This window comes from Pseudomonas sp. V88_4, assembly GCF_029967985.1.
Taxonomy (GTDB): domain Bacteria; phylum Pseudomonadota; class Gammaproteobacteria; order Pseudomonadales; family Pseudomonadaceae; genus Aquipseudomonas; species Aquipseudomonas glycinae.
In genome coordinates this window covers 1-57,276 of the sequence record NZ_JASCAF010000036.1, presented here as the reverse complement: position 1 = coordinate 57,276, position 57,276 = coordinate 1, and the positions used below count along the sequence as shown (strand labels likewise).

The 57,276-nt window shown below is 59.3% G+C and carries 51 protein-coding genes (1 of these 51 only partly in view); 29 read left to right on the top strand and 22 right to left on the bottom strand.

Annotated elements, in window-relative coordinates:
• A protein-coding gene (gene sulA, locus QLG12_RS14030; RefSeq protein ID WP_197869946.1) for an SOS-induced cell division inhibitor SulA crosses the window boundary here: on the bottom strand, positions 1-349 show its 5' portion. 125 nt of this gene lie to the left of the window's left edge; the window shows 349 of its 474 coding nt (coding positions 1-349); the start codon lies at positions 347-349; its stop codon lies beyond the left edge, outside the window.
• 10 nt (positions 350-359) lie between these two features.
• Complete coding sequence (gene lexA, locus QLG12_RS14025; protein WP_007953044.1) at positions 360-968, bottom strand: transcriptional repressor LexA; 609 nt, start codon at positions 966-968, stop codon at positions 360-362.
• Between the two features lie 230 nt (positions 969-1,198).
• Between lexA and QLG12_RS14020 the strand changes: the two genes are divergently transcribed.
• The 3 genes from QLG12_RS14020 (at position 1,199) to QLG12_RS14010 (ending at position 3,826) form a co-directional block, all read left to right on the top strand.
• Positions 1,199-1,906, top strand: coding sequence for a TetR/AcrR family transcriptional regulator (locus QLG12_RS14020; RefSeq protein WP_064381100.1), 708 nt, complete (start codon positions 1,199-1,201; stop codon positions 1,904-1,906).
• A 158-nt stretch (positions 1,907-2,064) separates the two neighbouring features.
• Positions 2,065-3,075: a beta-N-acetylhexosaminidase gene (gene nagZ / locus QLG12_RS14015; protein WP_282474727.1), complete on the top strand. Its 1,011-nt coding sequence runs from the start codon at positions 2,065-2,067 to the stop codon at positions 3,073-3,075.
• Positions 3,076-3,088: 13 nt separating this feature from the next.
• Complete coding sequence (locus QLG12_RS14010) at positions 3,089-3,826, top strand: S-methyl-5'-thioinosine phosphorylase (protein WP_007953033.1); 738 nt, start codon at positions 3,089-3,091, stop codon at positions 3,824-3,826.
• Positions 3,827-3,940: 114 nt separating this feature from the next.
• On the opposite strand, the gene QLG12_RS14005 is transcribed toward QLG12_RS14010, so the two are convergent.
• From QLG12_RS14005 to mfd, 3 genes are read right to left on the bottom strand one after another with little or no spacing between them, the layout of a single operon-like run.
• Complete coding sequence (locus QLG12_RS14005) at positions 3,941-6,631, bottom strand: DEAD/DEAH box helicase (protein WP_282474726.1); 2,691 nt, start codon at positions 6,629-6,631, stop codon at positions 3,941-3,943.
• Between the two features lie 11 nt (positions 6,632-6,642).
• Complete coding sequence (locus QLG12_RS14000) at positions 6,643-7,209, bottom strand: CsiV family protein (protein WP_007953029.1); 567 nt, start codon at positions 7,207-7,209, stop codon at positions 6,643-6,645.
• Positions 7,210-7,219: 10 nt separating this feature from the next.
• Complete coding sequence (gene mfd, locus QLG12_RS13995; protein ID WP_197869948.1) at positions 7,220-10,669, bottom strand: transcription-repair coupling factor; 3,450 nt, start codon at positions 10,667-10,669, stop codon at positions 7,220-7,222.
• Between the two features lie 354 nt (positions 10,670-11,023).
• Between mfd and QLG12_RS13990 the strand changes: the two genes are divergently transcribed.
• Entirely contained in the window at positions 11,024-12,487 is a 1,464-nt protein-coding gene (locus tag QLG12_RS13990) for a glyceraldehyde-3-phosphate dehydrogenase (RefSeq protein WP_011335187.1), read from the top strand.
• A gap of 65 nt (positions 12,488-12,552) precedes the next feature.
• Here the strand turns inward: QLG12_RS13990 and QLG12_RS13985 are convergent, their stop codons facing one another.
• On the bottom strand, positions 12,553-13,845 hold the full coding sequence (locus QLG12_RS13985) for an MFS transporter (protein ID WP_197869949.1): 1,293 nt from the start codon (positions 13,843-13,845) through the stop codon (positions 12,553-12,555).
• A gap of 53 nt (positions 13,846-13,898) precedes the next feature.
• Here QLG12_RS13985 and QLG12_RS13980 point away from each other — a divergent pair, with 53 nt between their 5' ends.
• A complete protein-coding gene (locus tag QLG12_RS13980; protein WP_197869950.1) occupies positions 13,899-14,948 on the top strand; it encodes an FAD:protein FMN transferase in 1,050 nt (349 codons plus the stop codon).
• Positions 14,949-15,145: 197 nt separating this feature from the next.
• A complete protein-coding gene (gene sthA, locus QLG12_RS13975) occupies positions 15,146-16,540 on the top strand; it encodes a Si-specific NAD(P)(+) transhydrogenase (protein WP_102688107.1) in 1,395 nt (464 codons plus the stop codon).
• A gap of 42 nt (positions 16,541-16,582) precedes the next feature.
• Here sthA and QLG12_RS13970 read toward each other — a convergent pair whose 3' ends face one another.
• Both QLG12_RS13970 and QLG12_RS13965 read right to left on the bottom strand, forming a co-directional pair.
• On the bottom strand, positions 16,583-17,305 hold the full coding sequence (locus tag QLG12_RS13970; RefSeq protein WP_282474725.1) for a glycerophosphodiester phosphodiesterase family protein: 723 nt from the start codon (positions 17,303-17,305) through the stop codon (positions 16,583-16,585).
• 14 nt (positions 17,306-17,319) lie between these two features.
• A complete protein-coding gene (locus tag QLG12_RS13965; RefSeq protein WP_007968195.1) occupies positions 17,320-17,901 on the bottom strand; it encodes a PilZ domain-containing protein in 582 nt (193 codons plus the stop codon).
• Positions 17,902-17,995: 94 nt separating this feature from the next.
• On the opposite strand from QLG12_RS13965, the gene QLG12_RS13960 reads away from it, so the two are divergent.
• The 3 genes from QLG12_RS13960 (at position 17,996) to QLG12_RS13950 (ending at position 21,245) form a co-directional block, all read left to right on the top strand.
• Positions 17,996-19,246, top strand: coding sequence for a lipoprotein-releasing ABC transporter permease subunit (locus tag QLG12_RS13960; RefSeq protein WP_039772786.1), 1,251 nt, complete (start codon positions 17,996-17,998; stop codon positions 19,244-19,246).
• A gap of 7 nt (positions 19,247-19,253) precedes the next feature.
• Entirely contained in the window at positions 19,254-19,937 is a 684-nt protein-coding gene (lolD, locus tag QLG12_RS13955) for a lipoprotein-releasing ABC transporter ATP-binding protein LolD (protein ID WP_162831788.1), read from the top strand.
• A 63-nt stretch (positions 19,938-20,000) separates the two neighbouring features.
• Positions 20,001-21,245, top strand: coding sequence for a lipoprotein-releasing ABC transporter permease subunit (locus QLG12_RS13950; protein ID WP_011335181.1), 1,245 nt, complete (start codon positions 20,001-20,003; stop codon positions 21,243-21,245).
• Positions 21,246-21,275: 30 nt separating this feature from the next.
• On the opposite strand, the gene QLG12_RS13945 is transcribed toward QLG12_RS13950, so the two are convergent.
• Positions 21,276-22,616 (bottom strand): heavy metal sensor histidine kinase, encoded by a 1,341-nt coding sequence (locus QLG12_RS13945; protein ID WP_197869952.1) that lies wholly within the window; start codon positions 22,614-22,616, stop codon positions 21,276-21,278.
• On the bottom strand, positions 22,616-23,296 hold the full coding sequence (locus QLG12_RS13940; protein ID WP_064381080.1) for a heavy metal response regulator transcription factor: 681 nt from the start codon (positions 23,294-23,296) through the stop codon (positions 22,616-22,618). Before QLG12_RS13940 ends, QLG12_RS13945 begins: the two co-directional genes overlap by 1 nt.
• A 154-nt stretch (positions 23,297-23,450) precedes the next feature.
• On the opposite strand from QLG12_RS13940, the gene QLG12_RS13935 reads away from it, so the two are divergent.
• Together QLG12_RS13935 and queF are read left to right on the top strand one after the other, a co-directional pair.
• The gene (locus QLG12_RS13935; protein WP_103386743.1) at positions 23,451-23,984 is read left to right on the top strand and encodes a cupredoxin family protein; all 534 of its coding nucleotides are present in this window, start codon (positions 23,451-23,453) and stop codon (positions 23,982-23,984) included.
• A 61-nt stretch (positions 23,985-24,045) separates the two neighbouring features.
• Positions 24,046-24,876, top strand: coding sequence for an NADPH-dependent 7-cyano-7-deazaguanine reductase QueF (queF, locus tag QLG12_RS13930; protein ID WP_197869953.1), 831 nt, complete (start codon positions 24,046-24,048; stop codon positions 24,874-24,876).
• Between the two features lie 63 nt (positions 24,877-24,939).
• Here the strand turns inward: queF and QLG12_RS13925 are convergent, their stop codons facing one another.
• Positions 24,940-25,203 (bottom strand): DUF4404 family protein, encoded by a 264-nt coding sequence (locus tag QLG12_RS13925; RefSeq protein WP_179694268.1) that lies wholly within the window; start codon positions 25,201-25,203, stop codon positions 24,940-24,942.
• A gap of 108 nt (positions 25,204-25,311) precedes the next feature.
• Complete coding sequence (locus QLG12_RS13920; RefSeq protein ID WP_197869954.1) at positions 25,312-25,932, bottom strand: HAD family phosphatase; 621 nt, start codon at positions 25,930-25,932, stop codon at positions 25,312-25,314.
• Between the two features lie 186 nt (positions 25,933-26,118).
• Here QLG12_RS13920 and QLG12_RS13915 point away from each other — a divergent pair, with 186 nt between their 5' ends.
• The 3 genes from QLG12_RS13915 (at position 26,119) to rssC (ending at position 28,794) form a co-directional block, all read left to right on the top strand.
• The gene (locus QLG12_RS13915) at positions 26,119-26,808 is read left to right on the top strand and encodes a VacJ family lipoprotein (protein ID WP_282474724.1); all 690 of its coding nucleotides are present in this window, start codon (positions 26,119-26,121) and stop codon (positions 26,806-26,808) included.
• Positions 26,809-27,130: 322 nt separating this feature from the next.
• The gene (gene rssB / locus QLG12_RS13910; protein ID WP_041475374.1) at positions 27,131-28,312 is read left to right on the top strand and encodes a two-component system response regulator RssB; all 1,182 of its coding nucleotides are present in this window, start codon (positions 27,131-27,133) and stop codon (positions 28,310-28,312) included.
• Complete coding sequence (gene rssC, locus QLG12_RS13905; protein WP_024013621.1) at positions 28,312-28,794, top strand: anti-sigma factor antagonist RssC; 483 nt, start codon at positions 28,312-28,314, stop codon at positions 28,792-28,794. The genes rssB and rssC overlap by 1 nt, the downstream gene beginning before the upstream one ends.
• Before the next feature lie 73 nt (positions 28,795-28,867).
• On the opposite strand, the gene tal is transcribed toward rssC, so the two are convergent.
• Together tal and QLG12_RS13895 are read right to left on the bottom strand one after the other, a co-directional pair.
• Positions 28,868-29,794 (bottom strand): transaldolase, encoded by a 927-nt coding sequence (gene tal / locus QLG12_RS13900; RefSeq protein ID WP_011335172.1) that lies wholly within the window; start codon positions 29,792-29,794, stop codon positions 28,868-28,870.
• Between the two features lie 188 nt (positions 29,795-29,982).
• On the bottom strand, positions 29,983-30,927 hold the full coding sequence (locus tag QLG12_RS13895; protein ID WP_282474723.1) for a glycosyl hydrolase family 5: 945 nt from the start codon (positions 30,925-30,927) through the stop codon (positions 29,983-29,985).
• Positions 30,928-31,217: 290 nt separating this feature from the next.
• Here QLG12_RS13895 and QLG12_RS13890 point away from each other — a divergent pair, with 290 nt between their 5' ends.
• From QLG12_RS13890 to QLG12_RS13855, 8 genes are read left to right on the top strand one after another with little or no spacing between them, the layout of a single operon-like run.
• Positions 31,218-31,658 (top strand): low molecular weight protein-tyrosine-phosphatase, encoded by a 441-nt coding sequence (locus QLG12_RS13890; RefSeq protein ID WP_011335170.1) that lies wholly within the window; start codon positions 31,218-31,220, stop codon positions 31,656-31,658.
• A gap of 38 nt (positions 31,659-31,696) precedes the next feature.
• Positions 31,697-33,919, top strand: coding sequence for a polysaccharide biosynthesis tyrosine autokinase (locus tag QLG12_RS13885; protein ID WP_282474722.1), 2,223 nt, complete (start codon positions 31,697-31,699; stop codon positions 33,917-33,919).
• Between the two features lie 41 nt (positions 33,920-33,960).
• Positions 33,961-35,037 (top strand): glycosyltransferase, encoded by a 1,077-nt coding sequence (locus QLG12_RS13880; RefSeq protein ID WP_282474721.1) that lies wholly within the window; start codon positions 33,961-33,963, stop codon positions 35,035-35,037.
• Between the two features lie 14 nt (positions 35,038-35,051).
• The gene (locus QLG12_RS13875; protein WP_197869959.1) at positions 35,052-36,164 is read left to right on the top strand and encodes a polysaccharide pyruvyl transferase family protein; all 1,113 of its coding nucleotides are present in this window, start codon (positions 35,052-35,054) and stop codon (positions 36,162-36,164) included.
• A complete protein-coding gene (locus QLG12_RS13870; RefSeq protein ID WP_282474720.1) occupies positions 36,161-37,393 on the top strand; it encodes a polysaccharide biosynthesis C-terminal domain-containing protein in 1,233 nt (410 codons plus the stop codon). The genes QLG12_RS13875 and QLG12_RS13870 overlap by 4 nt, the downstream gene beginning before the upstream one ends.
• Positions 37,384-38,487, top strand: a complete 1,104-nt coding sequence (locus QLG12_RS13865; protein WP_039772770.1) for a hypothetical protein — start codon at positions 37,384-37,386, stop codon at positions 38,485-38,487. The genes QLG12_RS13870 and QLG12_RS13865 overlap by 10 nt, the downstream gene beginning before the upstream one ends.
• Positions 38,488-38,499: 12 nt before the next feature.
• Positions 38,500-39,543, top strand: coding sequence for an acyltransferase (locus tag QLG12_RS13860; protein ID WP_197869961.1), 1,044 nt, complete (start codon positions 38,500-38,502; stop codon positions 39,541-39,543).
• Between the two features lie 12 nt (positions 39,544-39,555).
• Complete coding sequence (locus QLG12_RS13855; protein ID WP_236195208.1) at positions 39,556-40,704, top strand: SGNH/GDSL hydrolase family protein; 1,149 nt, start codon at positions 39,556-39,558, stop codon at positions 40,702-40,704.
• Between the two features lie 3 nt (positions 40,705-40,707).
• Here QLG12_RS13855 and QLG12_RS13850 read toward each other — a convergent pair whose 3' ends face one another.
• Positions 40,708-41,115, bottom strand: a complete 408-nt coding sequence (locus QLG12_RS13850) for a mannose-1-phosphate guanylyltransferase (protein ID WP_197869963.1) — start codon at positions 41,113-41,115, stop codon at positions 40,708-40,710.
• A gap of 47 nt (positions 41,116-41,162) precedes the next feature.
• Positions 41,163-41,996, bottom strand: a complete 834-nt coding sequence (gene galU / locus QLG12_RS13845; RefSeq protein ID WP_011335161.1) for a UTP--glucose-1-phosphate uridylyltransferase GalU — start codon at positions 41,994-41,996, stop codon at positions 41,163-41,165.
• A 380-nt stretch (positions 41,997-42,376) separates the two neighbouring features.
• On the opposite strand from galU, the gene galE reads away from it, so the two are divergent.
• From galE to QLG12_RS13815, 6 genes are all read left to right on the top strand, one after another.
• Positions 42,377-43,393 carry a UDP-glucose 4-epimerase GalE gene (gene galE, locus QLG12_RS13840; RefSeq protein ID WP_282474719.1) on the top strand — a complete coding sequence of 339 codons (1,017 nt, stop codon included), beginning with the start codon at positions 42,377-42,379 and terminating at the stop codon, positions 43,391-43,393.
• 227 nt (positions 43,394-43,620) lie between these two features.
• Positions 43,621-43,857 carry a hypothetical protein gene (locus QLG12_RS13835; protein ID WP_003226528.1) on the top strand — a complete coding sequence of 79 codons (237 nt, stop codon included), beginning with the start codon at positions 43,621-43,623 and terminating at the stop codon, positions 43,855-43,857.
• Between the two features lie 90 nt (positions 43,858-43,947).
• On the top strand, positions 43,948-45,063 hold the full coding sequence (locus QLG12_RS13830) for a polysaccharide biosynthesis/export family protein (RefSeq protein WP_197869965.1): 1,116 nt from the start codon (positions 43,948-43,950) through the stop codon (positions 45,061-45,063).
• 11 nt (positions 45,064-45,074) lie between these two features.
• Positions 45,075-45,740 carry a YjbF family lipoprotein gene (locus tag QLG12_RS13825; RefSeq protein WP_282474718.1) on the top strand — a complete coding sequence of 222 codons (666 nt, stop codon included), beginning with the start codon at positions 45,075-45,077 and terminating at the stop codon, positions 45,738-45,740.
• A gap of 29 nt (positions 45,741-45,769) precedes the next feature.
• Entirely contained in the window at positions 45,770-46,501 is a 732-nt protein-coding gene (locus tag QLG12_RS13820; RefSeq protein WP_282474717.1) for a capsule biosynthesis GfcC family protein, read from the top strand.
• Positions 46,498-48,576, top strand: a complete 2,079-nt coding sequence (locus tag QLG12_RS13815) for a YjbH domain-containing protein (protein ID WP_197869967.1) — start codon at positions 46,498-46,500, stop codon at positions 48,574-48,576. Before QLG12_RS13820 ends, QLG12_RS13815 begins: the two co-directional genes overlap by 4 nt.
• 388 nt (positions 48,577-48,964) lie before the next feature.
• Here QLG12_RS13815 and QLG12_RS13810 read toward each other — a convergent pair whose 3' ends face one another.
• From QLG12_RS13810 to QLG12_RS13800, 3 genes are all read right to left on the bottom strand, one after another.
• Entirely contained in the window at positions 48,965-50,359 is a 1,395-nt protein-coding gene (locus QLG12_RS13810; RefSeq protein ID WP_282474716.1) for an undecaprenyl-phosphate glucose phosphotransferase, read from the bottom strand.
• Positions 50,360-50,741: 382 nt separating this feature from the next.
• On the bottom strand, positions 50,742-51,401 hold the full coding sequence (locus QLG12_RS13805; RefSeq protein ID WP_197869969.1) for a helix-turn-helix domain-containing protein: 660 nt from the start codon (positions 51,399-51,401) through the stop codon (positions 50,742-50,744).
• Positions 51,402-51,695: 294 nt separating this feature from the next.
• On the bottom strand, positions 51,696-52,436 hold the full coding sequence (locus tag QLG12_RS13800; protein ID WP_197869970.1) for a winged helix-turn-helix domain-containing protein: 741 nt from the start codon (positions 52,434-52,436) through the stop codon (positions 51,696-51,698).
• 506 nt (positions 52,437-52,942) lie between these two features.
• Between QLG12_RS13800 and QLG12_RS13795 the strand changes: the two genes are divergently transcribed.
• The gene (locus tag QLG12_RS13795; protein WP_282474715.1) at positions 52,943-53,776 is read left to right on the top strand and encodes an undecaprenyl-diphosphate phosphatase; all 834 of its coding nucleotides are present in this window, start codon (positions 52,943-52,945) and stop codon (positions 53,774-53,776) included.
• On the opposite strand, the gene QLG12_RS13790 is transcribed toward QLG12_RS13795, so the two are convergent.
• From QLG12_RS13790 to QLG12_RS13780, 3 genes are all read right to left on the bottom strand, one after another.
• On the bottom strand, positions 53,777-54,157 hold the full coding sequence (locus QLG12_RS13790) for a DUF2388 domain-containing protein (protein ID WP_197869971.1): 381 nt from the start codon (positions 54,155-54,157) through the stop codon (positions 53,777-53,779).
• Between the two features lie 75 nt (positions 54,158-54,232).
• Positions 54,233-55,228 (bottom strand): tRNA dihydrouridine(20/20a) synthase DusA, encoded by a 996-nt coding sequence (dusA, locus tag QLG12_RS13785; RefSeq protein WP_197869972.1) that lies wholly within the window; start codon positions 55,226-55,228, stop codon positions 54,233-54,235.
• A 677-nt stretch (positions 55,229-55,905) separates the two neighbouring features.
• The gene (locus QLG12_RS13780; protein ID WP_282474714.1) at positions 55,906-56,862 is read right to left on the bottom strand and encodes a fimbrial protein; all 957 of its coding nucleotides are present in this window, start codon (positions 56,860-56,862) and stop codon (positions 55,906-55,908) included.
• Positions 56,863-57,276: the final 414 nt, after the last annotated feature.

The following is a 57,276-nucleotide window of genomic DNA, read 5'->3' as shown; positions in this document are numbered from 1 at the left end:
ATGCTTCGCAGGCCAGGTGCTGAGCGCTTTGAGCGCCGCGCGGTTGCAGGAGCAGGATGCGTTCGCGATTCAATCCGGCGTCACGCAGCCAGGTCTGGGTCAGACTCGCTGGTGGTGCAATCAAGGTCAGCCAGCGTGCGTCCTGATCATCACTCAATTCGCGAAGAATAGGCGCCAGCAGGTTCAGGCAGTTCCCGGCTGCGCCGCGCAGTGACAGCTCACTGAACGTTTCGGGTTCGGGATTCCACGGACGCTCGACGACATCTTTGAGGATGGGGGCGAGCGGTTGCGCCAGAAACGCTTCGAACAACGGCAGTTGTGTTTGCTGAGGTACGTGTGGGAACTGCATAAAGCCTCCTTTAGCGGCGGATAACGCCGACACTCAAGCCTTCGATCACCAGTTCCTGATCTTTCAGGTTGACTTCGATGGGGGCGAACTCGGGGTTTTCGGCAATCAGCCAGACTTTGCTGCCGTCACGCTTGAAGCGTTTGACGGTGACTTCGTCGCCGATCCGCGCAACCACGATCTGACCGTTGCGTGCCTCGCGAGTGGTATGAACCGCCAGCAGATCACCGTCGAAAATGCCGATGTCCTTCATGCTCATGCCATGAACGCGCAACAGGTAGTCGGCGCGCGGATGAAAGAAGGCCGGGTTGATGTTGCAGGACTCTTCGATGTGTTGTTGGGCGAGAATCGGTGCGCCGGCAGCCACTCGACCGATGATCGGCAGGGTGGATTCGTCGACCTTGGCTTCGAAGCCGGGAATACGAATGCCGCGAGAGGCGCCGGGAGTCATCTCGATCGCGCCTTTGCGGGCGAGTGCCTTGAGATGCTCTTCGGCCGCATTGGGCGACTTGAAACCCAGTTCCTGAGCGATTTCCGCACGGGTTGGCGGGTAGCCGTTGTCTTCGAGGCAGCGTTTGATAAAGGCCAGAATCTCGGCTTGGCGTGGCGTCAGCTTAAGCATATTGATCGCTCTGTCTTTTTATACAGTGACTGGGATTATATACAGTGAAGCGGTCTTGGCAATGATCGTTTTTTGCCATGCCGCCGGACGGTCAGTGACGACGCCGATTAATGTGGCGTCCTTGTTGTGGTTAAATATCTGACCGACCATTCCCAAAACGAACGGGCAGGCTTGACAAGGCATGGGCTGAAACGTATGTTTCAAACAAGTGTTTGTCAGGCGGAGTAGCCATGGCCCAGTCGGAAACCGTTGAACGCATTCTTGATGCTGCAGAACAGCTGTTCGCGGAAAAAGGTTTCGCTGAAACCTCATTGCGTCTGATCACCAGCAAGGCAGGGGTCAACCTCGCTGCGGTGAACTATCACTTCGGCTCGAAGAAGGCGCTCATCCAGGCGGTTTTCTCGCGCTTCCTCGGTCCGTTCTGCATCAGCCTCGACAAAGAGCTGGAGCGCCGCCAAGCCAAGCCAGAGAACAAGCCTTCGCTCGAAGAACTGCTGGAAATCCTCGTCGAGCAGGCGCTGGTGGTACAGCCACGCAGCGGCAATGATCTATCAATCTTCATGCGTTTGCTTGGTCTGGCCTTCAGTCAGAGCCAGGGCCACCTGCGTCGGTATCTGGAAGACATGTATGGCAAGGTATTCCGTCGCTACATGTTGCTGGTGAACGAAGCCGCGCCGCGCATTCCTCCGATCGAACTGTTCTGGCGTGTGCACTTCATGCTCGGTGCCGCAGCATTCAGCATGTCGGGTATCAAGGCCCTGCGTGCGATCGCCGAGACCGATTTCGGCGTCAACACCTCCATCGAGCAGGTGATGCGCCTGATGGTGCCGTTCCTGGCGGCCGGCATGCGTGCCGAAACCGGTGTCACCGATGCTGCGATGGCTACAGCGCAGTTGCGGCCACGCAGTAAATCCGCGCCGGCACCTGCCAAGGTTTAACCCTCCATGGGTGGGCGCGGCAGCTGACATCCGCTAAGCTAGCCGCCCATGTCGACTCTCGTTCTGAACCCGTTTCTCATTGAAATCACCGACCCGCCGGGCCATGCCCCAGGTGGTGGTTTCGTGGGCGACGGGTTTTTCGTTTTCAAGGAATCTCTATGACTGCTGGCCTGCAAGGCTCGTTGATGGTGGACGTCGCCGGTACCTGGCTGACGGCCGAAGATCGCCAATTGTTGCGCCAGCCCGAAGTGGGCGGCCTGATCATCTTTGCTCGCAACATCGAGCATCCGCGTCAGGTGCGCGAGCTGAGCGCGGCGATCCGGGCCATTCGTCCGGACTTGCTGCTCGCGGTGGACCAGGAGGGCGGTCGCGTTCAGCGTCTGCGTCAGGGCTTCGTCCGTTTGCCAGCCATGCGCGCCATCGCAGATAACCCGAACGCCGAATACCTGGCCGAACAATGCGGCTGGATCATGGCCACCGAAGTGCTGGCCGTCGGACTCGATCTGAGCTTCGCGCCGGTACTGGATCTGGATTACCAGCGCAGCGCCGTCGTCGGCACCCGCTCGTTCGAAGGTGACCCGGAGCGCGCCGCGCTACTCGCCGGCGCGTTCATCAAAGGCATGAACAGCGCCGGCATGGCCGCCACCGGCAAGCATTTCCCTGGCCACGGCTGGGCCGAAGCCGACTCCCACGTCGCAATCCCCAACGACGAGCGCAGCCTTGAAGAGATCCGCGCCAACGACCTCGTGCCGTTCGCCGGACTCAGCAAGCAACTGGCCGCCGTCATGCCCGCCCACGTCATTTATCCGCAAGTCGACGCACAGCCCGCCGGTTTCTCCCGGCGCTGGCTGCAGGACATCCTGCGCGGCGAGTTGCAGTTCGATGGCGTGATCTTCAGCGATGACCTTTCGATGGCCGGCGCGCATGTGGTCGGCGACGCCGCCAGTCGTATCGAAGCGGCACTCAGTGCCGGTTGCGACATGGGCCTGGTGTGCAACGACCGCGCCGCCGCAGAACTGGCCCTGAGCGCCGCGCAGCGCATGAAGGTCAAGCCGTCGCCGCGCATCGCACGCATGCGCGGTCAGGCATTTGCCAACACCGAATACCGTCAGGATCCGCGCTGGCTGACCGCTGTCGGCGCGCTCAAAGACGCTCAACTGATCGATTAAGGATTTTTTCGCTATGACGGTTTACGCAATCATTGGCGGCACCGGCCTGACCCAGCTGGAAGGCCTGAGCATTCGTCAGTCGCTGGCGGTGGATACGCCTTATGGCGCGCCATCGGCCGAGGTTCAGATTGGCGAATACGCCGGCAAGGAAGTGCTGTTCCTGGCTCGTCACGGTCACCCGCATCGCTTCCCGCCGCACAAGGTCAACTACCGCGCCAACCTGTGGGCGTTGAAGCAGGCCGGAGCCGAAGCGATCATTGCGGTCAACGCGGTGGGTGGGATTCATCCAGCGATGGGCACCGGGCATTTCTGCGTGCCGCATCAGATCGTGGACTACACCAGCGGTCGCGAGCACACCTATTTTGCCGATGACCTGGAACATGTCACACACATCGACTTCAGCTTTCCCTACAGCGAACCGCTGCGTCAGCAACTGATTGCTGCGTTGGCCGCCGAAGGTTGCGAGTACAGCGATCAGGGCGTTTACGCCTGCACCCAGGGCCCGCGCCTGGAAACCGTTGCTGAAATCGTGCGTCTTGAACGTGACGGTTGCGACATCGTCGGCATGACCGGCATGCCGGAAGCGGCGCTGGCCCGCGAGCTGGATCTGGATTACGCCTGTCTGTCGCTGGTGGTGAACCCTGCTGCGGGCAAGACCACTGAAGTGATCACCATGGCCGAGATCGAGCAGGCGTTGCACGATGGCATGGGTAAGGTGAAGTCGACGTTGGCGCGGGTGCTCAAGGGCTGAGTCTGGCTCGAAACCGAGTCGAGCCTTTCGCGGGCAAGCCCGCTCCCACAGAGGTCACGCTAAACCTGTGGGAGCGGGCTTGCCCGCGAATCGATCTGATAGCCGACGAAGATCTCAGCGCTTTTCAAACTTGTCCGGCAACGGCGCAAACAGCGCCTCGATATCATCACTCTGCAACTTCCAGTCCCCGGCCTTGCGCCCATCCAGTACGCCGGCCGCCAGGTCGGATTTCTCCCGCTGCAGAAGCTGAATTTTCTCCTCGACCGTGCCCCGGGCAATCATCTTGTAAACGAACACCGGCTTCTCCTGACCAATGCGATAGGCGCGGTCGGTTGCCTGATTCTCGGTCGCCGGGTTCCACCACGGATCGTAGTGAATTACCGTGTCCGCTTCCGTCAGGTTCAGGCCCACACCACCAGCCTTCAGGCTGATGAGAAAGATCTGACGCTTGCCGCTCTGGAATTCCTTCACCGGTGTGCGCCGATCCCGAGTCTGCCCCGTCAGCAGCGCATAGGCGACATTGCGTTTTTTCAGCTCGTCCTCAATCAGCGCCAGCATTGAAGTGAATTGAGAAAACAGCAGAATCCGCCGACCTTCCTCAAACAACTCCTCAAGCATTTCCATCAGGCTGTCGAGCTTGCCCGATGTGCTGCCGCGGGCGGGCAGGGTGGCGTCGTTGACCAGGCGCAAATCGCAGCAGACCTGGCGCAGCTTGAGCAGCGCTTCAAGAATGATGATCTGGCTGCGCGCCACGCCTTTGCGAGTGATCTCGTCGCGAACCTTTTTATCCATGGCCAGGCGCATGGTTTCGTACACGTCGCGCTGGGCCTCGTTGAGCTCGACCCAGTGGATGATCTCGGTTTTCGGCGGCAGCTCGGTCGCAACCTGTTCCTTGGTGCGACGAAGCAGGAACGGTTTGATCCGACCGTTGAGGTGCTGAAGTCTGACTTCGCTGGCGCGTTTTTCGATCGGCACACGGTAATCGGCGTTGAAGCTTTTGACGTCGCCGAGCCAGCCTGGCAGCAGGAAGTGAAACAGCGACCACAGTTCGCCCAGGTGATTTTCCAGCGGCGTCCCGCTCAGGCACAGGCGCTGACGCGCATCGAGTTCACGGGCAGCCTGGGCGGCTTTGCTGTTCGGGTTCTTGATGTACTGCGCTTCATCCAGCACTAGTACATGCAGCGGCTGCTGCGCCAGACGTTCGACATCCTTGGGCAGCAGCGCATAAGTGGTGAGTATCAGGTCGTAATCGGCCAAATGCTCGAAATGCTTTTTGCGGCTGGCACCGTACAGGGCGACAACCTTGAGCTGTGGCGTGAAGTGCGCCGCTTCGTCCAGCCAGTTGGGGATCAGGCTGGTAGGCATCACCACCATGCAGGGTCGATCCAGTCGCCCTGCGTTTTTCTCGCTGAGAATGTGCGCCAGCGTCTGTAGGGTTTTACCCAAACCCATGTCGTCCGCGAGAATCCCGCCGACCTCCAGTTGCCGCAACGACTGCATCCAGCTCAAGCCTTCGAGCTGATAAGGGCGCAGCGTCGCATTAAGCCCCTTCGGTGTTTCGGCGCTGTAGTCGCGGATGTCGCGCAAGCGTTGGGCGAAGCTGCGGATCTGCTCGCCACCTTCCCAGAGCAGGGGAATGCCTTCCAGCGAGTTCAGGCGTGTGGCGTCGGCCTTGCTCAGGCGCAGGGTGGTTTCGCCCGGCTCCTGCAAATAAAACTCGCCAAGGGTCGCCAGCACCGGCTTCAGTCGGCCGAGGGGCAGGGCGACCTGCAGTGGCCCGTGTTCGCTGTTGCGTTGCGGGATGTTCACCAGAATCAGTTCATCGTCGCGACGGCGGGCGAGACGTTCCGGGTTGAGGATTTCCGTGTGCGAACGCATCAGGTTGAGCAGGATCGGCAGCAGGCTCAGGCGCTCGCCGTTGACGATGATCCCCAGCTCCAGATCGAACCAGTCGCGTTCCGGCGTCTGCTCGACGGTGGCGTACCAATCGTCGACGGCGGTCAGGTCGAAACCGAACTCATCGTCGACCAATAGCTCCCAGCCTTGGGTGCGCAGCTTCGGCAGGTCGTTGAGGGTGAAGGTCAGCCACGCGCTGTCGTTGACCATCTCGTAAAGTTCACCGGCGCTTTCCGGCAGGGCCTTGCTCTGCCGGGTGGCGATGCGGAACCCGAGAATTCGCAGCTGCTCGCGGTAGCTTTGTTCGACGTCCGGGTGGCGCTTGACCCGCAGGGTCTGGGCCTCCTGGCGAATCAGGATGTCGCTGTTCTTCTGCCCGCTGACGTATTCGTCGAGGTAACTGAAGGACAATGCCGCACGATGTTGGATGTAACGCTGCATCTTGCCGTTGCGCGGCTCGAACGCGCTGAACTCGACGCTGGCCAGCCACAGGCGCGGTACCGGCCGCACGTTGTCCACCAGCATTTGCGGCGGTGCTTTCGGGCTGCGGTTTTCCAGCACGGCCTGGAGTTTTTCCAGCAGTTCGGCGTCTTTGGCAGCAGCGGGGTATTCGAGGGTTTCCTGCACTTGCAGCAATACCGCCGCACAGTGTTTGCAGTTGCTGTGTACCGGGCAGGTGCAGGTGGCGTCGACCATCAGCAGCGTGCCTTTGGCTGACTCACGCAGATGAATCGTCTGGCGGTAGACGTTACCGCCAGAGCCTTCGCAGCTGGCGGTAATGGTCGCGTCGCCGACCTGCACGAATCGCACCCGGTTTTCCAGCGCGTAGCGACGGCCACGCTCCAGGCTTTGTTCCTTGAATCGGCTGACCCAGGAGGAGGCCAGCGGTTTACTCAGTGGCGGGGGCATAAGGACTTCGATCAGTCCGGAACGACTTCAGGCGCTTCCCGAGGCGCGGGCGCCGTCAGCGAAGTGATCTTGATCAGCAGGGCGAGATGGCCGTTATCGAGGTAGTTGAGTTGGCCATTCTTGGTGTGGCTGTCCTGTTTCAGGCGCTCGCTGGCGGTGACCATGCCGTTGGCGTCGATCTGGTTGACCCAGAAATCGGCGTTCACGTCGGTAAAGCGCCCGAGCTTCATTTCAATCGTGCCTTCGATCGGGAATTGGCCGAACTGCTCCTGACCTTCGCTGACTGCAACCTTCGCCGGCGTCTCGCCCAGCGTCTGCTGCCAGGCTTTGTGCATCAGCACGCTGTACTCGCCGCTGGCGGTGAGTTTGGTTACAACGTCGTTCAGCGCCGGGGTGCGTTTGCTGTCATCGCCCAGGCGTTGCGCGCCGGCCGCCCAGTCTTCCGGGGCGGCGCGGCTGACAATTGCCGGCACGGCGTTCTGGCGTACCAGAATCATTTCGACCTGATACAGGTCATCGGCAAACGCCGTCGGTGCTACGAGCGTCAGTAGCAAGGTCAATGAGCGAAACAGGCGCATGCGGCGTCCTTCAAGCAGTTTTCGGGATGAGGCGTTCGAACAGCGCCTCCACAGTATTAAAGCGCTCTTCCGGGCGCTCCATCGGCACCTGGAACTTGAACATCGTGGCGCCTTCGAATTTGTAGCGTTTTGGCTGGCTCTGGATCAGTTTGATCAGGGTCATCGGATCGACCGGCGTCTGTGCCGCGAACTCGATACGGCCACCTTGCGGGCCGCCATCGACTTTCTTGATGCCCAGCTGCTCGGCCTGCAATTTAAGCGCCGTGATGCGCACCAGATTTTTGGTCGGCTCCGGCAGCAGACCAAAGCGGTCAATCATCTCGACCTGCAGATCCTTCAGACCTTCCTCGTCGGTGGCCGAAGCGATGCGTTTGTACAGGATCAGGCGTGCGTGAACGTCCGGCAGGTAATCTTCCGGAATCAGCGCCGGCACCCGCAGGTTGACTTCCGGGCCACCGCCGAGCGGTTGGTCGAGGTTCGGCTGTTCGCCCTTGCGGATCGACTTCACCGCGCGCTCAAGCATTTCCATGTACAGCGTGAAGCCGACAGCCTGAATCTGCCCGCTCTGACCGTCGCCCAGCAATTCGCCGGCGCCACGGATTTCCAGATCGTTGGTGGCCAGCACGAAACCGGCACCCAGATCCTGAGTATTGGCAATCGCCTCCAGACGTTTTTCCGCATCGCCGGTGATTTGCTGGCGTGGCGGGGTCAGCAGGTAAGCGTAAGCCTGGTGGTGACTACGGCCAACTCGGCCGCGCAACTGGTGCAACTGCGCCAGGCCGAACTTGTCGGCACGCTCGATGATGATGGTGTTGGCGCTCGGTACGTCGATGCCGGTCTCGATGATGGTCGAGGCAATCAGCACGTTGAAGCGCTTGTGGTAGAAGTCGCTCATCACCTGTTCGAGTTCGCGTTCGCGCATCTGCCCGTGGCCGATACCGATCCGCGCTTCCGGTACCAGTTCGGCGAGGTCAGCGGCGCACTTCTCGATGGTCTTCACGTCGTTGTGCAGGTAGTAGACCTGACCGCCACGCAGCAGCTCACGCAGCAAGGCCTCTTTGACCGTGCTCTTGTTCTGCTCCATGACGAAGGTGCGCACCGACAGGCGTCGCGCCGGCGGCGTGGCGATGATCGACAGGTCGCGCATGCCCGACACCGCCATGTTCAGCGTGCGCGGAATCGGCGTGGCGGTCAGCGTAAGAATGTCGACTTCGCTACGCAGGGCCTTGAGCTGTTCCTTCTGACGGACACCGAAACGGTGCTCTTCGTCAATGATCACCAGCCCGAGGTTTTTGATCTTGACGTCGTCCTGCAGCAGCTTGTGCGTGCCGATGACGATGTCGATGTTGCCTTCGGCCAGTTCGGCCACCGCTGCGTTGACTTCCTTGGCCGACTTGAAGCGGCTCATCACTTCCACGGTCACCGGCCAGTCGGCGAAGCGGTCGCGGAAACTGTTGTAGTGCTGCTGGGCGAGCAGGGTGGTCGGCACCAGGATCGCCACCTGCTTGCCGCCGTGCACGGCGATGAATGCGGCGCGCATGGCGACTTCGGTCTTGCCGAAACCGACGTCGCCGCAGACCAGTCGATCCATCGGTTTCGGCGAAAGCATGTCCTCGCGCACGGCTTCGATGGTGGATTGCTGGTCCGGTGTTTCTTCAAACGGGAAGCCGGCGCTGAAGGTTGCGTAATCGGCCTTCGGATCGGCGAACGCATAACCTTCGCGGGCGGCGCGGCGGGCATAGATGTCAAGCAATTCGGCAGCGACGTCGCGCACTTGCTCGGCGGCCTTGCGCTTGGCTTTCTGCCAGGTCTCGGAGCCGAGGCGATGCAGTGGGGCCAGCGCATCGTCGCTGCCGGTGTAGCGGGCGATCAGGTGCAGGTTGGCCACCGGCACGTAGAGCTTGGCGTTCTCGGCGTATTCAAGGGTCAGGAATTCGGCGGCCTGATTGTCGATTTCCAGAATTGTCAGACCCAGGTAGCGACCGACACCGTGATCGATGTGCACCACCGGCGCGCCTTCACGCAGTTCGGTGAGGTTCTTGATCACCGCATCGTTGTTGGCGTCGGCGCGTTTTTCGCGACGGCGACGTTGCATCACGCGCTGGCCGAACAGCGGACTTTCCGCGACCAGTGCCAGCGCCGGGTCGTCGAGCATCAGGCCTTCGTCGAGCGGGGCGATGGTGATCGCCAGGCGATCCTTGCTCGCGACGAAGTCCGGCCAGCTGTCGACGGTTTTCGGCCGCAGCTTCAGGCGATCCAGCAACTCCAGCAATACTTCACGGCGACCGGCGGATTCGGCGGTAAACAGCACGCGTCCGGGGAATTCGTCGAGGAATGCCGACAGCGCGGCCAGCGGCTGGGTAGCCTTGGCTTCGATCGCCAGATTCGGCAGTGCCTGCGCCGGGAAACGCTCGCGGCCTGCACCGGACTCAACGTCCTGCTGACTGGCGACCACGCGCGGCCAGTTCTTCAGGCGGGCAAAGCAGTCCTCCACCGGCAGGAACAGTTCGGCTGGCGGCAATAAGGGACGCGAAGGGTCGACGCGGCGCTCTTCATAACGGTTGCGCACGTCGTTCCAGAAGTTTTCCGCCGCCTGCTCGATACCCGGCAGCGAGAACACCTGGGTGTCCTGCGGCAGGTAATCGAACAGCGTCGAGGTTTCTTCGAAGAACAGCGGCAGGTAGTACTCGATACCGGCCGGTGTGATGCCGCTGCTCAGGTCCTGAAAGATCGGGCAGCGACGGAAGTCGACGTCGAAGCGCTCGCGAAAGCGCGCCTTGAAGCGGGTGACCGCCTCTTTCTGCAGCGGGAATTCCTTGGCCGGAAGCAGCTTGACCGAATCGACCTTGTCGATGGAGCGTTGGTTTTCCGGATCGAAGGTACGCAGGGTTTCGATTTCGTCGTCGAACAGATCGATGCGATACGGCAGTTTGCTGCCCATCGGGAACAGGTCGATCAACGCGCCACGCACCGTGAACTCGCCGTGTTCGTAAACCGTGTCGACGTAGCGATAGCCGCTGGCTTCGAGCCGCGAGCGCATTTGCTCGACATCGAGTTTCTGCCCGACATCCAGTACCAGGCTGCTGCCGAGCAGGAATTTGGTCGGCGCCAGGCGATGCAGGGCGGTGGTGATCGGCACTACCAGCACGCCATGTTCCAGCTCCGGCAGTCTATAAAGGCTGGCGATGCGCTGGGAGATGATGTCCTGGTGCGGCGAAAACAGATCGTAGGGCAGGGTTTCCCAGTCCGGGAAATGCAGCACCGGCAAATCCGGAGCGAAGAAACTCAGCTCCTGTTCCAGCCGTTCGGCACTCTGGCTGTCGGCGGTCAAAAGCAGCGTGAAGCGCTTGGCAGCGCTGGCAGCCTCGGCAATCGCCAGGCTCAGGGCGGCACCGGGGAGGTTGCCCCAGTGCTGTTTACCTGCCGCGGCAGGGAGAAGCGGTAGACGCAGAACAGGCACGGAAGGTTGAGCTCCAGGCGTTGCGACAAAGTCGGTAATTGTAGCGGCGTCCGGTGCCGCCTGTCAGTTGCAGGATGCGTCTATCTGCGCTGTTTGAGAAAAATGTAGTGGTAACCATAAAAACCAGCGCTTTTTTTACGGTTATGTAGTGCCAAAAGTTGATGGTGTTACGGAGGGTTACAGACATCGTCTGACAGTCGTCGAAAAACTGACTGCGCTGGAAGCCCCGTATTTACTGGGCTGGCGGAGAGCGTTATTTTTTTGGACGGATTTTTGTTACCGATTGCGCGACAAGCGCGCATTGCTACAAGAGGTTCTCGGCGGCATAATGTAGCCCCTTTTTTCTGCCCCTACATGTGGAAGGTTACCGTGACTCAGAAGCCCGACCAGTGTCTTGGTGAATGGATCGACCGTGAAGCACTCGCAGAAGCGATGATTCCGCTTATCGGTCAGCTCTACCGCAACAACAACGTGGTGAGCTCGATCTATGGCCGCAGCCTGATCAACCAGTCTGTCATCGCGATTCTCAAAGCTCACCGCTTTGCTCGCCACCGTTCTGCCGACGACAGCGAACTCTCCGTCCACGAAACATTCCCACTGCTCAAGGCCATGAGCGAGCTCAAGCTCGGCGCGGCCTCGGTAGATCTGGGCAAGCTGGCGTACAAATTCCGCAACGAAGGCAACGGCCGCACCGCCGAGCAGTTCGTTCGCGAAGAAATGGCTGACGTGGTTGGCCAGCAAAACGCTTCGGCACGCAAAGGCACCGACGTTGTACTGTACGGCTTCGGTCGTATCGGCCGTCTGCTGGCGCGTATCCTGATCGAGAAAACCGGTGGCGGCGACGGCCTGCGTCTGCGTGCCATCGTGGTGCGCAAGGGCGCCGAAAACGACCTGACCAAGCGTGCCAGCCTGCTGCGTCGCGATTCGGTACATGGTTCGTTCAACGGCACCATCACCATCGATGAAGAAAACAACACCATCACCGCCAACGGCAACCTGATCCAGGTTATCTACGCGAAGAACCCTACCGAAGTGGATTACACCCAGTACGGCATCAAAGATGCGCTGCTGGTGGACAACACCGGTGTATGGCGTGATGCCGATGGCCTGGGTCAGCACCTGGCGTGCCCGGGTATCGACCGCGTTGTTCTGACCGCGCCTGGCAAGGGCAAGCTGAAGAACATCGTTCACGGTATCAACCACAACGAAATCACTGCTGACGACAAGATCGTGTCCGCCGCTTCCTGCACCACCAACGCCATCGTGCCGGTGCTGAAAGCCGTGAATGACAAGTTCGGCATCATCAACGGTCACGTCGAAACCGTTCACTCGTACACCAACGACCAGAACCTGATCGACAACTTCCACAAGGGCGATCGCCGTGGCCGTAGCGCCGCGCTCAACATGGTGATCACCGAGACCGGTGCTGCCACCGCTGCTGCCAAGGCCCTGCCTGAGCTGGCCGGCAAGCTGACCGGTAACGCGATCCGTGTTCCGACGCCGAACGTGTCGATGGCCATTCTCAACCTGAACCTTGAGAAAGCCGCCACCCGTGAAGAGATGAACGAGTACCTGCGCTACATGGCGCTGCACTCCGATCTGCACAAGCAAATCGACTTCGTCAACTCGCAGGAAGTGGTTTCGACTGACTTCGTGGGTTCGCGCCACGCCGGTGTGGTCGACGCTGAAGCGACCATCGTTCAGGACAACCGCGTTGTTCTGTACGTCTGGTACGACAACGAGTTCGGTTACAGCTGCCAGGTGGTTCGCGTAATGGAAGACATGGCCGGTGTAAACCCGCCAGCGTTCCCGCGCTAAGCCTTAGCTGCAAATGAAAACGCCCCGACTCTGGTCGGGGCGTTTTTGTTTGTGCGCGATTTGCCTTAGCGGGGGATAGCGGCTTGTGCCGTGCGCAGTTCGTGCCTGTTGCCACGGAACAGCACCAGCGTGGCGATCAGGCCCAACACAGCTGCGCCGCTGAGCCAGATCCCCGGTGCCGCCTTGTTGTCCAGCACATGGATCAGATAAGTGCAGGCCGCCGGCGTAAATCCACCGAAGGTTGCGGTCGCCAGGCTGTAGGCCAGCGAGAATCCGGTCGTACGAACTTCTACCGGCATGATCTCGGTGAGCGCCACCACCATCGCCCCGTTGTACGAGCCGTACAGGAACGACAGCCACAACTCGACGATCAGCAAATGGCTGAAGCTCGGGTTCGCCACCAGCCACGACAGCGCCGGATAAGCGGTCAGGATCGCCAGAATCGTCGCCGCCAACAGTAGGGGTTTACGCCCGACCTTGTCGGATACTGCGCCCATTACCGGCAACCAGAAGAAGTTCGACAGACCGATGCACACAGTCACCAGCAACGCATCGAAGTCCGACAGGTGCAATTCCGCCTTGCCGAAGGTCGGTGTGTAGGCAGTGATCAGGTAGAACGACACCGTCGTCATGACCACCAGTGCCATGCCGGCGATGACGATGCCAAAGTTCTGACCGATCGAGCGGACGATTTCCTGCAGGGTAGGGCGATGTTTGCGCGCCTGGAACTCCGGGGTTTCCTCCAGCGAACGACGGATGACGAAAATCACCGGAACGATCATGCAGCCGATCAGGAACGGCACACGCCAGCCCCATTCGCCCATCTGTTCCGGGTTCAGCCAGTGGTTGAGGGCGACACCGAGCAGGCCGGCGAACACCACGGCGGCTTGCTGGCTGGCGGACTGCCAGCTGACAAAAAAGCCCTTGCGGCCCGGCGTGGCGATTTCCGCCAGATACACCGACACTCCGCCCAGTTCCACACCGGCCGAGAAACCTTGCAGTAATCGGCCGAACAGCACGATCAGCGGCGCGGCAACCCCAAGGGTGGCGTAGCCCGGCACGCAGGCAATCAGCACGGTGCCGGCCGCCATCAGGGCCAGCGTGATGATCAAGCCCTGACGCCGGCCGTGACGGTCGATATAGGCACCGAGAAAAATCGCCCCCAGCGGACGCATCAGGAAGCCGGCGCCGAAAGTGGCCAGAGACAGCATCAGGGATGCGAAGGCGCTGTCGGTGGGGAAGAAGGTCTTGGCAATGGCCGTGGCGTAGAAGCCGTAGACCATGAAGTCGAACATCTCGAGAAAGTTGCCGCTGACAACGCGAAAAATCGCCTTGCCTTTGCCGGTCGTGGAAGACATGGGTAGGTACTCGCTCTAAATCTTGTAAGAAAGCGTTGCGCTCGTAGCCCATAATGGCCGGCGCGGTTTTGCGGGGAGATGAAGAATTGTTAACTGGACGCTGGGGAATTCTCGTGCTGCTGACCGTTTTTTTGTCCGGCTGCGGCAACGGTGATTCCCTGGAGACTTTCGGCGGCCCGACGATGGGCAGCACCTATTCGATCAAGTACGTGCGCCACGCCAATCTGCCTGCGCCGCAGGAGGTGCGTGTCGAAGTGGAAAAAATCCTCGCGGATGTCGACCGGCAGATGTCGACTTACCGTGCGGACTCCGACATCTCGCGCTTCAATGCATTGCCGGCTGATCGCTGTCAGGTCATGCCCGCGCCGGTCCTTGAATTGATCCGCGTGGGTGAGCAGCTGTCGCAACAAAGCGAAGGCTCCTACGACCTCACCGTCGAACCGCTGATGAATCTGTGGGGTTTCGGCCCGCAGGGGCGTGAGGAAAAAGTCCCGGATGCGGCGGCGCTGGCCGAAGTGCGCCAGCGAGTCGGTCATCAACACCTGCGCATCGACGGCGACCGGTTGTGCAAGGATGCGGCGGTCGAGGTGGATTTCAACAGCATCGCCGCCGGTTACGCGGTCGACACCATTGCTGCGCGGCTCGAGGCCCTGGGCATCCATGACTTTCTCGCGGAAGCCACCGGCGAGCTCAAGGCGTCCGGCAAGAAGCTTGATGGTTCGCCGTGGCGTATCGCTCTGGAAGAACCGCAAGACGATCAGCAGGTGGCAGAGCGCGTCATTAATGTGGATGGCTACGGCCTGTCCACCTCCGGCGACTATCGCAACTATTTTCAGCAGGATGGACAGCGCTATTCCCACACTTTCGATGCCCGGACCGGTGCACCCGTCCTACATGACCTGGCGTCGGTCACGGTGATTCATCCTTCAGCGCTGATGGCCGATGGACTATCGACTCTGTTGCTGATTCTCGGGCCTGAAAGGGCCTGGGACTATGCCGAAAAACACGACATTGGTGCATTCTTTGTGATTCGTGCCGATACAGGTTTCGTCACACGCACCAGTCACGCTTTTGAACGGCTCAGTGGCGCAAAAGTTGACTGAGAACAGTACGAAAGCTGGCGTTGTAGTGCAGGCAAAAGTAGCCTACGACGCGACCAAGGGTTAATGTGCGCGGCGTTGACGCTTCTATAGACTGTGTCCGGGTTTTCTACTGGCCCCCAATTGTTCCTTCGCGCCGTCGTTCGGCGTGATTTAGCCGCCGGTGCTGCTGGCACCGCGGCCTGTTCTGAGGAGTACGCATGGCTGTCTACAACTACGACGTGGTGGTGCTGGGTTCCGGCCCGGCGGGAGAAGGCGCGGCAATGAACGCCGCCAAAGCAGGGCGCAAGGTGGCGATGGTCGACAGCCGTCGTCAGGTCGGCGGCAACTGCACACACCTGGGCACCATCCCGTCCAAGGCCCTGCGTCATTCGGTGCGGCAGATCATGCAGTTCAACACCAATCCAATGTTCCGGGCGATCGGCGAGCCACGCTGGTTCTCCTTCCCGGACGTGTTGAAAAGCGCCGAGAAAGTCATCTCCAAACAAGTCGCTTCGCGTACCGGCTACTACGCCCGTAACCGCGTGGACGTGTTTATTGGCACCGGCAGCTTCGCCGACGAGCAAACCATCGAAGTGGTCTGCGCCAACGGCGTGGTCGAGAAACTGGTGGCCAAGCACATCATCATCGCCACCGGTTCGCGTCCTTATCGCCCGGCGGACATCGATTTCCACCACCCGCGTATCTACGATAGCGACACCATCCTCAGCCTCGGCCACACCCCGCGCAAACTGATCGTTTATGGCGCCGGCGTGATTGGCTGTGAATACGCCTCGATCTTCAGCGGTCTGGGCGTGCTGGTCGAGCTGGTGGACAACCGCGGTCAGTTGCTGAGCTTCCTCGACTCAGAAATTTCCCAGGCGTTGAGCTACCACTTCAGCAACAACAACATCACCGTGCGTCACAACGAAGAATATGACCGCGTCGAAGGCGTGGACAACGGCGTGATCCTGCACCTGAAGTCCGGCAAGAAGATCAAGGCCGACGCCTTGCTCTGGTGCAACGGCCGTACTGGCAACACCGATCAGTTGGGTCTGGAAAACATCGGGGTCAAGGTCAACAGCCGTGGCCAGATCGAAGTCGACGAGAACTACCGCACCTGCGTGCAGAACATCTATGGTGCCGGTGACGTGATCGGCTGGCCGAGCCTGGCCAGTGCCGCCCATGACCAGGGTCGTTCGGCCGCCGGCAGCATCGTCGACAATGGCAGCTGGCGTTTCGTGAATGATGTGCCGACCGGCATCTACACCATTCCGGAGATCAGTTCGATCGGCAAGAACGAGCAGGAACTGACCCAGGCCAAGGTGCCGTACGAAGTGGGCAAGGCGTTCTTCAAGAGCATGGCGCGGGCACAGATCGCCGGCGAGCCGCAAGGCATGCTGAAGATCCTGTTCCACCGTGAAACCCTGGAAGTGCTGGGCGTTCACTGTTTCGGTTATCAGGCGTCGGAGATCGTGCACATCGGTCAGGCGATCATGAACCAGCCGGGCGAACTGAACACCCTGAAGTACTTCGTCAACACGACGTTCAACTACCCGACCATGGCCGAAGCCTATCGGGTAGCGGCGTACGACGGCCTCAACCGGCTTTTTTGACGGGCTCCGGCCGGTGGCCTGAGCCGGCCGGGGAGACCGATTTCAGCAATTCCCGAGGGTGGCAGTGGCCAAACCGGGAAAGTCTGTAATCAGGCTGTCAACGCCGAAGTCGGCGAGTCTGCGCATCAGCGCAGGCTCGTTGACGGTCCACACCGATACATGCAGCCCCTGACGCTGCGCTTTTTGCAGGCGTTCCGGCGTACACAGCGTCCAGTTCAACGCCAGAATCTCGCAACCGTAACTTTGCGCGACCTTCAACGGGTCGAGCCAGGCGTATTCGGCCACCAGGCCGCGCGATACGTCGGGCACCAGATCCAGTGCAGCCTTCAAAACTTCCCGCGAACTCGAGGTGATCGTCACCCTGTCGAGCAGTCCGTGCCTGACCGCCATTTCACGGATCGCCAGCACGGTGGTCGCGGCGCGGGTGCGCGAAGCGCTTTTGACTTCCAGCTGCCAGTGCTCGAAATCGCAATTTTCGAACAGTTCTTCCAGCGTCGGAATCGGGCACGGCTTTATCCAGCCCGGACCGCCCTTGCGCGCATCGTAGGTCACCAGCTCGGCGGCGGTGTGCTCGACCACCTTGCCGCGCCGGTCGGTGGTGCGCTTGAGGGTCGGGTCGTGGATGACCATCAGCTCGCCGTCCTTGGACAGGTGCAGGTCCAGCTCGCAACGGCGTACGCCGTGCTTGAGACATTCCTGAAAACTGCTCAGGGTGTTTTCCGGTGCTTCGCCCTTGGCGCCGCGGTGGCCGTAGATAAGGGTCACGGTTCTTCCTTAATTTAGATGCCTGATTCGTTCTGTTCGCGGGCCAGACGTCGTTCCTGGGCCTGCTTCTGCAAGATATAGCGGGCGAGCAACTGGCGCTGGGCGTCGGTCAGGTGCTCGAACTCGGTGCCGACGTCGTAGCCGTCGCCCTTGCGGTCGCAATGGGTCACACGGGCGCGCAACAACAGGCCGAGGGCCTGGGGCATCAGCACCAGTTTCACCGACAGGTGCGCACCGGTGGCAATCGGCGTCGGGTGCTGAAAGTCGATGCCGCCCTCGGAGATGATCACCGGTTGCGGCTCGCCGATATGGCCGAGCACGGTCAGGGCGACTACCTGGCTGAGCAGGTCGATGCGTTTGTTCTGGGATTTCAGGAACGCCGCGATGGCGCGGTCGCGCTCACTGATCTGGCGCAGCAGGTGCTGCGACTCGAATTCGCTCAGGTGCAGTTCGCTGAGCAGGTTGAATAGCGGGGAAGCATCCTGCAACACTTCCTGGCCGGCGGCTTCGGGAGCGGACAGGGGCCGAATTTCCAGTGCGATCATGTCCTCGATACGGTAGTATTCGCGGCGATCTTCTTCATCTAATGTCGACATGGCGAACCCATGGTAGCGGCGGTGGTCTGAGTGTAAAGCTGGTTATCGACCCCCGCCACAAGGACGTTCCTTTTCCCTCCGAACAAGCCCCGACATGTTCAGACCTCTCTTCGTATTTATCGGCACGCGTTATACCCGTGCAAAACGTCGCAATCATTTTGTGTCATTCATTTCCCTGACTTCGATGATCGGGCTCGCCCTTGGCGTGGTCGTGATGATCGTGGTGCTGTCGGTGATGAACGGCTTCGATCATGAGATGCGCACCCGCGTGCTGGGCATGGTGCCTCACGCGACCATCGAGTCCGGTGAAGCCATCAACGACTGGCCGAGCCTGGCCGCCAAGGTCAAGCAGAACCCGCAGGTGGCGGCCGTCGCGCCTTTCACCCAGATGCAGGGGTTGCTGACCAATAACGGCCAGGTGTCCAAGGTGTTGCTCAATGCCATTGATCCGGCGCTGGAGCGTAACGTCTCGATCATCGACAACTTCATGAAGCAGGGCAAACTCGACGATCTGACGCCGGGCAGCTTCGGCATCGTGATCGGCGACAAGGCCGCGACCAAGCTCGGCGTGGGCCTCGGTGACAAGATCACCTTCGTCGCACCGGAAGTCAGTGTGACCCCGGCCGGGATGTTCCCGCGCATGAAACGCTTCACCGTGGTCGGCATCTTCCATGTCGGCGCCGGCGAGCTGGACGGCTACCTGGGCGTCACCAACCTGCAGGATCTGGCGAAGATGCACCGCTGGAAGCCTGATCAGGTGCAGGGCCTGCGTCTGAAGTTCGACGATTTGTTCCAGGCACCGCGTGAGGCATGGAACATCGCCCAGCGACTCGGCGAAGATCGTTACTACGCCCGCGACTGGACCCGTACCCACGGCAACCTGTATCAGGCGATCCGCATGGAAAAAGCCATGATCGGCCTGCTGTTGCTGCTGATCGTCGCCGTGGCGGCGTTCAACATCATTTCCACGCTGGTGATGGTGGTGAATGACAAGAAGGGCGACATCGCCATTCTGCGCACACTGGGCGCCACACCGGGCACGATCATGCGCACGTTCATGGTGCAGGGCACGGTGATCGGCGTGGTCGGCACGGCCATCGGCGCCGTGGTCGGGATCTTCGCCGCGCTCAACGTCAGCGCCGCGATTTCGGCCCTCGAAGGCGTGATCGGACACAAATTCCTCAACGCCGACGTGTATTTCATCGATTACCTGCCGTCGCAGGTGCAGAGCCAGGACGTGGTCATGGTCTGCGCCGCTGCGTTGGTCCTGAGTTTCCTCGCCACCCTGTATCCAGCCTGGCGTGCCGCGCGCACCCAGCCTGCGGAGGCGCTACGTTATGAGTGAGTCGGGCATGAGTGAAAAAGCAATCTTGAGCTGCCGCAACCTGGGCAAATCCTACGAGGAAGGCCCGGAGTCGGTGGAAGTGCTGGCCAACCTGCAACTGGAGCTGCATCCGGGTGAGCGGGTGGCGATCGTCGGCAAGTCCGGTTCGGGCAAAAGTACCTTGCTCAACCTGCTGGGCGGTCTCGACACGCCGACCAAGGGCGGCGTCTGGCTCGATGGTGAAGAGCTGTCGGCGCTGAGCGAGAAGAAGCGTGGCCTGCTGCGTAACCGTGCCCTCGGGTTCGTGTACCAGTTCCATCACCTGCTGCCGGAATTCACCGCGCTGGAAAACGTCTGCATGCCGCTGCTGATCGGCAAGACCGCGATCCCGGAAGCCCGTCAGCGTGCCACGGCGTTGCTGGAGCGGGTCGGTCTGGGCCATCGCCTGGAACACAAACCGGCGGAACTGTCCGGTGGCGAGCGCCAGCGCGTGGCCATTGCCCGGGCACTGGTGAACAATCCGGGGCTGGTGATGCTCGACGAGCCGACCGGCAACCTCGACTCTCATACCGCCGAAGGCATTCAGGATCTGATGCTGGAACTCAGCACTTCGATGCGCACGGCGTTTCTGGTAGTGACTCACGACATGAACCTGGCTCGCCAGATGGACCGCGTCCTGCAGTTGCAGGAAGGTTGCCTGACCCCCATCTGACGGCTTGAAACCCGGTGCCTGAAAAGGCATCGGGTCTTTTATTTTTATACGGTGCCCCAGCGAATGTTCAGACCGTTATCGATCTTTATCGGCACGCGCTATACCCGCGCCAAGCGCCGCAATCGCTTTGTTTCGTTCATTTCGATGACCTCGATGATCGGCCTCGCCCTCGGCGTGCTGGCGATGATCGTGGTGCTGTCGGTGATGAACGGCTTCCAGCGCGAAATGAGCTCGCGCATCCTTGGCATGGTGCCTCACGCGACCATCGTCGGCGTCAAGCCGATCGACGACTGGCAGCCAGTGGCCGCCGCCGCGATGAAGAACCCGGAGGTGACGGCCGCCGTGCCGTTCACCGAGATGGAAGGCATGCTGTCCTACAAGGGCATGATGCAGCCGATCCAGATCAGCGGCGTCGATCCGGCTCAGGAAGGCAAGGTGTCGATCGTTGCCCAACATATTGTTCAGGGCCGTCTCGATGCCTTGAAACCGGGTGAATTCGGCGTAGTGCTGGGTGAAATCACCGCCCGGCGTTTCCGCCTCAATGTCGGCGACAAGATCACCCTGATCGTGCCGGAAGTCAGCACCGCACCGGGCGGCATCACCCCGCGCATGCAGCGTCTGAACGTGGTCGGCGTGTTCAAGGTCGGAGCCGAACTCGACGGTTCCATGGGCCTGATCCACGTCTCCGACGCCGCGACCATGCAACACTGGGAGCCGAATCAGGTGCAGAGCGTGCGTCTGGCGGTGAAGGATCTGTACGCCGCGCCGAAGGTTTCGTCGGATATCGCCAGCGGCCTCGGCGCCGACTTCAAGGCTGACGACTGGACCCACACCCAGGGCAGCCTGTTCAGCGCGATGAAAATGGAAAAAACCATGATCGGCCTGTTGCTGCTGATGATTGTCGCGGTGGCGGCGTTCAACATCATCGCGACCCTGATCATGGTGGTGAACGACAAGGGCGCGGACATTGCGATCCTGCGCACTATCGGCGCCACACCACGGCAGATCATGGCGATCTTCATGGTGCAGGGCACGGTGATCGGCATCGTCGGCACCATTATCGGCGGTGTGTTGGGCGTGATTGCTGCGCTGAATGTCAGTGAGATGGTGGGCTGGGTCGAGCGAGTGACCGGGCAGCACATCTTCAGTTCGGACGTGTACTTCGTCAGCAACCTGCCATCGGAATTGCAGGGCGGTGACGTGCTGCTGATCTGCTCGGCGGGCTTCATCCTCAGCTTCCTGGCCACCGTTTACCCGGCGTGGCGGGCGGCGAAGATCGAACCGGCGCACGCGTTGCGCTATTCGTAAGTTCCCCGATTGAGGCCGGCATTGCCGGCCTCAATCGTTTTTCGGCAACTCAATCACAAACCGCGTCCAGCCCTGAGCCGATTCGCAGTGAATCTGCCCGCCATGGGCCCGGATGATCGACTGAGTAATCGCCAGCCCCAATCCCGCATGCTCGCTGCTGCCTTCCTGGCGCGCCGGATCCGCCCGGTAGAAGCGGTCGAACAAGCGCGGCAACAACTCCGCAGAAATCCCTTCACCACTGTTCTCCACTGCCACCCTCAAGGATTTCGCCTGCTCGGCCACCTGCACGCGCACTTCGCCGTTAGCAGGGGTAAAGCGCAAGGCGTTATCCAGCAGATTCGACAGCGCCCGACGCAGCATCGCGCGATCCCCCTCGAATCGCCCCGCACCGTCACGGCTCAGGCTGACCTTGGCGTCTTCGGCCAGTGGCGCAAAAAACTCCAGCAATGCATCGGCTTCCTCCGCCAGCTCCAGCGGTTCACGCTTGGGCACCAGCAAGCCGTGGTCAGCCTTGGCCAGATAAAGCATGTCGTTCACCAACTGCGCCATCCATTGCAGCTCTTCGAGGTTACTGTGCAGGGCTTCGCGATAGTCTTCGAGGGGGCGAGGACGGGTCAGGGTGACCTGAGTTTGAGTCAGCAGGTTTGACAGTGGCGTGCGCAGTTCATGGGCGATGTCGGCGGAAAACGCTGACAGCCGCTGAAAGGAGTCATCGAGGCGTCCGAGCATGGCGTTGAAGCTGTGGGCCAATTCCGCGAGTTCTGCGGGCATTCGGGCTTCCGGCAGTCGGGCGTTCAGCGATTGCGCCGAAATCCCACGGGCGACCGCACTCATTCGTCGTAGCGGGCGAAGACCGCTGCGGGCGGCCCAGGCACCGAGCAGCGCGGTAGCCAGCGCCGAGAGGCCGACGGTCAGCCAGATCAGATGCTGCATGCGTTGCAGGAAGTGCTGGTGGTGGGTGATGTCCAGCAGCAAGGTCAATTGCGGGGAATCGGGTTTTCCCGGTTCAAGCGCGGCGTTGAGCAGGCGATAGTCGGTGCCGTTGTCGCTGATGGTGGCCAGGCCGGGCTGTTGCGGCAGGTTCGCCGGGGCATGTAACGAGCGGCCGAACCAGCGCTGCCCCTCAGAGCTGCTGATACGCAACGAAACATCGCCCTGTTGGCTCAATTCATCGGTGATGTGCGCGGCGTCGCTACCGCTGCGCAGCGTCTGACGCACGCTGAGCAGTTTTCCTTCGAGCAATTGCTGGTCGAGTTCGATGAAGTGGCCTTCGCTGGCCCGATTGAACACCACCCCGGCGACCAGCGAAACCACTGCGGTGCAGCCGGCGAACAGCAGCGCCAGCCGACCGCTCAACGACAATCGGCGCATCAGTCGGCACGCTCTTCAAGGACGTAGCCCATGCCGCGCACGGTGTGAATCAGTTTGTTGGGGAAGTCGTCATCGATCTTCAGGCGCAGTCGGCGAATCGCCACTTCGATCACATTGGTGTCGCTGTCGAAGTTCATGTCCCAGACCTGCGAGGCGATCAGCGATTTAGGCAGTACTTCGCCCTGGCGGCGCAGGAGCATTTCCAGCAGGGCGAACTCCTTGGCGGTGAGGTCGATACGTTGACCGTTGCGTTCGACCCGGCGGCGGATCAGATCCAGGCTCAGATCGGCCAGGCGCAGGCTGGTTTCCTGGGGCGTGGAACTGCCGCGGCGTAACAGGCTGCGCACCCGCGCCAGCAATTCGGAGAAGGCGAACGGTTTGACCAGATAGTCGTCGGCGCCCAGTTCGAGGCCATGCACCCGGTCTTCCACGGTGTCCTTGGCGGTCAAAAACAGGATCGGTGTTTCCAGACCGGCGCTGCGCACCGCTTGCAGGATCTGCCAGCCATTGCGTCCGGGCAGCATCACATCGAGGATCAGCAGCGCATAGTCGCCGCTCAACGCCAATTGCTGGCCGGTGGTGCCGTCGGCCACCAGTTCGGTGTTGAAACCGGCTTCGGTCAGGCCCTGGCGCAGGTACTGGCCGGTTTTGGGTTGGTCTTCGACGATCAGCAGTTTCATGGGCAACTCGGGTAGCGGGAACGAGGACGTTATACCGTGGGCTCACGCGGTGAGCGCCAAACTGACAAAGTTGTAATCTCTCTGTCAGGTCGCTGCCAGCGCAGGCGAGCTAGAGTTTCCCACAGGCTGAACCTTGATTTATTGGAGTACGACTATGTTTTTGCGCAACCGTCTGGCCCTTGCCGCGTGTCTGCTGGCGCTGAGTTCGCCGCTGTGGGCGTCGCCGGCGCACACCTATGACTTCGGCCAGCCGGCCCCGGCGGCCAAGGCCACCCGCAGCATTGAAGTGGTGATGGGCGACATGAGCTTCGATCCGAAGGCGATCGAGATCAAGGCCGGTGAGACCGTTCGTTTTGTGCTGGTGAATAAAGGCCAGTTGTTGCACGAATTCAACCTCGGCGACGCAACGATGCATGCAAAACATCAGCAGGAAATGTTGCAGATGCAGCAAAGCGGCATGCTGACGCCGACCGGCATGAAGGAAATGTCCCACGACATGGCGGGCATGGATCACGGCTCGATGGGGCATGGGATGAAGCATGACGACCCCAACAGTGTGCTGGTGGAGCCCGGTAAAACAGCCGAGTTGACCTGGACCTTCAGCAAAGCGGTGAACCTGGAGTTTGCCTGCAATATTCCCGGGCATTACCAGGCGGGAATGGTCGGCAAACTGACTGTCAGTCAGTAAGCACTCAAAGGCAGAAGCAAAGGCTGGTAGAATCCGCTGATTCTTCAGTCAGGTTTCAGCCATGCATCCCGCAGCCGAACATTCGCCGCTGGGCAAATCCAGCGAATACATCGCCACGTACACGCCGTCCCTGCTGTTCCCGATCCCGCGCACCGCGAAATGGGCCGAATTGGGCCTGACCGCCGATACCCTGCCGTATAAAGGCGTGGATTTCTGGAACTGCTTCGAACTGTCGTGGCTGCTGCCGTCGGGTAAACCGGTGGTGGCGATCGGTGAATTCAGCATTCCGGCGGATTCGCCGAACATCATCGAATCCAAGTCGTTCAAGCTGTACCTGAACTCGCTGAACCAGACGCCGTTCGCCGACACCGCGAGCCTGGAGGCGACGCTGGTCAAGGATTTGTCCGCTGCTGCCGGCAAGCCGGTGGGCGTGCGGGTTCGCAGCCTGAAAGACGTCGAAGCCGAAGGCGTTGTCGCGCTGCCGGGCGTGTGCATCGACGATCTGGATATCAGCGTCAGCAACTACGAACACCCGCGTCCTGAACTGCTGCGCTGCGACGATTCGCGGTTGGTGGAGGAGAGCGTGCACAGCCATCTGCTCAAATCCAACTGCCCGGTGACCAGCCAGCCGGACTGGGGCAGCGTGGTGGTGGAATACCGTGGCGCGGCGCTGGATCACGCCAGTTTGCTGGAGTACATCGTCAGCTTCCGTCAGCACTCGGACTTCCACGAGCAGTGCGTGGAGCGGATCTTCCTCGACCTGCAGCGCCTGCTGAAACCGGAAAAACTCACGGTGTTCGCGCGTTACGTGCGCCGGGGCGGGCTGGACATCAACCCGTACCGCAGCACTGAGAGCGTGCAACTGCCGAACCACCGTCTGGTTCGTCAGTAACCCGCCTCGCGGACATGAAAAAGCCCTGCCAGTGATGGCAGGGCTTTTTTGCATTCGCGGGTGTTAGATGCCCATGCTGACCAATGAATTCATGATGTTGCGCAATGTGCCGGCGATGGCGGGGTGTTCGAGCTCAAAGCGATCAACCGCCAGATTCACGCCATCGGCAATGCTGGAGTCCTGGGTCTTGGTTTCAAGTTCGAGTTCCAGTTCGATCTGTTCCATCAGGGCATGTAGATCAGCGCGCTCGGCTTCGGTCAGCGGAGGGTTTTGATCCAGTTGCTCGCGCAGGGCATTGAGCTGTTTCTGCAGTTCTTGAGCGGGCATGGTTGTTTCCTTTTATCGAGAGGCACTGGCATAGACCGCAGCCGTGCGCCAAAGGTCTATGGCTCTCCTTAAGACTAATCCACTCTTGGCCAACCTGCATGATCCCGGTCAGGGCTTTTCGCCTTTGAGGCGGCGCAGGTTGATGTCCGCCAGACAAGTGTCGAGTTCGCCCAGATGATCGATCACCGAGTGTACGCCCAGGCCGAACAGCTGCACCGTCGCCTTGCCGCGCCGTTGTTCGCGTTCTTTCTGGCTCAGGGCCTGCCATTCGCTCGGCGCCAGGCCGCACAGTGAACCGCAGGACGCCAGGCCAATGGTCCACAACCCGGCATTCAGGCCCGATTGCAGCAGGCGCGGTTCACCGCTGACCAGCACGCAACCGTCGAGGCGACCGACATTCAAGCCCATCAGCGCTTGCCAGCAGGCGTTGGGCGCCGGCCATGGATTGATTGTTGCCGAATGTTGCGAAGGTTTGATCCAGTCAGGCAGTGTGGATGACAGCACTTGAGTGAAGCTTGCAGACAACTCATCCAGCCAGGCGCAGGGAATTTGCTGGCGCTGCAGGCTGCGCAGGCTGTCGAGGGCGCCGGGTGTGACGTCGGCGAGTTCCGGGCCGACGCTGGTGTGATGACGGGCGCGGGCGCCGAAGTCCACCAGACAGCCGCTGAGTCCGAACAGCACGGCGGTCAGCGTCGGTGCCGCGAGGGGCAAGGCTTCGGCTTGAGGCATGGAAAACGTCCCTGAAATAGCGATCAGGCTAGGCAATGTCGGTGACAGTTGCATGACAGGCCGGTGACGAAGCGTCCTACAGAGGGTTTCACCGGGGGAACTGCCTAAAGCGCCGTTTCCGTCTTATACTGACGCACTAATCGCCGCGGCCCAGGTGCTGCGTCCGTACTATCCAAGGAGTTTTCTATGCGCTGGAGCCATCCTCTTGCTCAGCTTTGTGTATGTGCCAGCGTGATGCTGGTGCCGTTCGCCGCTCAGGCCGCAACGGAAGAAGACCCTTGGGAAAGCGTCAACCGCCCGATCTTCCAGTTCAACGATTTCGTTGACACCTATGCGCTGAAGCCTCTGGCGCAGGGCTACGAATTTGTTACTCCGCAATTCCTGGAAGACGGCATCCACAACATGTTCCGCAACGTCGGTGACATCACCAACCTGGCGAACAACATTCTCCAGGCCAAGCCTGCGGCTGCCGGTGTCGACACTGCGCGCCTGATCTTCAACACCACGTTCGGCCTGCTGGGCTTCTTCGACGTGGGCACCAAGATGGGCCTGCAGCGCAGTGATGAAGACTTCGGCCAGACCCTCGGATACTGGGGCGTGAGCAGCGGTCCATACGTCATGCTGCCGCTGCTGGGCCCAAGCACCTTGCGCGATGCGCCGTCGAAATACTTCGACACCTACACCGCACCGTATCGCTACATGAACGATATTCCGGCGCGCAACACGATTTATGGCCTGAACATCGTCGACACCCGTGCCAGCCTGCTGTCGAGCGAGAAGCTGATCAGCGGCGACAAGTACACCTTCATCCGCAACGCTTACCTGCAGAACCGCGAGTTCAAGGTCAAGGACGGGCAGGTCGAAGACGATTTCTGATCTCGGTTGATCGGTATGAAAGGGCGGCCTCGAGGTCGCCTTTTTTGTGGGCGCGTCCAATGATTGGGTTACGGTTGAAGCCGTTCTTATAACTGCGAGTGATTTGACAAACAAAGTCTCCAAGCGACCATCGGCGCATGCTTGAAACGCTCGAAGGATGGGAGTACCGTCTGCGCCTTAGAAGGGCACCTCTGGTGCAACCGTGTGCGGTGCGAACGCTCCGAAGCGGTGCAGCAGAGAGGCTAGAAAGCGAATCCAGTAGTCTGCGCCGGGCCGTTGCCCCGCCTGCTACGCCAACCTAATTCTGGCGCCGTTTGCCCACATGCCAAAAACCAGTGCCACGCTGCTGATAATCGATGATGACGAAGTAGTGCGCGCGAGCCTCGCGGCCTATTTGGAAGACAGTGGTTTCAGCGTCTTGCAGGCCAGTAACGGCCAGCAGGGTCTTCAGGTATTCGAGCAAGACACGCCCGACTTGGTCATCTGCGATCTGCGCATGCCGCAGATGGGCGGTCTCGAACTCATCCGTCAGGTCACTGAGCGGTCGCCGCAGACTCCGGTGATCGTGGTCTCGGGCGCCGGCGTGATGAACGACGCGGTCGAGGCCCTGCGCCTGGGCGCGGCGGATTACCTGATCAAGCCTCTCGAAGATCTGGCCGTGCTCGAGCATTCCGTGCGCCGGGCCCTGGATCGTGCGCGTCTGCTGCTGGAAAACCAGCGCTACCGCGAGAAACTGGAAAAGGCCAACCGCGAACTCGAAGCCAGCCTGAACCTGCTCCAGGAAGACCAGAACGCCGGTCGCCAGGTGCAGATGAACATGCTGCCGGAAAGTCCGTGGGCCATCGACGAGTTCAGGTTCGCGCACCAGATCATCCCGTCGCTGTACCTGTCGGGTGATTTTGTCGACTACTTCCGTGTCGACGAGCGCCGGGTGGCGTTCTACCTGGCGGACGTTTCCGGTCACGGTGCTTCTTCGGCGTTCGTCACCGTACTGTTGAAGTTCATGACCACGCGCTTGCTGTTCGAATCCAAGCGCAACGGCACCCTGCCGGAATTCAAGCCTTCGGAAGTCCTCGGTCATATCAACCGGGGGCTGATCAGTTGTAAGCTGGGTAAACACGTCACAATGGTCGGTGGAGTCATCGACGAGGAGACCGGTTTGTTGACCTATAGCATCGGCGGCCATCTGCCGTTGCCTGTGTTGTACACGCCTGACAGTGTTCGCTACCTCGAGGGGCGCGGTCTGCCGGTGGGGCTTTTCAACGAAGCCACCTACGAAGACCACGTGCTCGAGCTGCCACCGACGTTCAGCCTGACGCTGATGTCTGATGGCATTCTGGATCTTTTGCCAGAGCCCACACTCAAAGAGAAAGAAGCCGCTTTGCCGCAAAAGGTGAAGTCGGCGGGCGGCAGCCTGGATGGTCTGCGGCAGGTTTTTGGATTGGCCACGCTAGGGGAGATGCCGGATGATATCGCCCTGTTGGTGTTGAGCAGGAATCTTTGATGAGTACCGGTAGAATCCAGTTCGCCGAGCAGGACGGCACCTTCGTCCTGAAGTTCGTCGGTGAAGTTCGCCTGACCCTGTGTTCGGCGTTGGATGCGACTATTGAAAAAATCTTCACCGCGCTGAATTTCAACGCGATCGTGATCGATTTGACCGAAACCCGCAGCATCGACAGCACCACCCTGGGCCTGTTGGCCAAGCTGTCGATCCTGTCGCGGCAGAAGGTCGGCCTGCTGCCGACCGTGGTCACCACCCACGAGGACATCACCCGTCTGTTGCAGTCGATGGGTTTCGAGCAGGTGTTCAATATCGTCAATCATCCCGTGCCGTGCCCGGAATGCCTTGATGATCTGCCGGATCAGGATCAGTCGGAAGAGGTGGTGCGGGTCAAGGTGCTTGAAGCGCACAAGATCCTCATGGGCCTGAACGACTCCAACCGCGAAGCCTTCCATGACCTGGTGAATGCCCTCGAGCGGCATTGATCGATCAATCTGCCGGGCACAAAAAAGGGCGAACCTGTGAGGGTTCGCCCTTTTTGCGTTTGCGCTCGGCTGATTACAGCTTGGCTTGCAGCAGCGCCTCGAGTTTTTCCTGGTCGCGGGCAAACTGACGGATGCCTTCGGCCAGTTTCTCGGTAGCCATCGCGTCTTCGTTGGACAACCAGCGGAATTGCGCTTCGTTGAGGCTCAGACGTGCTTCGCCAGCATGGCCCGGAGCAAGTTTGCGTTCCAGCTTGCCGGTGTCGGCCGCCAGTTTCTCGATCAGGTCCGGGCTGATGGTCAGGCGGTCGCAGCCGGCCAGTTGCTCGATCTGACTGAGGTTGCGGAAGCTCGCGCCCATGACCACGGTCTTGTAGTCATTGGCCTTGTAGTAGTTGTAGATGCGCGTCACGGACTGTACGCCCGGATCGTCGGCACCGGTGTAGTCGTTGCCGTTGGCCTTCTTGTACCAGTCGTAGATGCGACCCACGAACGGCGAGATCAGGAACACGCCGGCATCGGCGCAGGCAGCGGCCTGAGCGAAGGAGAACAGCAGGGTCAGGTTGGTCTGGATGCCTTCCTTTTCCAGGATCTCGGCGGCGCGGATGCCTTCCCAGGTCGAGGCGATCTTGATCAGTACACGGTCACGGCCTACGCCAGCCTTGTCATACAGCTCGATCAGGCGATGGGCGCGCTTGAGCACCGCGTCCTGGTCGAACGACAGGCGCGCATCTACTTCAGTGGAAATGCGGCCCGGGATCACTTTAAGGATTTCCTGACCGACCGCGACGCCGAAACGGTCGCTGGCCAGGCCGACATCGCCCTTGCAGTCGCGCACGCTGGCGTTCAGCAGTTCGGCGTAGGCCGGAATCGCCGCTGCCTTGAGCAGCAGGGAAGGGTTGGTGGTGGCGTCGACCGGTTTGACCCGGGCGATCGCTTCGAAGTCGCCGGTGTCGGCCACGACGGTGGTGAACTGTTTGAGTTGTTCCAGCTTGGAAGTCATGAGCGTGCTCTGTCCTATGGGTCTGGTGACATTACCCGAGCGCCGACAGCCACTCAAGGGCATGTCGGCGTATCGAGCGCCCCGGTGGCAACAACCTGAAAACGGCTGTTTGAAAGGCGGGACGCGTTATCGATCAATACGATGCCAAAAAGGACCACAGGTTCAAAGCAACCGACCCGCTGTACCGCTCAATCGGCGTTCAAATGAGTCGAGACCGCCGCCTGTGCCGGTTTCGGCTGGCCGTCGGAGGTCAGCAGGCCGAAATTCTTCTCCCGGTCGTTGCTGCCTGATTCGCTGTTCTTCCATTCATAAATCGACGTCAGCGGAATGTTGAGTTTTTTAACATCGGCGATGAACGCGGAGATTTTACTGGCTTGCCCTTCCGGCCCACCGTTTGAAGCGAGCGCCGAGATGCCCCATTCACTGATGACCCCCGGCAGACGGAAGTTTTGCTGGATGAAGGTCTGCGCGTTGCTGATCTGCGTCGCGGTCATGCCGTAGGGGTGATAGGAAATGGCGTCCAGGCACTCGGGATAGGTGCCGAGAATGCTGTTGAGTGCCACTGTCGAGGCGGAACCGGCCGTCGGCGGGCGGGCAAAACCGAAGCCCACCAGAGGCGTCGATTGCGGCTTGCCCTGCAGCGTCTTGCACATGGCCGTCATGAACGGCACGAAGGTGTTTTTGAAGTCCCCGGTGGGCCAGTAAGTGTCGAGATCCGGCTCATTCCAGATTTCGATCCCCACCAGTTGTGCGCTCCAGGTTTGCTCAAGCCCGGTAACCGCGTTGGCGAAGGCCTCGCCGGCGGTCGCCAGGTCGCCGCTCAACGGCTTGGTGGCGCGCACGGTCATCAAGACCGGCAACCCGGCGGAGCGAGCTGCCGCAAACGCATCGCTGATCTGTTTCTGATAAGCCTTGGCGCCGAGGCTGTCGCTCCAGACGCCGAAGCGCACAAAGCTGAATCCGGCCGCTTTGATCTGCTCGGCGTCGCTCGGGGTGAAGTTCTGGATCTTGACCTGCACGCCGATGGTTCGGGTGGGCAATGACGGGAACAGCGTACTGGCGTGAACCTGTGCGGTAGCACTGAGCATCAACAGGGTGGCGGCACCCAGATGTTTGAGATGTGCTGATTTCATGTCGGCTCTCCTGATGAGAATGACATCTAGCGAAGGGTTATCTCGTTACACAGGTTTCGAGGGCAATCAGGATGCTAAGTGCACGAATGTTATTTTTTGTCGGAAAACTTTCGCCTGAAAATCACAGTTATTTTTAGTCCGGTAATTCTGGTTGGGAGACTTTTAGAGGCCGTGGTACTTAATGCATCGGTATTAAGGGTGAATCTATTTCCGAGTGAAGGAAGGTCTTGCGGGTTCACTCGAATTTGCAAGGCATGTTGGCCGATTGACATTACACGGGAAAGTAAACCTTGTTCAAAAAGATTCTTGTCGTTTGCGTAGGCAATATCTGCCGAAGTCCGACAGCGGAACTTCTGTTGCGCAATGCGCTGACCCCCTCGGCGATCAGCGTGACCTCCGCGGGCCTTTCTGCGCGGGTCGGCGAAGGCATGGAGTCGACCGCGCGCCAGGTGCTGGAAGAACGCGGTCACAGTGCCGAAGGGTTCAAGGCGCGGCAACTGACAGCGGACATCGTCAATGAATCAGACCTGATTCTGGTGATGGAAAAACAACATGTTAATCAAGTACTGAAGATTGCCTCTCACGCCAGGGGCAAAGTGTTTCTGCTGGGCAAGTGGCAGAGCGAACGAGAAATACAGGACCCGTATCGTCAGGGGCAAGCCGCTTTTATTCATGCCCATGCATTGATTGAAGATGCTGTTAGCTCATGGGCGCAACGCCTGGCGCGTTGATGAATATTCTTCAGTTCAGTGAATGGTAAGAAAGACTTATGCAGTTACCGTCAGTAATCGGCACCCGTGAAAATGATCAAGACAGTATTGATCTTCTCGGCATCTTCGGCAGCCTGATCGATCAGAAGTGGTTGATCGGTGCGTTCACCGGCGCATTCATGATGACCGGTGTGGCCTATGCGATTTTGGCCACGCCGGTGTATCTGGCCAACGCCCTGGTGCAGGTCGAGCCGAAAAAGAACGACATGCTCGGTTTTTCCGACCTCAACAGCATGCTCGGCGGGCAATCGCCGTCGGTGACCGAAATCGGCATCATCAAATCCCGCGCGGTAATCGGCAAGACAGTCGACGACCTGCGCCTGGACATCGACGTCACCCCCAACACCTTCCCGCTGATCGGCGGCTTTCTTTCCCGGCGCTATCGCGGCGAGACCGAATTCAGCGTCGCGCCGCCGCGTTTCGGCCTGAGCAGCTACGCCTGGGGCGGTGAGCGCCTGGAGTTTGCCAAGCTCAATCTGCCCAAGGAATTGCTGGGCAAGAAACTCACCCTGATCGCCGGCGAACAACATCGCTTCCAGCTGCTGGACGACAACGACAACCTGCTGGTCGACGGCGTGGCTGGCGAAGCCTTCGCCCAGGACGGTGTAGAAGGGCAGGTCGCGCAACTGTTGGCCAATCCCGGAACCCATTTCGAAGTGGTGCGCAACCCACGAATCGTGACCATTCAGGGTTATCAGGACGCGCTGGACATCTCCGAGCAAGGCAAGGAATCGGGGATCATCCGCCTGGCCCTGGCCAGCAGCGACGCCGCCGAAGCGGTGAAGATCCTCAACAAGATCGCCGCGCTGTACGTCGATCAGAACGTACGCCGCACCTCCGCCGAAGCCGCGCAGAGCCTGGCCTTCCTGCAAAGCCAGTTGCCGCAGGTCAAGCGTGATCTGGCCAAGGCCAGCGACGCGCTCAACGCCTATCAGACCCACGGCAAGACCGTGAACATCTCGCTGGAAACCCAATCGGTGCTCGGTCAGTCCGTGGCGCTCGAAACGCGGATTTCCGAGCTGAAACTGCAGCAGGCGGAGATGGACCGCAAGTTCACCAAACAGCATCCGGCCTACCGCGCGCTGATGACCCAGATCGGTGAATTGACCCAGCAGCAGCGTTCGCTGGAAGGCAAGGTTCAGGACCTGCCGGCGACACAGCAAGAGCTGCTTAACCTGACCCGCGATGTCGAAGTCGCTTCGCAGATCTACACCCAGTTGCTGAACAAATCCCAGGAGCTGGACATCATCCGCGCCGGTGCCGTGGGTAACGTGCGCCTGGTGGATACGGCGGACGTCGACCTGACCAGCCCGGTCAAACCGAAAAAAGCCCTGATTGTGTTGATCGCCACCTTCCTCGGCGCCTTCGTCGGCGTCGCGCTGGTGCTGTTGCGCAAATCCCTGAGCAAGGGCCTGGAAGGGCCGGAGGCCATCGAGCAGCTTGGCTTGCCGGTCTACGCGTCGATTCCCTACAGCGCCCTGCAACAGGAAGAGGACAGCAAAAAAGTCCGGGCCAAAGTCGCGGCGGACACGCCGGCGTATCTGCTGGCCCTGCGCAACCCGACGGACCTGTCCATCGAATCGATCCGCAGCCTGCGCACCTGCCTGCACTTCGCGGCGCTGGATTCGACCAACAACCGCATCATGATTTCCGGCCCGAGCCCGCAGGTCGGCAAGACCTTCGTCTCTTCCAACCTGGCGGCGGTCATGGCCCAGAGCGGGCAGCGCGTGGTGCTGATCGACGCCGACATGCGCAAGGGGCATCTGCACAAGACCCTGAACACGCCGATCACCAACGGCCTGTCGGATCTGCTGGTCAAGCGCTGCACCCTCGAGCAGGCGATCAACAAGGTCGAAGTCGACAACCTGCACTTCATCAGCCGTGGCCAGGTTCCGCCCAATCCTTCCGAACTGCTGATGCACGCGAATTTCCGCGACCTGTTGGCGCAACTCAGCGAGCGCTATGACGTGGTAATCATCGACACGCCACCGCTGCTGGCGGTGACCGATGCGGCGATTGTCGGTCGCGAGGCCGGCATCAGTCTGATCGTCGCGCGGTTCGGGGTGAACCCGGCCAAGGAAATCGAGATGACGATCCGGCGTTTCGCCCAGAACGGTATCGAGTTGAAGGGCGCGGTGTTCAACGGCGTCGAGAAGCGCGCCGCCAGCTATTACGGCAACGGCAGCTATTACAACTACGAATACGCGTCCGACCAGTCCTGAAATTCAGCGACGGTCCTTACAGGCATGAAAGTGGGTGGGTTGTGAAAAAAATACTGCACGTGGCGGAAACGATCAAAGGTGGGGTGGCGACAGTCATCCGCACGATTTCGGCGGCTCCCGAAGACGGGCGCTATGAGCTGGTGTATCTGGTCCCGCTCGATCAGAAGAAAGAGCTGCACGGCATCGATCCACAGCAGATCCGCACCTTCGCCCGAAGCGGGCGGAATGTGCCGTCGCTACTGCGTTTCGCCTGGCAACTGGCGCGGGTCCTGCTCAAGGAAAAACCGGATGTGGTGCATTTGCACAGCACCTTTTCCGGGGTGATCGGTCGTTGCGTGTGCGTGCTCCTGCGGCCGTGGCGCAAGCCGAAAATCGTCTATTGCCCCCATGCGTTTTCGTTCCTGATGGAAAGCTCGCCGATCAAGCAGAAGGTCTATGCGGGGATCGAGCGGGTGCTGCAGAAGGTCACGGACAAGATCATCTGTGTCAGCCAGTTCGAGCTGGACAAGGCCGCGAAGTTTGGCATCGAGCGCCAGCGCATGACATTGATCTACAACGGCATCGATCACAAGGATGACGAACGCAAGACAGATGATCCGGCACCGATTCATCTGCTGTTCGTCGGGCGCCTCGACTACCAGAAAGGCTTCGACGTATTGCTCAAGGCCTACAGCGAAGCACAGCGCAGCGACCTGAGACTGACGGTGGTGGGCAGCGCGGTGAACGAGGACGTCGTCGAATGTCCGCCGCTGGACGGGGTGGAATACCTGCCCTGGGTGACGCCAACCGAGGTGCACGCGCTGTATCGGAAAGCCGATGCGCTGATCGTCCCGAGCCGCTGGGAAGGCTTTGCCATGGTGCCGCTGGAAGGCATGGCGCTCGGCCTGCCGGTGATCGCCAGCGACTGCACGTCGTTGCCCGAACTGGTGACCCATGGTGTGTCCGGTTACGTGTTCCCCGCCGGTGACCACCAGGCGCTGGCCGAGCGCCTGAAGAAAATCCAGAAGCCTGCGTTGTCGGCCCTCGGCATCGAAGGTCGGCGCATCGTCCGCGAGCGTTTCAGCGCCGCGTTGATGATCCGCCAGACCTACGACGTGTATTCCGCTCCCTCTTATTAAGTAGAACTCCGCTCATGAACGTAACGATTTTGCATGGCTACAGTGCCTCCAATTCCGGCGATGGTCTGTTGGTCGATCTGGCCATCGCCCTGGTGCAGCGCAACTTTGGCGAAGACACCGCGATCAGCGTGGTGGCGTCCGATCCGGACTCTTTCAAGTACCTGCCGCACCCGCGCTTCGACGCGCCGGTGATGGCGGCCAAGGGTTTGGGCCGAGTCAAACAGGCGGTGTTTCTCAATCAGTCCTACGCCGGGCTGGCGGATCTGCTGAAGAAAACCGATCTGATCGTCGGTGTCGGTGGCGGCTACATGCGCTCCAAAAGTGCCTTCGAGCACATCAAGCTGAAACTCGGCCACGCCAAGCAGCTGGAAACCGCGATCCTCAGCAAAGTGCCGTCGGTGTACCTGCCGCAAAGCATTGGGCCGTTCCACGGCGACAGCGACAGGATCGTCGGCCACTACGCCAGCGCCGACGCGGTGTTCGTGCGCGATAACCGTTCCTCGGCGCTGTTCGATGCCTGTGAAAATGTCTACCGCGCGCCGGACCTCGCGGTGCAGGCGCTGGCCGGCAAGATCCTTCAGCAACCCAAGTTCACCCGCTGCGCCTCGACGCCGGCCACGGTGTGCGTGGTACTGCGCAAGCCGCCGGCATGGAGCAAGGAAAAGAAACTCGCCTACGTGGCCAACCTGAAAGTGCTGCTGCAGCGCTTGAAGAACAAAAGCAAAGTGGTCTGCGCCGTACAGAGCGCCGTGCGCGGAAACGATGACGGCGCGTTTTATCGCGAACTGGGCATCACCGAAGACCTGTTGCCATTGAAGGCCACGCTGGCCAAATACCAACCGGACCTGGTGATTTCCGTGCGCCTGCACGGCGCGATCGAATCGCTGCTCTCGGGTGTGCCGGCGTACCACATCAGCTATGAACGCAAAGGCTTCGGCGCCTATCAGGACATGGGCGTCGAGGACTGGGTCATCAACGGCGGCGACATCAATGTCGATACCATCATCGACACGGTTTACGCGCCGGACGCGCTGTCGAATTTCGGCAAACGCCTGACCGACACCTGCCGCGAGATCGAGGCGAAAACCGTGGCCATGGACGACATCATCAAGGGCGTCATTCGATGATATTCCGGCTGTTGCTGCGAGGCGGGGCACTGGGCGCGAAGTTCTTGCTGGTGCTCGCCATCACCCATTACCTCGGTTACGAGGCGCTGGGTTTTTACGGCGTGGTGGTTGCGGCGTCGTTGATCGCGTCGAAGTTCTACAGCGTCGGTTTCAGTTCCGAGATCAATCGGCTGATCAGCGTCGGCGGCAGTTCGCGCCGGGTCGTGGACAAGGTGCTGCTGCTGTACCTGGCCGTCGGCCTGGCGCTGTCGGTGCTGACGGTGCTGATCTATTCACTGTTCCAGTCGGTGGAAGCGACCACCGCGCTGATCGCCTGCGTGACGCTGGTGCTGCTCACCGAACACCTGTCGTTCGAGATCAACTCGTTCGTGTTTTCCGCGCAGAAAGCCACGGCGGGTGCGCTGCTGTTCTTCATCAAGACCGGGCTCTGGGCGCTGCTGGCCGTGGGCGGAATGGCGCTCGGTTGGGTGTCCGCAATCGCCAGCGTGCTGTGGCTGTGGGTCATCGCCAACGTGCTGGTGATCGTCGCCGGTTACCTGATCGTGGTGAATGTTCATCGCGGGCGCGAAGAGGGAACCCTGGCGACGGCGGCCGTGTGGAAAGCCGGGTTGCCGTTTTACCTCGGCACCGGCCTGATCGCCCTGAGTCAGTACGCCGAGCGCTTTCTGATCATCGACCTCGAACCCTACGCCAGCCTCGGTAAATACGTGTACGCGTGGTCTGCGGCCAACACCTTGCAGGCGCTGTCCTACGCGGTGGTGGCGGTGGTCGGCATTCCGCTGCTTGCCAAGCGCTATCAGGCCGATCAGCAACCGTTCACGGTCCGGCAGTTGTTCGTGAACAAATGGGTCGCGCGGTCGCTGGCGGTGTCGGCGGCGGTCGCGGTGGGCATTTATCTGTTCTTCAACGTGGTGCTCGATTACGTCGCCACCAGCGTTCCGCGTCCGGACAACGGCATTCTTGGTGTGCTGATTTTCTCCTTCGCCCTGCGCGCCATTGGCGACATCGTCTGGGGCGGCTTGATCGCGTCGAAAAACAGTCGGGTGTCCCTCGCCAGCGCGGGCATTTGTCTGTTGGTTTCAGTGCCGGTCAGTTACCTGCTGATCAAGCATTTTTCGATCTACGGCGCGGCTTGGGGCAACGTGTTTGCGATCATCGTGCAGCTCGCCGTGATTGCGCTGCTGACTCGTGCCACACGGGCGAAAAAGGCTGTCGTGTCATGGGCCTGAAACTGCCGTGCATCGAGTTTCGTGGTCGCCGTCTCGATTCGTCGCTGTCGTTCCTGATCCTGTTCACCGGGCTGTTTCTGTCGGTGGCCATGCCGCTGCTGGTGCCGCGCGATCCGGGCCCGGACGCGATGACCCTGTGGTCGTCCTATGCCCGGGCCGACAACTGCAATTTCTGGAACCCGTTCTCGCCGGATCGCTCGTCCTACGAGTGTTCGGCGTTCCTGCTGCGGCCCACCGGGATCAACCTGACCAACGCCTGGGCCTACGGGATGTTCTGCAACTTTTTCCTCACGGCGATTCCCGTGGTGGTGTTCCGGCGCATGCCGCTGACCATCTTCGGAACCTTGTGTCTGTGGGGCATCGTGCGTTCGTTTTTCCTGGAAAACCTGACCAAGGAAATCATTGTGTCGGTGGCGGTACTGAGCATTCTGTTCAGCTCGCTGACGCGCAAATATCGCGGCGGATTTTTCCTCTCGGCGGTGATCTACGGCGTGCTGATCCGGCCCTACTGGATTCTGTTTTCGCTGTCCTGGGTCGGCGTCTGCGTGATGAAGAAATACGTCTCGCGCACGACCTTCTTCCTGATGCTGTTCCTGTTCTATCTGGCGGTTGCGATGGCGATTCAGCTGGCGCTGGGCTTTCCGGTGTCGTCGATTCGCGCCAGCAACAACGAACTGCGCACGGCGGGCGAGGAGGGGTCCAAATCGCTGATCGTGTCGTGGCTCAGCGGCAGCGACTTCGTCTCGCAGGCCCTCGACTCGATGATCATTTTCTTCCGTTTGTCGTTCCCCGTTGAGCTGATCCTGCTGTCCGGGCCGGGTCAGGTGATCTTCGTGGCGTTGATGATCATGACCGCGCTGCTGCTGTTCAAAGTCATCACCTCGACCGATTACAAGGGCGCGCCGATCCAGACCAAACCCAAGGAACTGATCGCGATTCCGCTGGCGTTCCTGCTGGTTCAGGGCTTGTTCGAACCGGACTTCGGCTCGTTCGCCCGGCACTTTTCGATGGTGGTGCCGGTGCTGTTCGTGGGCCTGGGTCTGATGTTGCGGGCGAACAAACCGGCGAAGGTTGAATCAAGAATTCTGAATTGAGGCGGGTGCTTTATGTCGAGCAAGAAAAAGTCCCTGGAGATCGAAACCCTGCGTGGCCTGGCGTGCCTGTTGCTGGTGCTCTATCACGTGATCGGGCCGTTGGGCGGTGGTTTGAAAATCGACATCGGCTCGCCGTTCCGGGTGATCGCCGATTCGATGGTGTACGTGCGCATGCCGCTGTTCACCTTCATCTCCGGCTACATCTATTCCCTCTACAAGATTCGCGGCAATGACTTTTCCGCGTTCTTCAGCGGTAAGGTGCGGCGGCTGATCGTGCCGCTGTTTTGCGTGGGCGTGCCGTTCTCGGTGTTGCAGGCGGTGGGGCCGGGTGTGAACAAGGACGTCAGCGTGATGGATGCGTTGTTATCGTTCTATGTGCCGATCAACCACTTCTGGTTCTTGCAGGCGGTGTTCATCATTTTCATGTTCGTCGGCCTGCTGGAATGGCGTGGGCTGCTGCGCACAGCGACGCGCCTGTATCTGCTGTTCGCGTTCGCGGCGGCGGTGTTCCTGTTGCCGCCGTTTCCGGTTGATGCGTTCGGCATCAACGGGGCGATTTATCTGCTGCCGTTCTTCGTGGCGGGCATGATCGGCCAGGAGAAAGTCAGCGAGCTGAAGCAGACGTTCAAGGTGATCGGCCCGCTGGTGTTTGTGCTGATTTCGCTGACGCTGCTGTACGTGGCGGCGGTGGACCGCGAGCTGATCGTCGACCGCCGCAGCCTGATCGGCCTGGCGGTGGGCTGCGTGTCCTGCATTGCGTTGCTGTCGAGTGACATGCGCTCGAAGGCGTTGACCTGGCTTGGCGGTTACTCCTACGCAATTTTCCTGTTTCACGTATTGTTCGCCGCTACGTCGCGTTCGATCCTCGGTCGCCTGGGTGTGAAGGACGAAAGCGTGCTGGTGTTCTGCGGTTTGACGTGTGGCTTGCTTGGTCCGGTGGCGTTGTCGATGATTTTCAGTCGCTTCAACTTCACTTCCGTGCTGTTTCTCGGCGAACGTGCGGCGACGAAAAAGAAACCGGCGGGGACCATCGCTCCGGTGGCGCAGACCCGATGAAGGAAGCGATTCATGCTGGCTGTTGATGATGTGCCGCCGGTGGCGGCATCGGTGGTGCAAATCGGCGACGCTCGCGAGCGGTTTGGCCAGTGGCGCGAAGGCAAGGCCGGCAAGGTCTTGTCGATCTCGGTGATCGGCGACAGCTACAGCGCCGGGCAGGATTTCTACCTGAACAAACTGGTGCAACGCGTGGCCGGGGAGGTCGGGTTTGCCGGGCCGGGTTATGTCGGCTTCAACCACGGTGCAGCGCTGGGCGGCACGCACTTCAAGTACACCCGCAGCAGCGAAAAATACTTCGGCGGCGGCTGGCAGGTCTCCGCTCTCGGCCAGGCCAGCCCCGACAGTCGCACGGTGACCGGCCGGCCCGGCGCCTGGCTGCAAGTCGAGGCCAGCCCGACGCCCGCCATCAACACCGCGGTCACTCAGGCGAAACTGCTCTACCTCGGCAACGGTGAGTCCAGTGAGCTGCGTTATCGCTGGTCACCTTCCGCCGATTGGCGGCCGTTGAAACTCGCAGGCGAGGGCGTTCAGGAAGTCCCGCTGTCCGGAACGTCGGCCGCCACCGATTGGGCTTTCAGACTGGAAGTGCTGAAGGGCGCGCCGACCTTGTTCGGCCTGTGGTTGAGCAACGATCAGGACGGGGTTCGGGTGTCGAAACTGGCGGCATCCGGCGCGGCGTCCGCTGATTTCTATCACGACGATGCTCACTGGCAGGCGCAGTGGAAAGCCGTGGTGTCGAAGATCCCCGCAGACATTTATCTGATCATGCTCGGTGGCAACGATCAGGGTTTTGGCGTGAAGCCCGAGCAGTATCTGCATAACGTTCAGGGTCTGGTCGGCATGCTCCGCGAGATTCAACCGGCGGCGAGCGTTAACCTGATCCTGCGGCAGGACACCACCCGCTCCAGCGCCTATCCGATGTCGGCTTATGCGCAGGTCATCGAGCCCTGGGCCCGTGAGCAGCATCTGGGTTATGCCAATCTGCAATGCGCGTTCGGCACCGACGTCAAACGCTACGCCGCAGCGATGATCGGACCGGACAAGATTCATCCGCTGCCGGCCACGGGCGGGCGGGTGATTGCCGATTACTTCTATCGCTGGTTCGTGGGCGGACAGCAAAAAGTCTCGCCACAGGACAGCTGTGGCGAGACTTCAAAGTAGCCGTCAGTTATCGAACAGGTCCAGATGGCTCAGCAGCTCTGCGGTTTTTTGCGGCATCAACTGCGTCACGCAACGGGTTTCCACGTTGACGATGATCGCCGGGTCGTTGCAGCAGATCCGCACGCGGAAACGCCAGTCGCTGAAAATCATCTTCAGGCCGTCGCGGTCATCGACCTCCAGCGCCTGTTCGCCGTAGATCCGTTTCAGGTGGGCGAGCAGAGGCCAGGGATCGCGCATCGCTCGGCGTATGTCCCCGGACGAGGGAAACACGCCGATGCGGTCGACCAGCAGCAGGGTACCCAGCCACGGGCCATTGGCGCTGGGCAATGGCTGATGGCGGGATAACCAGCTCATCACCCCGAGGTTGTCCACCTCACGTTCAATCTCTGCGGAATGTTGTGCAATGTTCATGGTTGCCTCGTTGGATGTGCGTGCTGCAATGCTTCAGTGGGGGCCGCTCAGCGGCCCTTCAGGTAAACGTTTTCGTAGCAGAAGTTGGTCGCCTGCAAGTAACCCTCGGCGTCGCCGCAGTCGAAGCGCAGGCCCTTGAACTTGTAGGCCAGCACGCAACCGTTCTGCGCCTGCTTCATCAGGGCGTCGGTGATCTGGATTTCGCCGCCCTTGCCCGGCTCGGTGTCGGCGATCAGGTCGAAGATGTCCGGCGTGAGGATGTAGCGGCCGATGATCGCCAGGTTCGACGGTGCGTCTTGCGGGGCCGGTTTTTCCACCATGTGGTTGACCCGGTAGATGCCCTCGGAAATCGCCTCGCCGGCGATCACGCCGTACTTGTGGGTCTGGTCGCGCGGGACTTCCTGGATGGCGACGATCGAGCAGCGGAATTTCTTGTACAGCTCGATCATCTGCGTGAGCACGCCGTCGCCTTCGAGGTTCAGGCACAGGTCGTCCGCGAGCACCACGGCGAACGGCTCGTCACCGATCAACGGGCGGCCGCTGAGAATCGCGTGGCCCAGGCCTTTCATTTCCACCTGACGGGTGTAGGAGAAGGTGCAGGTGTCGATCAACTCGCGGGTGCCAGCGAGGAACTTCTCTTTCTCGGTGCCGCGAATCTGGTGTTCGAGTTCGTAGCTGATGTCGAAGTGGTCTTCCAGTGCGCGCTTGCCCCGGCCGGTGACGATGGCCATATGTTGCAGGCCGGCGTCCCGTGCTTCTTCAACGGCGTATTCGATCAACGGTTTGTTGACGATCGGCAGCATTTCCTTGGGCATGGCTTTGGTGGCCGGCAAGAAACGCGTGCCATAACCGGCAGCGGGGAACAAACATTTACGGATCATAAAAGTTTCCTGGTCATTCATGGCGCACTGCCATCGTTTATTGCAATAACGAAAGGTTGCAAGTTATTGAAGCTGTACTTTAATACCTGACTCGGGAGATGAGTGGCAAATAGCAATGAGTGTAAAACACGACAATGTTATGAGATGTCGGTTTGACAGTTATTGGTTATTTTTAGTCGGAATCCGTTGATAGTGATGAATGCGCGGGAGTGCTAATAAGTACCAGGCAATACAGTTTGGCTTGTAAAAATATTTATAGCCAGTGATTGAACTGTTTTTGTTTCTGGTTGTTGTCGCGCTGTTTGTGTGAATCAAGACACACATTAAACAAACAGCGCTTGACACGCGAGTTGGCACTTTTCCCACTTATGGACCGCGCTATGAAGATTCTGGTAACGGGTGGCGCCGGCTATATCGGCTCGCACACCACACTTGCACTACTTGAAGCAGGTTATGAAGTTGTAGTTCTGGATAATCTTTGCAACAGCAGCGACGCCGCCTTGCACGCGGTGGAAGGCATTTGCGGCAAAAGTGCGCTGATGATTCGCGGGGATGTCTGTGACCGGGCGCTGCTGGACCGGATTTTCCAGCAGCACGCCATCGATGCCGTGCTGCACTTCGCCGGGCTCAAGGCCGTGGGCGAGAGCGTGCGCAAGCCGCTCGAGTATTACGAAACCAACGTCAGCGGCAGCATCACGCTGTGTCAGGCGATGGCAGCGGCAGGGGTGTTCCGGCTGGTGTTCAGCTCGTCCGCCACGGTCTACGGCGAGCCTGAGCAGATGCCGATCCGCGAGGACTTCCCGACCGGCACTCCGACCAATCCCTACGGCCAGTCCAAGCTGATCGTCGAGAACGTGCTGCGTGACCTGTGCCAGTCCGAACCGCGCTGGAGCATCGCGCTGCTGCGCTACTTCAACCCGATCGGCGCGCATCACAGCGGCCAGATGGGCGAAGACCCCAACGGCATCCCCAACAATCTGGTGCCTTACATCAGCCAGGTGGCGGTCGGCAGCCTCAAGGAGTTGTCGATCTTCGGCGACGATTACCCGACGGTCGACGGCACCGGCGTGCGTGATTACATCCACGTCGTCGATCTGGCGGACGGGCACTTGAAAGCCCTGCAAACCATCGCCGACCGCACTGGCATTCATACCTGGAATCTCGGCACCGGCGATGGCTACAGCGTGTTGCAGGTGCTGCGGGCCTTCGAGCAGGCCTGCGGGCAGCCCGTGCCGTACCGCGTGATGCCACGGCGTTCCGGAGATATTGCCGAGAGCTGGGCCGACGCTTCGAAGGCGGCGAAGGAACTCGGCTGGAAAGCCACGCGCAACTTGCAGGACATGGTCACCGACACCTGGCGCTGGCAATCGAATCATCCTCGGGGTTATCAGGGATGATGGCGTTTTAGTGCAATGTTAGTTTCAGTCAGGTTGTTAGATATCGTCGGGAAATTAGACTGGCAATGCCTTTTGCAAGTCCGTAGATATAAACCTGCCGTTCGACTTTTATCAGTTGGGTAAGACTGTGAAAGAACAACGGATCTTGTTCGCGCTTTTTGCGACTTGAACTCTACCACCTCTAACGAACACCCGATGTTCAGGTGCGATGTTAGAAAGGAGTTGATATGAAGAAAGTGATGGCGATCGCCCTGTTGACGATGTTGAGCAACTGGGCCTCCGCAGCTGAAGCGCCGCTTACAGCAGTGACCAATGTATCTGGCAGTGTCGCGGCTTCTACAGCGCCTGCTGCCAGTACTGCCATGGTCGCCAGTGCTGTAGCGGCGTCCAACAGTGGTGGAAGTGCCAACGGCGGTACAACGGGTACCACCGGTACCACGGGTACAACCGGCACGCACAACTAACTGAAGTATCTGTTGGTGCAGTACAGGGTCGCCCGACGAAAGTCGGGTGACTTTGTTTTTGGATTCGCCCTTGAATAGCGTAGTGCCATTATGACCCGTCGTTTTTCTCTTTTATTGTTGGCAAGTATCGCTTTGCAAGGTTGCATGTTCTCCCCCGGCCAGTACCTGAGCACCAGTAGCATCACGCGCCAGGGCGCCAGCGAAAGCAGCCGGGTCGAGCTCATTCCGATCACCCCCAAGCTCATCGCCATGAACCGCGCCACGCACAAGCGTGAGTCGGTGCCGGCAGAGTTGTTGGCGACCCCGGCCGAATACCGCATCGGCAGCAACGATGTGCTGTACATCACGGTCTGGGATCACCCCGAGCTGACCGCCCCTTCGGGTGCGCAGCAGCAGATTGACGCCAACGGCCGTCTGGTACGCTCCGACGGCACGTTGTATTACCCGTACATCAAGGAAGTCCAGGCCGCCGGCAAAACCATCCAGCAACTGCGCTCAGACATCGAGCAACGCCTCTCGGCGTTTATTGCCGAGCCGCAAGTGGATGTCGCGGTGCTGCGTTTCGCCAGTCAGAAAGTCGTGGTCTCGGGCGCCGTGGCCAAGGCCGGCCCCCAGGCGATTTCGACCAACCCGCTGAGCGTGGTCGAGGCCCTCGGCTCGGCCGGTGTCGATACCAACAATGCCGACTTGTCCGGGCTGATGCTGACGCGCAACGGGCGGGTCTATCCGCTCAATCTCGATGCGCTCAATCAGCAGGATTCCGAATTGCAGAACGTCTACCTCAAGGGAGGCGATCAGCTGTATCTGCCGTACAACGACAACAAGCGCATCTACGTGATGGGCGAGGTCAACCAACCCCGTGCGCTGAGCTTCAAGACCGCCACCATGAACCTGTCCGACGTGCTCGGTTCGGTCGGCGGCCTGAGCCAGACCACCTCCAACGGCAACGCCGTGTACGTGATTCGCGGGGTGGAAAACCTCGACGTCGAGCCGGCGAAAATCTATCAGCTGGAAGCCGAATCGCCGACCGCCATGGCGCTCGCCTCGCACTTCGAAGTGCGGCCCCAGGACGTGGTCTATGTCGGGCCTGCCAACGTGACTCGCTGGAATCGCCTGATCAGCCAGTTGGTGCCGTCGGCATCGATTGTCGGGACGGGAGCTTCCGCTGCGAAGAACTGGAGCGAATACAGTAACAACAGCAAATAAGGCCGCCGACTGTGAAAACGTTGAAAGTGGGCGTGTGCCTGATGGCGGCCGTGTTGTTAAGTGGCTGCAATCCGCTGATGAGCGCTTCGTTGAACAACCTCAAGGCGTCGGTCATCGGACCGGATGAACTCGATGTGTCGGCGGAGCAGGTGGCCGGGGTCAAGTATCCCCAGCTCAAACTGACCACACCGTCCGGTTCCGGGGTGCTGGCGCTGGTGCGCGAGCGCGAGGACCTGCAGTTCTGGGTCGCCTCCGGCAAGCAGGTGCTGCTGATGCGTGACGGCCTGGCCATGCGCACTGTGGGCCTCGGCGTGGACGGCGATCTGGACGGCACGCGTCTGTCCGATGACTCGCCGTTCAAACAGGGCCTGCATCGCATCACCGACGGCTACACCAGCCGCCGCTGGATCGACCTCTACAAGGGCCAGGAAGTCGGGATCCTCGTCAACAGCCGCTTCTCCCGAAAATCCCTGGAAACCCTCGACATTCTCGACAAGGAATACTCCGTGCTGCGTGTCGATGAGCAGATTGACGCGCCGGCCATCGGCCTGCGCGCAACCAACCGTTACTGGGTCGATCCGGTGGACGGTTTCATTGTGCAAAGTGAACAGCAACTGACCTCGCAGTTGCGGGTCAGGATCGTGCAACTGACCCCTGACCGCAGGCATATCCCGTGAAGCGGCTCAGAGCGCTGTCGGCGTGCTTGATGTTACTCACTGGGATCAGCGAGGCAGCAGTCATCGTCAGCGGTGATGTCGCCAACCCGGGCCCCATCGAATTGCCGGCGGGTGGACGTTTGCGCGATGTGATCGGTGAGGCCGTGCCGAATGCCGAAGGCTACTGGCTGGCGGGCGTCCTGTTGCGTCAGTCACTGCTGGAGGAACAGACGCGGCTCAAGGTCGGTGTGCTGTTCGATCTGGATGTGCTGCAGCGCATGGCCATGCTGTTCGACAAGCCGAGTCGTGCGGCGCTGGCACGACGACTGGCCGAGCAGGTCCGGCAGATGCCGGTGACCGGACGGCAGATCGCCGATCTCGATCCGGTGGCGGTGGAAGTCGGCTTCGCCCGCAACATCCGTCTCGACGATGGCGATCAACTGATCTACCCGAAACGGGTCGACGAAGTCGAAGTGCTGGGCGCCGTCGCCGAGCCGTGCCGCTTGCCTTATCAGCCGTTGCAGGAGGCCCGCGAATACCTGCAGGGCTGCACGTTACTGACGGCAGACGCCGATGCCGACTACCTGTGGCTGATCCAGCCCAACGGCGAATCGCGGCGGGTCGGCATCGCCCACTGGAACCGCGAGAGCGGGCAGATGCCCGTGGCCGGCAGCAAGATTCTGGTGCCGGTGAAAAACGATGATCTGGATCCGCCTGTCCCTGAACTTAATCAGCAGTTGGCCGAATTGATTGCCACGCAGTTGGCTGAGGTGGTTCGTTGAATTTGCGTTTTGCAGCTGTGCTGTTATTGCCGTGTGGCCTGGTGCATGCCGAGCCACGGATTACCCAGAATGACTTCGGCGGCGTCGGTCTGTTGCAGACCCCGACCGCGCGCATGTCGCCCGCCGGTGAGTTGAGCGTCAACGCCAACCGCACCGAACCGTACAGCCGATACAGCGTTTCGTTGCAGCCGCTCGACTGGCTGGAAGGTTCGTTTCGCTACACCGCCATCACCAACCGTCCGTACGGTTCCGAAGCGCTGAGCGGCAGCCAGAGCTATAAGGACAAGGCGGTCGACGCCAAGGTCCGGCTGTGGCAGGAAAGCCACTGGGCGCCGGAAGTGGCGCTGGGCTTTCGAGACATCGGCGGTACCGGTCTGTTTGCCAGTGAATTCTTCGTGGCCAACAAGCGCTGGGACAATTTCGATTTCAGCGCCGGCATCGCCTGGGGTTACATCGGTAATCGCGGCGATGTCGACAACCCGTTGGGTTCGATCAGTGACCGCTTCAACACTCGCCCTGATCTGGAAGGCACCGGTGACGTCAACGCCGGCTCGTACTTTCGCGGTAAGCCATCGTTTTTCGGCGGCGTGAGTTACCAGACGCCCTGGGACCGTCTCAGCCTGAAGCTCGAATACGAAGGCAACGACTACAAGCACGAGCCCAAGGACAACATCATCAAACAGGACTCGCCGATCAACCTCGGCGCGGTGTTCAAGGTGACCGATTCCGTCGATGTGAGTGCGGCCTGGGAGCGCGGCAACACGGCGATGTTCGGCATCACGTTCCACACCAATTTCGTCAGCCGCAAGGCCCCGGCCAAGACCTTCGATCCACCGGCCGAACCGCTGCCGGCGAAGGCGCCGGCCACGACCATGGAAGAGGTCAATTGGGCCGACGTGTCGCGCCGCTTGCAGCAGAACGCCGGTTACAAGGTCGAGCGCATCACTCAGCGCGATTCCGAACTGATCGTGTACGGTGAGCAGCAGCGCTATTTCCATTCGCCCAAAGCCGTCGGCCGCGCGAGCCGGATTCTCGACAACAGCGTCAACGACGACATCGATTGGTTCACCGTGGTCAACAAGCGCTACGACCTGCCGCTGGAAGAAACCAGCGTGCCCCGGCAGACCTTCCGCGAAGTGATCAACAACGAGGAGCCGTTGGAGTCGCTGCACCGCACCACCGAGATCAATCCGGCAATGCCGCGCAACGAGAAAACCCTCTACACCGAGGCGCCGCAGCACTTCAATTACGGTGTTGGCCTAGGCTTCAAACAGAACGTCGGTGGCCCCGATGGTTTGCTCTATCAGTTCACCGCGGATCTGGACGCCGAGTACCGCTTCAACCGCAACACCTGGTGGAACGGTTTGCTCAGTCAGAACCTGATCAACAACTTCGACAAGTTCACCTACGACGCACCCAGCGGCCTGCCGCGCGTGCGCACCGACTTGCGTCAGTACCTGACCACGTCGGACACCACCATGCCGCTGTTTCAGGTCAGCCACGCCGAGCAACTGGACAAGGATTTGTACGGCATGGTCTACGGCGGTTATCTGGAGTCGATGTTCGCGGGAGTCGGGGGCGAGGTGCTGTTTCGTCCGACCGGCAAGCGCTGGTCAATCGGTGCGGACCTGAACTACGTGCGTCAGCGTGAATTCGACCAGGGTTTCGGCCTGCAGGATTACTCGGTCTGGACCGGCCACATCACCGGCTACACCGACCTGCCATTCGACACGCTGGCCGCGGTCAGCGTCGGCCGTTACCTGGCGGGTGACTTTGGCGGCACGGTGGATATCTCCCGTGAGTTCTTCAACGGCGTGCGCTTTGGCGCTTGGGCGACGATCACCACCGCCGGCAGCGCCGAGTATGGCGAGGGTAGTTTCGACAAGGGGCTATACCTGTCGATTCCGTTCGACGAAATGATGAGCATGTCGACCATGCGCCGCGCCAACCTGGTGTGGGCACCGCTGACCCGTGACGGTGGCGCGCGGCTCAACCGCAGCTTCCAGCTGCATTCGATGACCGACAGTCGGGAAGGGGACATGTTTTACCGCAACTTCGGGAAGATTACCGAGTAGGTTCGGGGGAGCGGGAAATTAAAGCGGGAGCCTGATGGCTCCCGTTTTTGTTTGTGGTGGAGAGGGATCTTGATACAGCTGTCATTGCTAGAGGAGTTAGTGTGTTCCGGGTGATTGGCAGGTTCAAACCTGATGGTGAATGATCCGGCGCCATCGTCGGATCGCCGCCCGGACCAAGCCCGCTCCCACAGGTTTCAGGTGATGGCGTAATCTTCGCCATTTCCCCCGATCCTTGTGGGAGCGGGCTTGCCCGCGAAGGCGTCCGCTCAGCCGACATCAAATCATCAGACTTTCCTCGGCCGCAGAGCCCTCCGCCAACCCCCAAATCCCGCCCACAAAAAAGGGGACTTTCGTCCCCTTGCGGTGTTGCTTTCTCAAGCGCTGCGTCTCAGTAAATATCCTTCGACAACAGGGTGAACGGCGTCTTCACCAGGATCTTCACATCCAGCCACAGCGACCAGTTGTTGATGTACTTCAGGTCGATCTCGACGCGCTTTTCCATCTTGTCGAGCGTGTCTGTCTCACCCCGGCAACCGCTGATCTGTGCCAGGCCAGTGATGCCCGGTTTGATTCGGTGACGGGCCATGTAGGCGAGGATCTTGCCCGAGTAGTAGTTGTTGTGCGCCACGGCGTGCGGACGTGGGCCGACCAGTGCCATGTGGCCTTGCAGCACGTTGAACAGTTGCGGCAGCTCGTCCAGCGACGTGCGACGGATGAAGCGACCGACTGGCGTGATGCGCGAATCGTTGCGGCTGGCCTGTTTGACCTCACGGTCATCGTGCACGCGCATCGAGCGGAATTTCCAGACCTTGATCACCTTGCCGTTCCAGCCGTGGCGATCCTGCTTGAAAAACACCGGGCCCGGCGAGGTGAGCTTCACCGCCAGCGCCACGGCCAGCAGCACCGGGCTCAGCAGAATGATCGCCAGCAGGGCGACGGCTTTTTCCACCAGGCTCTTGCTCAGCGCAGCAGTCGGGCGGCTGGTCAGCGGGCTTTCGTTGAGGTAGATCGCCGGCAGGCCGTCCACGACTTTCACCGAGTGATTGAGCAGCGTCAGGCTGTTCAGGTCCGGCACCCAGACCACGTCAACGTTGGCATCCAGCAAGTCCACATACATGGCTTCGATCTTGGCGGCTTCCGACAGCGGCAGCGTGATGTACAGGCGGCGGATGTCGTGGGTCTGGATCAGCTCGAGCAGTTCGTCCTGAGCGCCGACAACGCGCGGGGCGTCCGCTTCCAGAGACGGGGTATCGCCGTTGCTGACCAGACCGACCAGCGGCAGGTTTTCGTGCTGGCTCAGCTTCTTCGCCAGGCCCAACGCCAGTTCGCCGGTGCCGACGATCAGGGTCTTGTGTTCGCTTTTGCGCGAACGCTGGTAGAACTTCGAGAACGCATGCAGCGGTGCGTACAGCAGTGCCTGACCGAGGAAGCCGTACACCGCCCACTCAAGGATGACCTGGCGGGAGAACAGCGCATCGGCCTTGCAGATGAAGGCGATGAACGCCAGCCCGGCCATGGTCATGAACCAGCCTACAAACAGTCGACCCAGCCCGGTCAGGTAATTGTCTCGCTTTCGATACGCGCCGCTGAAGGTATAAGCCGGCACCGAGGCCAGTACCGCCAGGATCGTGCACATCCGATAGTAGAACTCGACGGTGCCCGTGTGCTGTTCGGCCAGTATGAACAACAGGGAAACAATGAAACTCTGTGCCAGCGCCCATTGGCCCCAAAAGGTCAGTCCCTTGAGGCCGGTGTTTCGATTGATACGAAGAGAAAGATCCATACGATATCCCCAAAAGACGTCCATTCAGGTTTCGACAGTAGAAAACCGAGTTGTTAAGCAGACTTGTTATTGTTGTTTGAGCCAGTGTCCTGAGGTAACAACGCCGGAATGCGGAACTGTCGTCAGTCAATAGACTAAGTTATTGCCGGGGATGCTGTCTGACGAGTTCTAACAAGATGGCACAATGCCAACTTGTTTGAATTTCCAATATTCAAACGTTAGAAAAGGTCGAAAGGCAGGGGGTGAATAATCAATATTGTGTTTGCTATCGTAGGTGGGGTCAGGAGGCGGGTATAACCAGGGAGGGGTGAAACCAAACAGAGTGCTTTTTTATTTTTGTAATCGCACTTGTATCTGTTTGTCTTGTAGTGGGGGATGTTGTTTAGGCAACAACTTCCTGGATCAGGCAATATCCGCGGTTGCGTACGGCACGAAACAATCGTTCACCGTTGCTGGCGTTCTTGAATTTGTCTTGAAGACGGCTCAGGCACATTTCCAGTCCCCGGTACTGCTCCGGCTCGCGGCCGATGCTGAGGATCAGATCGTCCCGACTGACAACACGCTCTTCATGGTGAAGCATTTTGCGCACCAGTGCGGTTTCGAGCCCGGTGAGACTGATCTCGACACCCTCTTTCGTCAATGCACCCTGATCATTGTCCAGATGCCAGGCTTCAGTGCAGGGCGAGTCGGATTCGATCGTTCGGGAAGCGTCAGTGAGGTCTTCGGACATGGCGGTCGAACCGTGGAACGAGTGCGCCGATTGTGCGGCCAGCCATTCCGATTCAAGCGTGGCCAATATGCGCTGGGTATCATGTTCGATGCTGCGTGCGACATGCTTCCTTGTGCCGCTTGGGTAAGTGAACTCCATTAGCATCGGAGTGGAAGAGGGCGAAGCAACACCTTCAATAAACATTTGTGCCTGAGACGTGCCAAACGAATTGAAACGCTCACTGGAGAGAATGCTCTCGAGTTCGCGCTGCGACGCTGAGCTGTTAGTCACGACAACAAAATATTTTCTTGGGAGGGTCGTGCTGGTTTCCATGTCTCTCTCCTAAAGTACACACCAAATTTGGCGAAAAAATAATGGCAGGCGAGCAATGTTTTCCTCGGAATTAATCGAAAAGGCAGGGTCTGGGCCCAAAGATGGCCCTCGATAAGTTCCACTCGGTCTGCGGTTAGAGTAATGGTTTATTGTTATGTTTAAGTGTTGCAGCGCTCATGCAATTGACAGCTTTTTATTAGATATGTGACGCGGTTAAAACTATGAGAAAGCGGATGTTTGAAGCGTTGCATCAGACGTTCCCTCGTATGCTGCAAAAAGAGTGTTTTCCCTGAATCAAGGAGTTGAGATCAACCCCCTCATCAGACGATAGCCATACCCGCGAATGCTCTGTATGGCGTTCGTACCGTACACGTCCTTGATTTTCCCGCGCAAGCGACTGATGGATTTTTCCAGCGCCCGAGGGTCGTAGAAATGGGTGTTGAGCCCCATGATGCCGGCGATTTCATCATGGCTGAGAATGTGATTGCCGGTCTGCGCAAAGGCTTGCAGGATCTTCATTTCGGCAAAGGAGATATCGAGTTTCTTGCTGGTGTCCGAGAGGCAGATGCGGGTGGGATCCAGCACCAGGCTGATATCGCGTTGCCATTCTTCACTGTTGAAGAACTCGCCCAGCAGTTCCGCGCTTTCATCGGACAAGGTATTGAGTTTGATACAGAAGTCGGCACCGGCCAGAAAATACTTGATCTTGTTGAACGCGCCGCGGCCGGTGATTACGGCACAAATGATCGACTTCAAGTTGTCGCTGCGCAGGTTTTCCACCAGTGCTAGGTTGTCTTCAAGAGCCTGAGGGCTGTCGATGACAATGAATATGGCTCGATACAAGCCGTGATATTCATTTGGCTGATATGAACTAGCGTAAGAGCCAGTTTCAATGGTCAGATCAGTCTGCACATGCTTCGTGATTAGCGCGCTAAAGTGTTCAGCCACGCCACGGGTACGACCCAGAGTGAGAACACCTGGTTCGTCGCTTGTGCGGCGCGGACTTCTAGTCGCTAAGTTACCTGTGAGCATCATGCATTGACTCGAAAAGGTGCTGACATCGGGATGTTAAAGCACCGGTTCTCATCTGTGACTGACAATTGGTAACATTTGCGCGGATTTTAGACGTGGCTCCCGAGTTTTCTAACAATAATTAAGCATTTCAAGCTTTTAGTTGATTTTTTCGGGGCTGTGAACTAACGGAATTGAGGTCGTTAGATGGTGGCAATATGGAATGGTGCCACTATTTTGTAATTATCGCGACCCGTTTTTATGTCCCTTGGCCATCACTCAACTGCATACGTATCAGAGCAGTGTGAGGTGGGTCACATTTTATGGTGAGGCCTGTGTTTTGGCTATAACGTCGACAAGTTCACATACGGACGTTTATTAACATGCCTTGAGTGTGGCTTTTGATAAGACATATTCTCCGTCCCCGAGTCGGGCAATGGGTGCTCATCTGCCAATTGTTTTACTTCAGATACTCAATGCCTGAATGCATTTAACAGGGCGCCCGCAAAGAGCGCTCTGACGGAGGATTAATGGATTTACTGACCTTGTTCAAGGTGCTGATTCTTGGGGCGGTAGAAGGCCTGACCGAGTTCCTGCCCATTTCCAGTACGGGCCACCAGATTATTGTTGCCGACTTGCTGGAGTTCGGCGGCGAACGCGCCATGGCGTTCAACATCATTATTCAACTGGGCGCCATTCTGGCCGTGGTCTGGGAGTTTCGCCCGAAAATCTTCGAGATCGTCAAAGGCCTGCCGACCCAAAGCAATGCCCAGCGTTTTACCCGTAATCTACTGATCGCTTTTTTCCCGGCTGTCATTCTCGGCGTGTTATTCGCCGACACGATTCATGAATACCTGTTCAACCCGATCACCGTAGCGGTTGCATTGGTGGTGGGCGGCATCGTGATGTTGTGGGCCGAGCAGCGCGATCATGTAGTGAGTGTCGACCATGTGGACAACATGAAGTGGGCCGACGCGCTGAAGATCGGTTGCGTACAGTGCCTGGCGATGATTCCGGGCACGTCGCGCTCCGGTTCTACCATCATCGGCGGTTTGCTGTTCGGCCTGTCACGCAAGGCCGCCACGGAGTTCTCGTTCTTCCTGGCAATGCCGACCATGGTCGGCGCTGCGGTGTATTCCGGCTACAAGTACCGCGAACTGTTCCAGAGCAGCGACCTGCCGGTCTTCGCCCTGGGCTTCGTCGTCGCATTCATCTTCGCGATGATCGCCGTGCGCGGCCTGCTGAAGTTCATTGCGAACCACAGCTACGCCACTTTCGCCTGGTATCGGATCGGCTTCGGCTTGCTGATCCTTGCCACCTGGCAGTTCGGCTGGGTTAACTGGACGGCTGCGGCGGCAAGCTGATTACTGGCTGCTGATCAGTGCAGCGACGGCGAGGTCATTCAATTCAGAGTCGGGCGAATCCTGACGAAACCGCTGCAACGCCGAGGTGAAATACGCGGCTTGCAGCATGCCGTCACTGGCGAGGAAATAACGTGCCGCTTCAATTTCCTCTACCGAATACACACGTTTTTTCAGTCCGGAAATGTCCGACATCCCGTCGACTGTGACCATCGTCGTCGTGAAAACCAGAAAACCAGACATCTGGGTAGATTGAAAAGGGCCATTTTCGCCGTTGCCGCACCCCTTCGCAAAATCACAGGATGCATAGGCGCTTGCAGAGAGAGTCGAGAGTAAAGCGAGGAGGGTGAAACGCTTGAATAAAACACAGCTGAACGCGGGCATAACCAAAAGACATCCTGTCAGTACAGCAAAACACCGGGCAACGCTCATTCGTTGCCCGCACATTCAACGCATCGATCAACGACCCGCCAGCAACTCCGCCGCCTGATCCAGCAACGCCAGCGGATCCTTGGCCTTGTGGATATCCACCGACAACAACTGACGAAACTTGCGCGCCCCCGGGAACCCGGTGCCCAGGCCCAGCACATGACGGGTGATGTGATGCATCGCGCCGCCGGCCAGCAAATGCTCGGCTATATAAGGCCGCAACTGCGCCAGCGCCTCGGCCCGGCTGATCACCGGCGCGGTACTGCCGAACAACTGCTGATCCACCTCGGCCAGCAGATAAGGATTGTGATACGCCTCGCGCCCCAGCATCACCCCGTCAAAGGTCTGCAAATGCTCATGGCAGGCCTCCATCGTCTTGATCCCGCCGTTCAGAATGAACTCCAGCTCCGGAAAATCCGCCTTCAACCGCGCAGCCACGTCATAACGCAACGGCGGAATGTCACGGTTCTCCTTCGGCGACAACCCCTCCAGAATCGCAATCCGCGCATGCACCGTAAAACTGGTGCACCCGGCATCCCGCACCGTGCCGACGAAATCGCACAGCTGCTCATAACTGTCCCGCCCATTGATCCCGATCCGATGCTTGACCGTCACCGGAATCGACACCGCATCACGCATCGCCTTCACACAATCCGCCACCAACTGCGGATGCCCCATCAGGCACGCGCCAATCATATTGTTCTGCACCCGATCACTCGGGCAGCCAACGTTCAGATTCACCTCGTCGTAACCGTTCTCCTGCGCCATACGTGCGCAAGCGGCCAGGTCCAGTGGAACACTACCGCCCAGCTGCAACGCCAGCGGGTGCTCGGCTTCGTTGTGACGGAGGAAACGCTCGTAATCGCCGTTGAGCAGAGCGCCGGTGGTGACCATCTCGGTGTAGAGCAGGGCGTTTTTCGACAGGATGCGTAGGAAGTACCGGCAGTGGCGGTCAGTCCAATCCATCATCGGCGCGACGGAGAAACGGCGGGAGAGTGGGGCGGGTGTGGCGGTGATTGGGGGCATTGGGGGTTCGGAATCGGTGTGGCTGGGAGGTCGGGGAGTTTATCAGGAATGGGTAGCCAGAGGGGGCAGGGCGAAGCGTGACACAGACACCGCGTAGTTCAAATTGAATGGCATGGTTTTCCATGCGTCATTATTGCTAATTAATATAACTGGCTGTCAGTTATGACAGGTTCATCTCTGTTCGAATGAGTGAATACTGCGGATGCTTCGATTTGAGGCAAAGAGTGAAAAGTTCGGGAGATAAGGTTATGCCACCAATGGATTCTAACAGTAAGTTTATATTCGATAATCTTGGGGCTGGGTATAGGGTGTCTCTAGTCTACGAGGGTAAAACCTATACTGGAACTGTCATGGGCAAAAATTCAACGTCGTCTGGGACGGCAACTTTGGAGGTCAATGTTGATGTGGATGCAGGGGTCGAATATAAAGGGTTTCTTGAGTATAAAATTGCGAGTATTGTAGTTATTTGACTTTTTGAGAGGGGGGCGAAGTCGCCGCTCTCTATTTTAAATCGGCAAAAGGGGGCAGGCGGTAAAAGGGGATAGTGGCAAAGGCGGCAAGAGGGGACGGATTTATTTATTTTAAGTGGTAAATAAATTCGTCCCCGATTCATTTGTTTAAGAATGGTTGTAATTTAATCCTGTTTATTCTTTGTCTGCAAAAAAAAGTAGGATTAATTATTCGACTGTTGTTTCAAATACGAGTTGGGCGTCGATTCTGCCGGGAGAGGCTTCGGCCCCTGGAGCGTCCTGTAGTTCGGCAAGAAAATTATATAGAATTCCATCGTTTCTGATTTCTTTTGACTTGTTATTCGATAGTTTATATGTCTTGGAAAGGTCTACGGGGCTGCCGTCTCCGTTCTTCAAGGCTATCTGTAGATCTTTTGAGCATTCAATACAGCTGTTATTTCGAAGGGCGCTACCGTCTTTGTTTATATTTTCTGTTCGAAATCGAAGAGAGACGGCGGCATCGTAATTGGCTGCATCTTTTTGATCTGTGCAATTGCTAAATTCTATAGAGAATGGTTTGACTGCGCCGGTGGCCGGCACTGCGCCAAAGTCGACTAGCGTCTCCGCGTTTGTCAGTGAACATGCCGTGCCAATCAGTTCGCCTGGCTGGAAATAACGCTGACCCACTCCGCGATGGCCATTCGCTCCACCACCATGGTTTTCGACCTCAACTAATCGAGGGTCTTTGATGTTAAGTGCATATACTCCGGGAGGGATTTTTCCGGTTTTTACGTAGGGTATTGTTCTGGTGAAGGTCTGCGGCTGGTTGCTCGGTATGGGGAGCCCGAAAAGTACGGGGCCGGCGAACGTATAATTCGAGTGGCAAAAGCTGGTCTTGTTCGCGAGTGAAATCCCCGGGACTGTGGTAGCGCACTTTCTATCATCCCCATTGACAGGTTGGCTGACCAAGTGAAGTGTCGAGCTTCGATGAGTGATTGAAGATGAAAATGAACAGCTCGTTGTGGTGGCCGTGATGGTGAATGTACCTACCTCACTACCGATGGGCGCTGTGGTGACGTCCGCAAAGATCTCAGTTTTGATATCCATTTCGGAAAAGACGCAACCCGCATTTACCATCGGGCTGAAGATTGCAATGGGTAGGCCGATCAAGACATAGCGGTGCATATTTTTACCACTCAATTATTTTTTTGGCTCTGTATAGAATCGCGAGGCGGGGTGAAGTTTTACCTATCTTTTTTAACGCTATGCTGAAGCTTCGTGTGTTATCGATTTTTTGGATGTTACTGATCTTCTTATGTGGGCTCTGTTGGTTTTTTAGGTTTCAAGTTTTAGGTGCCTGGGCGTTATTGAGCTGGCTCATCCAGTCTAATTGTGTATTCGATTGCTTGCCGTAAGAATGGTCCGCAGTTAGTGTGAGATCGGTCTTACAGCGGGTCTAATGAGAGCAAAGGGCAACGCCCCCTTGGATGATTGGCCTAGGTAGTATTAGTTGAGTGTTTACTGATGCAAAAGGGGACAGATTTGAATGGCACTTACTTAACATGTTTAGCATGCCCGTTTTTCCTGACCTCAGCCCTT

Bases quoted from the DNA above. Each gene is read 5' to 3' on its own strand.
- lexA (WP_007953044.1), bottom strand. From the start codon at position 968: ATGCTTAAGCTGACGCCACGCCAAGCCGAGATTCTGGCCTTTATCAAA.
- QLG12_RS14020 (WP_064381100.1), top strand. From the start codon at position 1,199: ATGGCCCAGTCGGAAACCGTTGAACGCATTCTTGATGCTGCAGAACAG.
- nagZ (WP_282474727.1), top strand. From the start codon at position 2,065: ATGACTGCTGGCCTGCAAGGCTCGTTGATGGTGGACGTCGCCGGTACC.
- QLG12_RS14010 (WP_007953033.1), top strand. From the start codon at position 3,089: ATGACGGTTTACGCAATCATTGGCGGCACCGGCCTGACCCAGCTGGAA.
- QLG12_RS14005 (WP_282474726.1), bottom strand. From the start codon at position 6,631: ATGCCCCCGCCACTGAGTAAACCGCTGGCCTCCTCCTGGGTCAGCCGA.
- QLG12_RS14000 (WP_007953029.1), bottom strand. From the start codon at position 7,209: ATGCGCCTGTTTCGCTCATTGACCTTGCTACTGACGCTCGTAGCACCG.
- QLG12_RS13990 (WP_011335187.1), top strand. From the start codon at position 11,024: ATGTGGAAGGTTACCGTGACTCAGAAGCCCGACCAGTGTCTTGGTGAA.
- QLG12_RS13985 (WP_197869949.1), bottom strand. From the start codon at position 13,845: ATGTCTTCCACGACCGGCAAAGGCAAGGCGATTTTTCGCGTTGTCAGC.
- QLG12_RS13980 (WP_197869950.1), top strand. From the start codon at position 13,899: ATGGCCGGCGCGGTTTTGCGGGGAGATGAAGAATTGTTAACTGGACGC.
- sthA (WP_102688107.1), top strand. From the start codon at position 15,146: ATGGCTGTCTACAACTACGACGTGGTGGTGCTGGGTTCCGGCCCGGCG.
- QLG12_RS13965 (WP_007968195.1), bottom strand. From the start codon at position 17,901: ATGTCGACATTAGATGAAGAAGATCGCCGCGAATACTACCGTATCGAG.
- QLG12_RS13960 (WP_039772786.1), top strand. From the start codon at position 17,996: ATGTTCAGACCTCTCTTCGTATTTATCGGCACGCGTTATACCCGTGCA.
- lolD (WP_162831788.1), top strand. From the start codon at position 19,254: ATGAGTGAAAAAGCAATCTTGAGCTGCCGCAACCTGGGCAAATCCTAC.
- QLG12_RS13950 (WP_011335181.1), top strand. From the start codon at position 20,001: ATGTTCAGACCGTTATCGATCTTTATCGGCACGCGCTATACCCGCGCC.
- QLG12_RS13945 (WP_197869952.1), bottom strand. From the start codon at position 22,616: ATGCGCCGATTGTCGTTGAGCGGTCGGCTGGCGCTGCTGTTCGCCGGC.
- QLG12_RS13940 (WP_064381080.1), bottom strand. From the start codon at position 23,296: ATGAAACTGCTGATCGTCGAAGACCAACCCAAAACCGGCCAGTACCTG.
- QLG12_RS13935 (WP_103386743.1), top strand. From the start codon at position 23,451: ATGTTTTTGCGCAACCGTCTGGCCCTTGCCGCGTGTCTGCTGGCGCTG.
- queF (WP_197869953.1), top strand. From the start codon at position 24,046: ATGCATCCCGCAGCCGAACATTCGCCGCTGGGCAAATCCAGCGAATAC.
- QLG12_RS13925 (WP_179694268.1), bottom strand. From the start codon at position 25,203: ATGCCCGCTCAAGAACTGCAGAAACAGCTCAATGCCCTGCGCGAGCAA.
- QLG12_RS13920 (WP_197869954.1), bottom strand. From the start codon at position 25,932: ATGCCTCAAGCCGAAGCCTTGCCCCTCGCGGCACCGACGCTGACCGCC.
- QLG12_RS13915 (WP_282474724.1), top strand. From the start codon at position 26,119: ATGCGCTGGAGCCATCCTCTTGCTCAGCTTTGTGTATGTGCCAGCGTG.
- rssB (WP_041475374.1), top strand. From the start codon at position 27,131: ATGCCAAAAACCAGTGCCACGCTGCTGATAATCGATGATGACGAAGTA.
- rssC (WP_024013621.1), top strand. From the start codon at position 28,312: ATGAGTACCGGTAGAATCCAGTTCGCCGAGCAGGACGGCACCTTCGTC.
- tal (WP_011335172.1), bottom strand. From the start codon at position 29,794: ATGACTTCCAAGCTGGAACAACTCAAACAGTTCACCACCGTCGTGGCC.
- QLG12_RS13895 (WP_282474723.1), bottom strand. From the start codon at position 30,927: ATGAAATCAGCACATCTCAAACATCTGGGTGCCGCCACCCTGTTGATG.
- QLG12_RS13885 (WP_282474722.1), top strand. From the start codon at position 31,697: ATGCAGTTACCGTCAGTAATCGGCACCCGTGAAAATGATCAAGACAGT.
- QLG12_RS13875 (WP_197869959.1), top strand. From the start codon at position 35,052: ATGAACGTAACGATTTTGCATGGCTACAGTGCCTCCAATTCCGGCGAT.
- QLG12_RS13870 (WP_282474720.1), top strand. From the start codon at position 36,161: ATGATATTCCGGCTGTTGCTGCGAGGCGGGGCACTGGGCGCGAAGTTC.
- QLG12_RS13865 (WP_039772770.1), top strand. From the start codon at position 37,384: ATGGGCCTGAAACTGCCGTGCATCGAGTTTCGTGGTCGCCGTCTCGAT.
- QLG12_RS13860 (WP_197869961.1), top strand. From the start codon at position 38,500: ATGTCGAGCAAGAAAAAGTCCCTGGAGATCGAAACCCTGCGTGGCCTG.
- QLG12_RS13855 (WP_236195208.1), top strand. From the start codon at position 39,556: ATGCTGGCTGTTGATGATGTGCCGCCGGTGGCGGCATCGGTGGTGCAA.
- QLG12_RS13850 (WP_197869963.1), bottom strand. From the start codon at position 41,115: ATGAACATTGCACAACATTCCGCAGAGATTGAACGTGAGGTGGACAAC.
- galU (WP_011335161.1), bottom strand. From the start codon at position 41,996: ATGATCCGTAAATGTTTGTTCCCCGCTGCCGGTTATGGCACGCGTTTC.
- galE (WP_282474719.1), top strand. From the start codon at position 42,377: ATGAAGATTCTGGTAACGGGTGGCGCCGGCTATATCGGCTCGCACACC.
- QLG12_RS13835 (WP_003226528.1), top strand. From the start codon at position 43,621: ATGAAGAAAGTGATGGCGATCGCCCTGTTGACGATGTTGAGCAACTGG.
- QLG12_RS13830 (WP_197869965.1), top strand. From the start codon at position 43,948: ATGACCCGTCGTTTTTCTCTTTTATTGTTGGCAAGTATCGCTTTGCAA.
- QLG12_RS13820 (WP_282474717.1), top strand. From the start codon at position 45,770: ATGTTACTCACTGGGATCAGCGAGGCAGCAGTCATCGTCAGCGGTGAT.
- QLG12_RS13810 (WP_282474716.1), bottom strand. From the start codon at position 50,359: ATGGATCTTTCTCTTCGTATCAATCGAAACACCGGCCTCAAGGGACTG.
- QLG12_RS13805 (WP_197869969.1), bottom strand. From the start codon at position 51,401: ATGGAAACCAGCACGACCCTCCCAAGAAAATATTTTGTTGTCGTGACT.
- QLG12_RS13800 (WP_197869970.1), bottom strand. From the start codon at position 52,436: ATGATGCTCACAGGTAACTTAGCGACTAGAAGTCCGCGCCGCACAAGC.
- QLG12_RS13795 (WP_282474715.1), top strand. From the start codon at position 52,943: ATGGATTTACTGACCTTGTTCAAGGTGCTGATTCTTGGGGCGGTAGAA.
- QLG12_RS13790 (WP_197869971.1), bottom strand. From the start codon at position 54,157: ATGCCCGCGTTCAGCTGTGTTTTATTCAAGCGTTTCACCCTCCTCGCT.
- dusA (WP_197869972.1), bottom strand. From the start codon at position 55,228: ATGCCCCCAATCACCGCCACACCCGCCCCACTCTCCCGCCGTTTCTCC.
- QLG12_RS13780 (WP_282474714.1), bottom strand. From the start codon at position 56,862: ATGCACCGCTATGTCTTGATCGGCCTACCCATTGCAATCTTCAGCCCG.